This is a genomic window from Loigolactobacillus binensis (assembly GCF_005405165.1).
Lineage (GTDB): Bacteria > Bacillota > Bacilli > Lactobacillales > Lactobacillaceae > Loigolactobacillus > Loigolactobacillus binensis.
In genome coordinates, this window is record NZ_BJDN01000012.1 from 1 (window position 1) to 57,671 (window position 57,671).

General features: G+C 43.9%; 55 protein-coding genes, 1 pseudogene and 1 other annotated feature. Of the genes and pseudogenes, 9 read left to right on the top strand and 47 right to left on the bottom strand.

Going from position 1 to position 57,671, the window contains the following annotated elements; genetic code table 11:
- Nucleotides 1-216: 216 nt before the first annotated feature.
- From FFM78_RS06890 to FFM78_RS06945, 12 genes are all read right to left on the bottom strand, one after another.
- Entirely contained in the window at nucleotides 217-1,248 is a 1,032-nt protein-coding gene (locus FFM78_RS06890; protein WP_137637715.1) for a SepM family pheromone-processing serine protease, read from the bottom strand.
- A 3-nt stretch (nucleotides 1,249-1,251) separates the two neighbouring features.
- Entirely contained in the window at nucleotides 1,252-1,749 is a 498-nt protein-coding gene (gene coaD / locus FFM78_RS06895; protein ID WP_137637716.1) for a pantetheine-phosphate adenylyltransferase, read from the bottom strand.
- Nucleotides 1,739-2,308, bottom strand: a complete 570-nt coding sequence (gene rsmD, locus FFM78_RS06900; RefSeq protein ID WP_137637717.1) for a 16S rRNA (guanine(966)-N(2))-methyltransferase RsmD — start codon at nucleotides 2,306-2,308, stop codon at nucleotides 1,739-1,741. The genes coaD and rsmD overlap by 11 nt, the downstream gene beginning before the upstream one ends.
- A 2-nt stretch (nucleotides 2,309-2,310) precedes the next feature.
- Nucleotides 2,311-2,649, bottom strand: a complete 339-nt coding sequence (locus tag FFM78_RS06905; RefSeq protein ID WP_137637718.1) for a YlbG family protein — start codon at nucleotides 2,647-2,649, stop codon at nucleotides 2,311-2,313.
- Between the two features lie 4 nt (nucleotides 2,650-2,653).
- On the bottom strand, nucleotides 2,654-3,076 hold the full coding sequence (locus tag FFM78_RS06910; protein WP_137637719.1) for a YlbF/YmcA family competence regulator: 423 nt from the start codon (nucleotides 3,074-3,076) through the stop codon (nucleotides 2,654-2,656).
- A 36-nt stretch (nucleotides 3,077-3,112) separates the two neighbouring features.
- Nucleotides 3,113-6,568: a pyruvate carboxylase gene (locus FFM78_RS06915; protein WP_137637720.1), complete on the bottom strand. Its 3,456-nt coding sequence runs from the start codon at nucleotides 6,566-6,568 to the stop codon at nucleotides 3,113-3,115.
- Nucleotides 6,569-6,594: 26 nt separating this feature from the next.
- The gene (locus FFM78_RS06920) at nucleotides 6,595-7,782 is read right to left on the bottom strand and encodes an FtsW/RodA/SpoVE family cell cycle protein (RefSeq protein WP_137637721.1); all 1,188 of its coding nucleotides are present in this window, start codon (nucleotides 7,780-7,782) and stop codon (nucleotides 6,595-6,597) included.
- Nucleotides 7,783-7,806: 24 nt separating this feature from the next.
- On the bottom strand, nucleotides 7,807-8,085 hold the full coding sequence (locus FFM78_RS06925; protein ID WP_137637722.1) for a DUF1507 family protein: 279 nt from the start codon (nucleotides 8,083-8,085) through the stop codon (nucleotides 7,807-7,809).
- A gap of 233 nt (nucleotides 8,086-8,318) precedes the next feature.
- Nucleotides 8,319-10,166, bottom strand: coding sequence for a translational GTPase TypA (typA, locus tag FFM78_RS06930; RefSeq protein WP_137637723.1), 1,848 nt, complete (start codon nucleotides 10,164-10,166; stop codon nucleotides 8,319-8,321).
- 483 nt (nucleotides 10,167-10,649) lie between these two features.
- Nucleotides 10,650-11,429 (bottom strand): inositol monophosphatase family protein, encoded by a 780-nt coding sequence (locus tag FFM78_RS06935; protein ID WP_137637724.1) that lies wholly within the window; start codon nucleotides 11,427-11,429, stop codon nucleotides 10,650-10,652.
- Between the two features lie 10 nt (nucleotides 11,430-11,439).
- The gene (locus FFM78_RS06940; RefSeq protein ID WP_137637725.1) at nucleotides 11,440-11,718 is read right to left on the bottom strand and encodes a UPF0223 family protein; all 279 of its coding nucleotides are present in this window, start codon (nucleotides 11,716-11,718) and stop codon (nucleotides 11,440-11,442) included.
- Nucleotides 11,715-12,641 (bottom strand): Rossmann-fold NAD(P)-binding domain-containing protein, encoded by a 927-nt coding sequence (locus FFM78_RS06945; RefSeq protein ID WP_137637726.1) that lies wholly within the window; start codon nucleotides 12,639-12,641, stop codon nucleotides 11,715-11,717. The genes FFM78_RS06940 and FFM78_RS06945 overlap by 4 nt, the downstream gene beginning before the upstream one ends.
- Before the next feature lie 209 nt (nucleotides 12,642-12,850).
- On the opposite strand from FFM78_RS06945, the gene def reads away from it, so the two are divergent.
- On the top strand, nucleotides 12,851-13,408 hold the full coding sequence (gene def / locus FFM78_RS06950; RefSeq protein ID WP_137637727.1) for a peptide deformylase: 558 nt from the start codon (nucleotides 12,851-12,853) through the stop codon (nucleotides 13,406-13,408).
- A gap of 39 nt (nucleotides 13,409-13,447) precedes the next feature.
- Here def and FFM78_RS06955 read toward each other — a convergent pair whose 3' ends face one another.
- A complete protein-coding gene (locus FFM78_RS06955) occupies nucleotides 13,448-13,954 on the bottom strand; it encodes a hypothetical protein (RefSeq protein ID WP_137637728.1) in 507 nt (168 codons plus the stop codon).
- 358 nt (nucleotides 13,955-14,312) lie between these two features.
- Here FFM78_RS06955 and FFM78_RS06960 point away from each other — a divergent pair, with 358 nt between their 5' ends.
- The 3 genes from FFM78_RS06960 to FFM78_RS06970 all read left to right on the top strand — a co-directional run bounded on the left by FFM78_RS06960 (nucleotide 14,313) and on the right by FFM78_RS06970 (nucleotide 17,266).
- Complete coding sequence (locus tag FFM78_RS06960; protein WP_137637729.1) at nucleotides 14,313-14,552, top strand: DNA-directed RNA polymerase subunit epsilon; 240 nt, start codon at nucleotides 14,313-14,315, stop codon at nucleotides 14,550-14,552.
- Nucleotides 14,527-16,209, top strand: coding sequence for a ribonuclease J1 (gene rnjA, locus FFM78_RS06965; protein ID WP_137637730.1), 1,683 nt, complete (start codon nucleotides 14,527-14,529; stop codon nucleotides 16,207-16,209). The genes FFM78_RS06960 and rnjA overlap by 26 nt, the downstream gene beginning before the upstream one ends.
- A gap of 91 nt (nucleotides 16,210-16,300) precedes the next feature.
- Nucleotides 16,301-17,266 carry a diacylglycerol/lipid kinase family protein gene (locus FFM78_RS06970; RefSeq protein ID WP_137637731.1) on the top strand — a complete coding sequence of 322 codons (966 nt, stop codon included), beginning with the start codon at nucleotides 16,301-16,303 and terminating at the stop codon, nucleotides 17,264-17,266.
- Nucleotides 17,267-17,288: 22 nt separating this feature from the next.
- On the opposite strand, the gene recD2 is transcribed toward FFM78_RS06970, so the two are convergent.
- The 9 genes from recD2 to FFM78_RS07015 all read right to left on the bottom strand — a co-directional run bounded on the left by recD2 (nucleotide 17,289) and on the right by FFM78_RS07015 (nucleotide 25,951).
- Nucleotides 17,289-19,787: an SF1B family DNA helicase RecD2 gene (recD2, locus tag FFM78_RS06975; protein ID WP_137637732.1), complete on the bottom strand. Its 2,499-nt coding sequence runs from the start codon at nucleotides 19,785-19,787 to the stop codon at nucleotides 17,289-17,291.
- 10 nt (nucleotides 19,788-19,797) lie between these two features.
- On the bottom strand, nucleotides 19,798-20,454 hold the full coding sequence (locus FFM78_RS06980; RefSeq protein ID WP_137637733.1) for a tetratricopeptide repeat protein: 657 nt from the start codon (nucleotides 20,452-20,454) through the stop codon (nucleotides 19,798-19,800).
- Nucleotides 20,455-20,462: 8 nt separating this feature from the next.
- Nucleotides 20,463-21,122, bottom strand: coding sequence for a histidine phosphatase family protein (locus tag FFM78_RS06985; RefSeq protein ID WP_137637788.1), 660 nt, complete (start codon nucleotides 21,120-21,122; stop codon nucleotides 20,463-20,465).
- Nucleotides 21,123-21,232: 110 nt separating this feature from the next.
- The gene (gene mnmA / locus FFM78_RS06990; protein ID WP_137637734.1) at nucleotides 21,233-22,357 is read right to left on the bottom strand and encodes a tRNA 2-thiouridine(34) synthase MnmA; all 1,125 of its coding nucleotides are present in this window, start codon (nucleotides 22,355-22,357) and stop codon (nucleotides 21,233-21,235) included.
- Nucleotides 22,358-22,796: 439 nt separating this feature from the next.
- On the bottom strand, nucleotides 22,797-23,138 hold the full coding sequence (locus tag FFM78_RS06995) for a DUF1831 domain-containing protein (RefSeq protein WP_137637735.1): 342 nt from the start codon (nucleotides 23,136-23,138) through the stop codon (nucleotides 22,797-22,799).
- Between the two features lie 20 nt (nucleotides 23,139-23,158).
- On the bottom strand, nucleotides 23,159-24,319 hold the full coding sequence (locus FFM78_RS07000; protein ID WP_137637736.1) for a cysteine desulfurase family protein: 1,161 nt from the start codon (nucleotides 24,317-24,319) through the stop codon (nucleotides 23,159-23,161).
- Nucleotides 24,320-24,396: 77 nt separating this feature from the next.
- Complete coding sequence (locus FFM78_RS07005) at nucleotides 24,397-25,092, bottom strand: 5'-methylthioadenosine/adenosylhomocysteine nucleosidase (RefSeq protein WP_137637737.1); 696 nt, start codon at nucleotides 25,090-25,092, stop codon at nucleotides 24,397-24,399.
- 46 nt (nucleotides 25,093-25,138) lie between these two features.
- Complete coding sequence (locus FFM78_RS07010) at nucleotides 25,139-25,399, bottom strand: hypothetical protein (RefSeq protein WP_137637738.1); 261 nt, start codon at nucleotides 25,397-25,399, stop codon at nucleotides 25,139-25,141.
- The gene (locus tag FFM78_RS07015) at nucleotides 25,400-25,951 is read right to left on the bottom strand and encodes an NUDIX hydrolase (RefSeq protein ID WP_137637739.1); all 552 of its coding nucleotides are present in this window, start codon (nucleotides 25,949-25,951) and stop codon (nucleotides 25,400-25,402) included.
- A gap of 196 nt (nucleotides 25,952-26,147) precedes the next feature.
- Between FFM78_RS07015 and FFM78_RS07020 the strand changes: the two genes are divergently transcribed.
- Together FFM78_RS07020 and FFM78_RS07025 are read left to right on the top strand one after the other, a co-directional pair.
- Complete coding sequence (locus FFM78_RS07020) at nucleotides 26,148-26,846, top strand: 5-bromo-4-chloroindolyl phosphate hydrolysis family protein (RefSeq protein WP_137637740.1); 699 nt, start codon at nucleotides 26,148-26,150, stop codon at nucleotides 26,844-26,846.
- Entirely contained in the window at nucleotides 26,839-28,035 is a 1,197-nt protein-coding gene (locus FFM78_RS07025) for a toxic anion resistance protein (protein ID WP_137637741.1), read from the top strand. Before FFM78_RS07020 ends, FFM78_RS07025 begins: the two co-directional genes overlap by 8 nt.
- Nucleotides 28,036-28,236: 201 nt before the next feature.
- Here FFM78_RS07025 and FFM78_RS07030 read toward each other — a convergent pair whose 3' ends face one another.
- The 19 genes and pseudogenes from FFM78_RS07030 to FFM78_RS07120 all read right to left on the bottom strand — a co-directional run bounded on the left by FFM78_RS07030 (nucleotide 28,237) and on the right by FFM78_RS07120 (nucleotide 49,317).
- On the bottom strand, nucleotides 28,237-29,691 hold the full coding sequence (locus FFM78_RS07030; RefSeq protein WP_137637742.1) for an MFS transporter: 1,455 nt from the start codon (nucleotides 29,689-29,691) through the stop codon (nucleotides 28,237-28,239).
- Between the two features lie 111 nt (nucleotides 29,692-29,802).
- On the bottom strand, nucleotides 29,803-30,783 hold the full coding sequence (dapF, locus tag FFM78_RS07035; RefSeq protein WP_137637743.1) for a diaminopimelate epimerase: 981 nt from the start codon (nucleotides 30,781-30,783) through the stop codon (nucleotides 29,803-29,805).
- Nucleotides 30,784-30,950: 167 nt separating this feature from the next.
- Nucleotides 30,951-33,743 carry an isoleucine--tRNA ligase gene (gene ileS, locus FFM78_RS07040; RefSeq protein WP_137637744.1) on the bottom strand — a complete coding sequence of 931 codons (2,793 nt, stop codon included), beginning with the start codon at nucleotides 33,741-33,743 and terminating at the stop codon, nucleotides 30,951-30,953.
- A 291-nt stretch (nucleotides 33,744-34,034) separates the two neighbouring features.
- Nucleotides 34,035-34,799, bottom strand: a complete 765-nt coding sequence (locus FFM78_RS07045; protein WP_137637745.1) for a DivIVA domain-containing protein — start codon at nucleotides 34,797-34,799, stop codon at nucleotides 34,035-34,037.
- A gap of 18 nt (nucleotides 34,800-34,817) precedes the next feature.
- Nucleotides 34,818-35,600: a YlmH family RNA-binding protein gene (locus FFM78_RS07050; RefSeq protein ID WP_137637746.1), complete on the bottom strand. Its 783-nt coding sequence runs from the start codon at nucleotides 35,598-35,600 to the stop codon at nucleotides 34,818-34,820.
- Nucleotides 35,601-35,646: 46 nt separating this feature from the next.
- Nucleotides 35,647-35,934: a YggT family protein gene (locus FFM78_RS07055; protein WP_263390748.1), complete on the bottom strand. Its 288-nt coding sequence runs from the start codon at nucleotides 35,932-35,934 to the stop codon at nucleotides 35,647-35,649.
- A 119-nt stretch (nucleotides 35,935-36,053) separates the two neighbouring features.
- On the bottom strand, nucleotides 36,054-36,530 hold the full coding sequence (locus FFM78_RS07060; protein ID WP_137637747.1) for a cell division protein SepF: 477 nt from the start codon (nucleotides 36,528-36,530) through the stop codon (nucleotides 36,054-36,056).
- Between the two features lie 77 nt (nucleotides 36,531-36,607).
- The gene (locus FFM78_RS07065; RefSeq protein ID WP_137637748.1) at nucleotides 36,608-37,276 is read right to left on the bottom strand and encodes a YggS family pyridoxal phosphate-dependent enzyme; all 669 of its coding nucleotides are present in this window, start codon (nucleotides 37,274-37,276) and stop codon (nucleotides 36,608-36,610) included.
- Nucleotides 37,277-37,808: 532 nt separating this feature from the next.
- A pseudogene (gene ftsZ, locus FFM78_RS07070) lies at nucleotides 37,809-38,766 on the bottom strand (cell division protein FtsZ); the annotation flags it as partial.
- A gap of 33 nt (nucleotides 38,767-38,799) precedes the next feature.
- Nucleotides 38,800-40,116 (bottom strand): cell division protein FtsA, encoded by a 1,317-nt coding sequence (gene ftsA / locus FFM78_RS07075; protein WP_137637750.1) that lies wholly within the window; start codon nucleotides 40,114-40,116, stop codon nucleotides 38,800-38,802.
- 146 nt (nucleotides 40,117-40,262) lie between these two features.
- On the bottom strand, nucleotides 40,263-41,126 hold the full coding sequence (locus tag FFM78_RS07080) for a cell division protein FtsQ/DivIB (RefSeq protein WP_137637751.1): 864 nt from the start codon (nucleotides 41,124-41,126) through the stop codon (nucleotides 40,263-40,265).
- Between the two features lie 23 nt (nucleotides 41,127-41,149).
- Nucleotides 41,150-42,241: an undecaprenyldiphospho-muramoylpentapeptide beta-N-acetylglucosaminyltransferase gene (murG, locus tag FFM78_RS07085; protein ID WP_137637752.1), complete on the bottom strand. Its 1,092-nt coding sequence runs from the start codon at nucleotides 42,239-42,241 to the stop codon at nucleotides 41,150-41,152.
- Between the two features lie 5 nt (nucleotides 42,242-42,246).
- Nucleotides 42,247-43,626 carry a UDP-N-acetylmuramoyl-L-alanine--D-glutamate ligase gene (murD, locus tag FFM78_RS07090; protein WP_137637753.1) on the bottom strand — a complete coding sequence of 460 codons (1,380 nt, stop codon included), beginning with the start codon at nucleotides 43,624-43,626 and terminating at the stop codon, nucleotides 42,247-42,249.
- A 41-nt stretch (nucleotides 43,627-43,667) separates the two neighbouring features.
- Nucleotides 43,668-44,633: a phospho-N-acetylmuramoyl-pentapeptide-transferase gene (gene mraY / locus FFM78_RS07095; protein ID WP_137637754.1), complete on the bottom strand. Its 966-nt coding sequence runs from the start codon at nucleotides 44,631-44,633 to the stop codon at nucleotides 43,668-43,670.
- 27 nt (nucleotides 44,634-44,660) lie between these two features.
- Entirely contained in the window at nucleotides 44,661-46,835 is a 2,175-nt protein-coding gene (locus FFM78_RS07100; RefSeq protein WP_137637755.1) for a penicillin-binding protein, read from the bottom strand.
- Entirely contained in the window at nucleotides 46,832-47,260 is a 429-nt protein-coding gene (locus FFM78_RS07105) for a protein required for the initiation of cell division (protein ID WP_137637756.1), read from the bottom strand. The genes FFM78_RS07100 and FFM78_RS07105 overlap by 4 nt, the downstream gene beginning before the upstream one ends.
- A gap of 14 nt (nucleotides 47,261-47,274) precedes the next feature.
- A complete protein-coding gene (gene rsmH, locus FFM78_RS07110) occupies nucleotides 47,275-48,225 on the bottom strand; it encodes a 16S rRNA (cytosine(1402)-N(4))-methyltransferase RsmH (RefSeq protein ID WP_137637757.1) in 951 nt (316 codons plus the stop codon).
- 32 nt (nucleotides 48,226-48,257) lie between these two features.
- Complete coding sequence (mraZ, locus tag FFM78_RS07115) at nucleotides 48,258-48,689, bottom strand: division/cell wall cluster transcriptional repressor MraZ (RefSeq protein WP_137637758.1); 432 nt, start codon at nucleotides 48,687-48,689, stop codon at nucleotides 48,258-48,260.
- 274 nt (nucleotides 48,690-48,963) lie between these two features.
- On the bottom strand, nucleotides 48,964-49,317 hold the full coding sequence (locus FFM78_RS07120) for a DUF3397 family protein (RefSeq protein WP_137637759.1): 354 nt from the start codon (nucleotides 49,315-49,317) through the stop codon (nucleotides 48,964-48,966).
- Nucleotides 49,318-49,609: 292 nt separating this feature from the next.
- Here FFM78_RS07120 and FFM78_RS07125 point away from each other — a divergent pair, with 292 nt between their 5' ends.
- Both FFM78_RS07125 and FFM78_RS07130 read left to right on the top strand, forming a co-directional pair.
- Nucleotides 49,610-50,557 (top strand): magnesium transporter CorA family protein, encoded by a 948-nt coding sequence (locus FFM78_RS07125; RefSeq protein ID WP_137637760.1) that lies wholly within the window; start codon nucleotides 49,610-49,612, stop codon nucleotides 50,555-50,557.
- Nucleotides 50,558-50,631: 74 nt separating this feature from the next.
- On the top strand, nucleotides 50,632-50,742 hold the full coding sequence (locus FFM78_RS07130; protein WP_137637761.1) for a DUF4044 domain-containing protein: 111 nt from the start codon (nucleotides 50,632-50,634) through the stop codon (nucleotides 50,740-50,742).
- A 54-nt stretch (nucleotides 50,743-50,796) separates the two neighbouring features.
- Here the strand turns inward: FFM78_RS07130 and thiT are convergent, their stop codons facing one another.
- A complete protein-coding gene (gene thiT / locus FFM78_RS07135) occupies nucleotides 50,797-51,378 on the bottom strand; it encodes an energy-coupled thiamine transporter ThiT (protein ID WP_137637762.1) in 582 nt (193 codons plus the stop codon).
- Nucleotides 51,379-51,779: 401 nt separating this feature from the next.
- Here thiT and FFM78_RS07140 point away from each other — a divergent pair, with 401 nt between their 5' ends.
- Nucleotides 51,780-53,144 (top strand): aspartate kinase, encoded by a 1,365-nt coding sequence (locus tag FFM78_RS07140; RefSeq protein ID WP_137637763.1) that lies wholly within the window; start codon nucleotides 51,780-51,782, stop codon nucleotides 53,142-53,144.
- A 215-nt stretch (nucleotides 53,145-53,359) separates the two neighbouring features.
- On the opposite strand, the gene FFM78_RS07145 is transcribed toward FFM78_RS07140, so the two are convergent.
- The 5 genes from FFM78_RS07145 to FFM78_RS07165 all read right to left on the bottom strand — a co-directional run bounded on the left by FFM78_RS07145 (nucleotide 53,360) and on the right by FFM78_RS07165 (nucleotide 57,490).
- A complete protein-coding gene (locus tag FFM78_RS07145) occupies nucleotides 53,360-54,190 on the bottom strand; it encodes an amino acid ABC transporter substrate-binding protein (RefSeq protein ID WP_137637764.1) in 831 nt (276 codons plus the stop codon).
- A gap of 49 nt (nucleotides 54,191-54,239) precedes the next feature.
- Nucleotides 54,240-54,881 carry an amino acid ABC transporter ATP-binding protein gene (locus FFM78_RS07150; protein WP_137637765.1) on the bottom strand — a complete coding sequence of 214 codons (642 nt, stop codon included), beginning with the start codon at nucleotides 54,879-54,881 and terminating at the stop codon, nucleotides 54,240-54,242.
- An 11-nt stretch (nucleotides 54,882-54,892) separates the two neighbouring features.
- The gene (locus FFM78_RS07155) at nucleotides 54,893-55,555 is read right to left on the bottom strand and encodes an amino acid ABC transporter permease (RefSeq protein ID WP_137637766.1); all 663 of its coding nucleotides are present in this window, start codon (nucleotides 55,553-55,555) and stop codon (nucleotides 54,893-54,895) included.
- Nucleotides 55,556-55,733: 178 nt separating this feature from the next.
- Nucleotides 55,734-55,961, bottom strand: a binding site (T-box leader).
- 47 nt (nucleotides 55,962-56,008) lie between these two features.
- The gene (gene minD / locus FFM78_RS07160) at nucleotides 56,009-56,806 is read right to left on the bottom strand and encodes a septum site-determining protein MinD (protein WP_137637767.1); all 798 of its coding nucleotides are present in this window, start codon (nucleotides 56,804-56,806) and stop codon (nucleotides 56,009-56,011) included.
- Nucleotides 56,807-56,809: 3 nt separating this feature from the next.
- Nucleotides 56,810-57,490 carry a septum site-determining protein MinC gene (locus FFM78_RS07165; protein WP_137637768.1) on the bottom strand — a complete coding sequence of 227 codons (681 nt, stop codon included), beginning with the start codon at nucleotides 57,488-57,490 and terminating at the stop codon, nucleotides 56,810-56,812.
- Nucleotides 57,491-57,671 lie beyond the last annotated feature (181 nt).

The following is a 57,671-nucleotide window of genomic DNA, read 5'->3' on the forward strand; positions in this document are numbered from 1 at the left end:
ACAACAAATGCGGACCAAACCAAGTAAAAAAACAGCATTAGAAGTTAAATAACTTCTAATGCTGTAAAATTGACTATCAACAGGATTTGACAGAGAGCCAATAACTTCTAATGCTGTAAAATTGACTATCAACAGGATTTGACAGAGAGCCAATAACTTCTAATGCTGTAAAATTGACTATCAACAGGATTTGACAGAGAGCCCCTTTTTAACCAATCACTTCTTTAAATATGTGATCACATCATTAAATGATTTGATCGGAACAATTCTCATTTTACTGTGGATTCGTTTGGCCGCAGCCTTGGCCACTGTATAATTATTTTGATAATCTGGATCAGCCTTTTTATCCGCCTTAGTTACCGGATCATCAGGAGCAAAGAAAATAGTTGCTCCGGCACGGTTAGCCGCAACCACTTTTTTATCGATTCCACCAATGGCGCCTACTTTACCGGTTGTATCCATGGTTCCAGTGCCCGCAATTTTACGGCCCCGCCGCAGGTGCCCACCAGTTAACTGATCATAAATAGCCAAGGTAAACATGGTCCCAGCTGATGGGCCACCAATATCACCAACCGCAACCTTGACTGGAATCTTAGTTTTAACTTTGGTGTGATCAACTAAGGTGATGCCCAAACCAGGCTGTTTCGTACCCGGTAATTTAACCAGCGGTTGCGTCGTTGTCTTCACCTTTTTATGGTGCACATAGGTTACTGTGACCTTTTGCCCGACCCGCTGCTTTTTTACGTAGTCCATGAACTGCGGTGCACTTTTAAATCGGTGTCCATCGATTTTTGTTACTGTGTCACCAATTGCTAGATGGCCTTTAAACTTAGAAGTTGCTAACAATGACATCACGTAAATACCTAAATACTGTTGGTGATAGCTTTTACCCGCACGCCGGTAAGCAACGGTAATAGCCGCATTGATCGATGATTGCATATAATACGTCTGCATCTGTTCATACGTTTGATCACTGGCATCACCCATTAAAGCCTCCTTACTGACTACCTCAGCAAATGGTTGGGTTTTACTCCACAAATAAGTAAACGGACGTGCTTGTTGCAAAGCCACTGTTGTCAACATATACCGTCCTTTGCGCTGGTCACGATGACCCGCTACAGTGACAAATTTGTTTAACGCTTCGGCAGTCCCAGGCGTTTCTAAATAAAATGGTAACGGCCAAAAAACGCCCAGTAGCAATACTAAAACACCGACGATTAAACCAATTTTGCGCCAATACTTGCGCATGATTTAGCCTTCTTCCTGACTAAATCTTTCTTGTAAGGCGGCAGCAACATTCGCAGGTACCAATGTGGAAATATCACCACCAAACTTTGCTACTTCCTTGATCAAACTTGAAGATAAAAAGGCATAGCGTTTCGCAGCCAGCAAAAACACCGTTTGGATCTCATCAGCTTGGACTAAATTCATTTCCGCAATATCCCGTTCATATTCAAAATCTTTCACATTCCGAATACCGCGTAAAATGAATTTTGCGCCTAAATTATGCGCAAAATCAACGGCCAACTCATCACTTTGAACCATTGCCCGAACGTTAGGTAAACTATTCGTGGCCGTCGCGATCAGCGCCAATTTTTCTGCTGGTTGAAATAAAGGTTGCTTAGACGTATTGGTCATCACAGCGATGATCACTTCGTCAAAAAGCTTGCTCGCTCGCCTAACTGTCTCTAAATGCCCATTAGTAAAAGGATCAAAACTGCCGGGAAAAATTGCAATTCTAGCTGTCAATAACTGTTCCTCCATACTGATAAATCGTAATTGCGGTGATCCTGTAAATTTGGCGCCGTAAGTGGGTAAAACCTGGTAATTGTTCCGGCAACACCGTTTCGCTATTCGTTTCACAAACAATAATAGCAGCTGGTGCTAGCAGTTGCAATTCAGCAAATTTAGTCAATTCGGCCGTTATTTGCTGTGCCTTGTAAGGTGGATCCAACAAAACAAGATCAAACTGCTCCCCATTGACAGCAAACTGTTGAATTGCACGCTCTGCATTGGTTTTAATGATTCGAAAGCGCTCGACTGCCTTAGTTATAGCCACGTTTTCTTTGATCACTTTGATAGCTGCATACTGCCGGTCAACTAAGATCATTGAATTTAAACCACGCGAGATCGCTTCAATACCTAAGCCACCACTACCAGCAAATAAATCTAATCCCCGGCCACCGTCAAAGTAAGGCCCAATCATATTAAAAATTGCTTCCTTAACCTTATCGGTTGTTGGCCGTGTTGCCTGGCCAGGAACGGCCTTTAAGCGCCGCCCACCAAATTCCCCAGAAATAATCCGCATAATTATGAATCCTTCTCTAATATTTCTTTACTTGTCAATAAAATCTTCGGCCCCACTGATTCATGAGGTTCGTGGTCTTCAGTACGTTCTAATTGACCAACCCGTTCACCAAAATTCATATCCAATTCTGGCCGGTGTGAAACTTCAACTTGGCGAACAAAGTGTAATTTTTTAATTTGCTCACTTGTTGGTGCGACCATTGCTTGATCGACGTACAAATAAACGTATTTTAGACGTCGTGACGTGTAATAGATCGTACCATAACGCCGCAGTTGCCGTAACTGCTTCAAACTGTATACCCAGACGACTAACCCTTGTCTAGGTGTCATGGTAAATGCCATCTACTCACCCCTTTACACTGCAATGTTGCGTTTGTTTAGTTTGATAAAACGGATTGCCTGTGACCACTTTGATATCCGGCGAAATACAATCGGCTAATTGTAAACCAATTTCATCTAGTGCAGTCTGCAAGTCCATTTCTGCCCGCTTAAAGGCTGCTACTGTTGGCCACAAAGTTGCCGCACGTTTTAACTGCCGTACCTGCCGACGCCGGGATTGATAATCCGGTGCATGATGACCATAATCAGCAACAGCAGCAAATGCGGTATTGGCCGCATGAAACGCCGCCAGCTTTGCTTGTGCTTGCTTATCTGCCGCTAAATCTGCTTGCGCTTGTTGATAAGCCTTAAACAACGGGCTAGCCGCAAGCGCCGTTACTAAAGCATCGACCTGTGCCAATAACGCGACCGAATTTTCAGTTATGACCATATCATCACCGACTTTCCCATAAAACGACTCTATTTGTTAATTCTTTTCTGTTGTTTTTTCCGGTTTGATTTCCAACATTAAATCATTTGATTCCACACGGTCGCCTTCCTGAACGAATAAATGACTGATTCGGCCGGTAAACGGTGCCTGGATCGTAGTTTCCATTTTCATAGCTTCAGTAACCAGCATTGGCTCACCCTTTTGAACTAATTGGTCAGTGCTAACCAAAACGCTTAGAACTGTTCCCGTCATGGCAGCACCAATTTGTTCACGGTTGGTTGGTTCAGCCTTTTGGGCCACGCTGACCGACTGTTTAGCATTCTTGTCGTTGATCACAACTTCGCTACGCTGGCCATTGACCGTGTAGTAAAGTGTCCGGTTACCTTCAATATCGGGTTCCCCAATTTCGTTTAAGGTCAAAAGCCAAGTTTTACCTGGACGAACATTGATCTCGATCTTTTCACCGATCCGCATCCCCTGGAAGAAAGTTGGGGTATCTAATGTGGAAACATCCCCATACATTTCTTTACGTACATGATAATCCAAAAAAACATCTGGATACATTAAATAGCTTAAAACTTCTTCATGGGTTGGTTCGGCTTGGATTTTTTCGGTTAATTCGGCTTTAACCGCGGCAAAATCAACTGGTTTAGCTAAACTCCCAGGCCGAACCGTTAGTGGGGTCTTACCCTTAAGAATAATTTTTTGTAACTTTTCTGGGAAGCCGCCAACCGGTTGCCCTAAATCACCCATAAAGAATTTGATAACGGAATCAGGGAAATCAATCGTATCACCTTGGGCATAAACATCCGCTTCAGTTAATTTATGCTGCACCATGAACAAGGCCATATCGCCAACAACCTTCGATGATGGTGTAACTTTAACAATATCACCAAACATTTTATTGACGATAACATAGGTCTTTTTAACCTCTTCCCACTGATCGCCGAGGCCAACGGCACTAGCTTGTTGCCGTAGGTTGGAATACTGACCACCAGGCATTTGTGCCGTATAATTTTCCGTGACGGGCGCATTTAAGCCATTAGAAAAGTCATCGTAAAACGGCCGGATTCCTTCGAAATAATGATTGAGTTGCTCAGTCGCTTCAACATCCAGATCTGGTTGCCGCGGATTATCAGTCAACGCATAATATAAGCTTTGCATACTTGGTTGACTAGTGGTCCCCGACAAGGCACTTTGCGCAACATCCACAATATCCACACCTGCAGCGGCCGCTCGCTGGTAGGTAATGACCCCATTACCAGCAGTGTCGTGTGTATGCAAATGAATTGGCAAGTCTACAGTATCCTTGAGGGTTGTGACTAATTCATAAGCAGCTTCTGGCTTCAATAAACCGGCCATATCTTTGATCCCAATAATGTGTGCGCCAGCAGCAGCCAATTCTTTAGCCAAATTTTGATAGTATTTAAGGTCATACTTTTGCTTACTTGGGTCTAAAATATCCCCGGTATAACAAATAGCGGCTTCAGCGATTTTACCAGCATCACGAACAGCTTGAATACTCTTTTCTAACTGTGGTACCCAATTCAGACTATCAAAGATCCGAAAAACATCGATCCCATCTTGCGCCGCCTGCTTAATGAATTCAATCAAAACATTATCTGGATAATTTTTATACCCAACCGCATTACTGCCCCGGAAAAGCATTTGAAACAGCGTATGCGGCATTTTTTTCCGCAGTTGCTTAAGTCGTTCCCATGGATCTTCAACTAAGAAGCGGTAAGCCACATCAAAGGTAGCACCGCCCCACATTTCATAAGAAAAGAGATTAGGCATAGCCGCTTGCATATCACTGGCGATTCCTAACATATCATGGGTCCGCATTCGCGTTGCAAATAGGCTTTGATGTGCATCCCGCAAAGTTGTATCCGTTAAAAGCAATTTATTTTGTTGTTTCAACCATGCATTGACCGCTTCTGGGCCTTTGGCATCTAAAACAGTTTTAGCCGTGACTAACCCTTTTGGAAAAGGTTCAAAGTCAGCTTTAAATTGACCTTCAGGATAATACTTCTTCTTATGGCGATCTAAATCACCATAACCATTGACGGTGATATCGCCAATGAACTGCAGCTTTTGTGTACTATTATCGATCAAACGCGGAATAGCAAATAAAGCCGGCGTATTGTCGATAAACGTGGTTTCCGCATGACCGGAAACAAACTCAGGATGCTGAATCACTTTTTCCATAAAGGCAATGTTAGTTTTAATGCCCCGAATTTGAAATTCACGCAAAACCCGTAACATTTTTTGTGTGGCCTGTTTAAAGGTGAAGGCATGTGTACAAACCTTAACTAATAAAGAATCAAAATAGGGTGTGATCACCGCTCCAGCATAAGCGTTACCACCATCTAACCGAACACCATTACCAGCTGGTGATTGGTAAGTTTCGATTGCCCCTGTATCAGGCATAAAGTTATTTAACGGATCTTCAGTGGTGACCCGACACTGGATCGCCGCGCCATGGAATTGGAGATCCTTTTGTTGCGGTAAACCAATATCTGTGAAAAGATCTTGACCTTGAGCGATCTTCAACTGCGTTTGGACAATATCCACCCCGGTGATCATTTCGGTGATGGTATGTTCAACTTGGACCCGTGGATTAACTTCAATAAAATAGAATTGATCCTTAGCCGGTTCAAATAAAAATTCGATTGTAGCCGCATTTTGATAGTGAACGTGCTCCATAAAACGAACGGCCGCACTGGTGACCCGTTCTCGTTGCTCGGCTGTTAACATGACACAAGGCGCAACTTCAATAACCTTTTGATTACGCCGCTGCACAGAACAATCGCGCTCAAATAAATGTAACACATTGCCATGTTGGTCAGCCAAAATCTGTACTTCAATGTGTTTAGCGGATTTGATGAAACGCTCAACATAGATCTCATCACTACCAAAGGACTGTAATGCTTCACTTTTAGCCCGCGCATAGCTATCCGCTAACTCTGCTGCACTATGTACGATCCGCATACCACGACCGCCACCACCCATGGCCGCTTTGATCATGAGCGGATAACCATACTTCGTACCAAATTCTTCAATTTCAGCTAAATTCTCAACAGGATCTTCCTTGCCAGGGATTGCCTGCACCCCAGCGTCACGTGCTGCCCGCTTAGCCGCAACTTTATCACCGAACATCTCCAGCAGTTCTGCAGTAGGACCGACAAAAGTGATGCCTTCTTCTTGACAGCGCCGTGCTAATTGCGCATTTTCTGATAAGAAACCGTAACCAGGATGAATCGCATCCGCACCGCTCATTTTAGCGATCCGAATAATGTCTTCAATATCCAGGTAAGCAGCAATCGGTTGTTTACCCGCACCAACTAGGTATGCCTCGTCAGCCTTAAACCGATGTAAGGAGTATTCATCCTCCTTGGCGTAAATACCAACAGTCTGTAACCCTAGTTCCTCACACGCACGAATGATACGTACCGCAATCTCTCCCCGGTTCGCGATCAGTACTTTCTTCATACCAATGTCACCCTTTCATTATTAAACTAACCTTTATTCATTTGTTTGTGCTTCGCCTGCGCCCCTTTTTCCGTGGCACTGACGTTTAACGCGACACCGATGGAGATCACCAGCACAAGCATGGATGACCCGCCATAACTAACAAACGGAAATGTTACCCCGGTGATCGGTAACAATCCTATGATACCGCCAATATTAATCGAAGTCTGCACCATGATCATGACTCCAATACCAATACATAGCAGGGCGTTAAATGAATTTTTTGCCCGTATCCCTACTAGTATGATCCGCGCCGCCAAAAAATAAACCAGCGCTAAAATAATGATCACCGCCACCAAACCAAGCTCTTCTGCAGTGATCGACATGATGAAATCCGTGTATGGTTCTGGCAAATAGCCCCGCTTCTGGATGCTATTACCGAGGCCAACGCCAAACCAACCGCCATTATTGATGGCGTAGTAAGAATTGACTAATTGTTTACCATCCGTCCCCGCTAAAGCAAAAGGATGGATAAATGCCATCAGCCGTCGATATTGATAACTGCTACTGGCATTGATCGGTAATTTTTCTAAATAAGCAAAACCAACTGTGATCAAAACCGCAACGATTGCTGTAAAGCCAAGACCGTAACGGACACGAACCCCACTAGTGAAAATTAAAACAACCGTGATCCCAGCTAAAATGGCCGTGCCACCAATATCCGGCTGCAGCATTGCCAGTAGCATAATCCCCCCGACAATGATCCCCGGATAAATCAGATTACGCCCTAAAGCCTTTAGGTCAGCATAAGCCATCTGCTGTTCACGATTACTGAAAACGTAAGCTAAATACCAAATCAAAATAAATTTTGCAAATTCAACTGGTTGAATATTGAAAAAACCCACGTTGATCCAAGCCGCTGCCCCATTAATTGAATGGCCAAAAAAGGCTAAATATAATAAGCCTGCGACTAACAAACCGATCGCCAGCAATATTTTTCGCATGCTATGTAAAACACTTAACTTAAGGCTGTACAGGAAAGTCACAATAAACAATCCTAAAACCACAAATACCGCCTGTTTTAATAAGTACCCAACAGGACTGGCATTACGCATGATCACATAGTCAGAGCTGGCACTATAAACCATCACAATACCTAAACCGGAAAGTAATAAATACGGAATTAAAATATAATAGTCCAAATATTGTAATTTTTGTCGTAATTTCTGTCGCAATGGAGGGACAGCCTCCTTCTAATTCTATTTTTGTTTATCAAAACTATCCGCATAAATGGCGTTTAGCCGCTGTTCCAAATCACGCACTAAATCGTGACCTTGCGTTTCTGTGACTAAGCCAAGACGGACAGCCAGCATGACCTCTTTCGAGTAACCAAACATTTGTGTGTCAACGACTTCTTCAAATGCAGGGCACTGACTTAAGCACAATGAAACCCGCTGTTTATTAACCACCGCTTCGATTTTATCAGCATCTGCCTGCAACAATTTATGTGCAGTTGCAATCTCTGGATTATCAGTCATTACCGCGGCCTCCTTTACCAATTTTTTCGGCCAACTAGGACAAATAATCCGAGTTACCCTTATAAAAGAATATTATACCATAGCAATTTTTGAAAACGCACTCGAGGTTAAGAAAAGTCAGCAAAAATAATGCAAAAAAATGAAGTTTATCGTTCCGCTTATGCCTGTAACCAAGTGACAAAAAAAGAGCAAGCCCACAGAAAAATCTGTTGGTCTTGCTCTTTAAAAATTAATTAAGCTTTTTTAGCAGCAATTTTACGCCGCTTCGAAACACGTTCGCGTTCGCCGGTACTTAAAATCTTTTTACGTAGCCGAATACTCTTTGGCGTTACTTCACAATATTCATCCTCATTCAAGAACTCAATTGATTCTTCTAACGACATTTTGCGCGGTACTGCAATAGCTGCGGAATGATCCTTACCTGAAGCCCGGGTATTAGTCTGTTTTTTACCTTTAGTAACGTTAACGGAAATATCAGTTTCCCGATTACTTTGGCCAACCACTTCACCCTCGTAAACATCGACAGCCGCGCCTAAGAATAATTCGCCACGACTTTCGATACCTTCAAGACTATAGGTGGTTGTTTTACCAGCATTAATTGAAACTAAAGCCCCATTACGCCGGCCTGGTTCCCAATTCTTGATCACTGGCAAATACTTAGCAAATGTATGGTTCATGATTCCGTAACCAGCAGTTTGTGATAGGAATTCTGAAGAATAACCGATCAAGCCACGTGAAGGTGCCAAGAAAGTTAGGCGTGTTTGCCCGTTACCTTCACTTTCCATATTCTGCATTTCACCTTTACGTTGCGACAAAGAATCAATGATCGTCCCCGTATATTGTTCTGGTGTGTCGATCACTACAGATTCAAATGGTTCGCTTAATACACCGTCAACTTTTCGATAGATAACTTGTGGCCGTGAAAGTTGTAATTCATAGCCTTCACGCCGTAATTGTTCAACCAAGATCGATAAATGCAACTCACCGCGGCCAGAAACCAACCAAGCACTACCAGAATCAGTGTCGTCGACCCGCAACGAAACATCGGTATGCAATTGCGTCTTCAACCGTTCTTCCAATTTACGGGCAGTAACAAATTCGCCTTCTTGACCGGCAAATGGTGAGTCATTGGCCACAAAAGTCATCTGCAAAGTTGGTTCGTCGATCCGTAAAATCGGCAAAGCATCTTGATGATCCACAGGTGTAACCGTTTCACCGACGAAAATATCTTCCATCCCTGAAACCGCGATCAAATCGCCAGCCTTAGCTTCATTGATCTCAACTCGCTTCAAACCAAAGAAACCAAATAACTTAGTAACCCGGAAGTTTTTAGCCGAGCCGTCAAGTTTCAAAACAGAAACCTGATCACCGACCTTGATCTTACCCCGGAAAATCCGGCCGATCCCGATCCGCCCAACGTATTCGTTGTAGTCCAATAGGGCAACTTGGAATTGTAAAGGTTCGTCAGAATTATCAATTGGTGCGGGAATTGTTTTGAGAATCGTATCAAACAAAGGATTCATCGTATGTTTTTGTGCAGCTGGATCTGATTCCAAGCTGGAAGTCCCGTTGATGGCACTTGCATAAACCACTGGGAATTCCAATTGATCATCGTCAGCACCTAATTCAATAAATAGATCAAGCACTTCATCAACGACCTCTTCAGGCCGTGCACCAGGACGATCAATTTTGTTAATGACAACGATTGGTGTTAAATGCTGTTCTAAGGCTTTTTTCAAAACAAACCGGGTTTGCGGCATTGTACCTTCAAAAGCATCAACGACTAACAAAACACCATCAACCATTTTCATGATTCGTTCAACTTCGCCACCAAAATCCGCATGGCCTGGTGTATCCAAAATATTGATCTTTTTACCCGCATAATCAACTGCGGTGTTTTTTGATAAGATCGTGATCCCACGTTCTTTTTCAATCGGGTTAGTATCCATGGCCCGATCCTCTAAATGGATATGTTCATCTAAAGTATCCGATTGTTTTAACATTTCATTAACTAGGGTTGTCTTACCATGATCGACGTGCGCAATAATTGCAATATTGCGAATATCTTCTCTACGATTCACTTTACTCTATCCTTTCTACTACTACACAAAATGGTTATTTATTAGCTCAGAACTGCTAATAAATCTTGATGTTGCGGGCGATGGCCATTCAACTCAGGCAAAAACCGCCAAGTTGAAACATGGCTCTACTTCACAAAAAATCGTTATTTATTGACTAGGTCAATAAACTGCATTGTTTTGGCGCCGTACTTTTTGCCTTAACAAAATAACAACGGCCAACAAGCTCTTATTTGGTTAAAACGCACCAGCAATAGATACTTGCTAATAGTGTTGTTGAAAACAAGTGGCTGCCAGCAGTTTATCATCACATAAACTGCTAACTAGCGGCTCGTGATCAAAAATTTCGGACGAAATTCACACTCAACAGCATATTATACCAGAAAATATCGTTGGTGCGCAGCTTTTTCAGAAAACATCCGTCCTAACGCCATAAAAAAACTGTGACCTTTGCCACAGTCCTGCGTTATTATTCATAAACTACCTTTATGACTGCCGGATTTTTTGAACTTCTGGCAGCGCGCGGCGCGTTATTACTAATACAACTTGTGATTCTAGCATATTTAAGGGGTGGCCGTCAATTGTTGTGACTGATAAACCTGCTGTTTCCGCTAAAATTTTTCCGGCCGCAACGTCCCAAGGGGCTAAATGGGAAATATACCCCACTTGGCGGCCACGGATCACCCGTTGAAATTCTAACCCTGCACTACCAATGATCCGCGCGCCAGAACTAGCAAAAGCAATATCCCGCACGTGTTCCCGATTCAAGGCAAACATTGGACCATTCACACCTAACAAACCAGCCGCCAAAGGCTGATTAGCCGGCCCCGTGATTTTTTGTTGATTAACGTGCAAGCCCACACTAGGCCCGCCCCAAAGTAACTCGTCTTGCATAACGTCTAAAATATACCCTAATACATTTTGCCCATCTTCATATAAGGCAATCATCATGGCAAAATCATCACGCTGACGGACAAAATTCATTGTGCCATCAATGGGGTCAACGAACCAGACACGGCCCTGCAGGCTTTGAACGCGGTCACCAAAACCTTCTTCACTGACAATTTGGTCTTCTGGAAAAGCATGGTGAATTTGTTCGACAAGAAAGTGCTCCGTTCCCTTATCAAAATTAGTAACTAGGTCGTTGCGTCCCGATTTAGTGCGCACTTGCAATTGTTCATCCAAATTTTGGCGTAACTCATTGACTGCAGTGGCTAACCAATTTTGTACCTGCGTGTTAATTACTTTGATTTCTGCTAGATCCATCCCTGCCATCTCATTTCATTTTAAATTGCCGTTTAGTTGCTTGCTTAGCCGTCTGCACCGCCCGATAACTTGAATAACCAGAAACTTGGCTAAATTCGCGATCTAATCGTTTTTCCGCAGCCTTTCCTGGTACGATTTTTTTGAAGGCTTGATAGGCACTTAAAAAATCAGTCACCTGACAACCTTGTTCATAGGCCTGCTCAACCACACGATAAAAAGCGATCACCGTTACTAATTCAGCCTTGGTCCAATCTGGATCTAATGGATATTGATAGTTTTGGTTGTTCAAACCCCGATACCTCCTTGTTCGATCTGGGTGATTAGGTCACGAGAAACCGCAATATTGGCAGCTAACTGTGCCTGTTCTTCCTTAGTCAGCGATAATTCAGTGACTTGCCGCGTTCCTGAACCGCTGAGATAAATAGGCGCACTGTAGGCCACCAATTGCTCATCTGCATAACTGTGTAAGGTGGTAAACGTGGATAACAAGCCAGCCTCAAATAACAACGCTTGTAAAACTGTCTGCAAACAAATTGCTTGTAAGGCAAATTGTTCAACGCCACTTTCTTGTTGTACTCGCGCTTCCAAGGTCATCATCTTATCCGCATCAAAGTCAGTGGTATCATTGGCCACCAACGTTAAAACCGGCGCAGCACCAACATAGGTACGACTCCACGCAATAATCGGTTGATGCTGTGTCCCAACAACATACGCACGAACATCGTGTTGGCCGACCCGCAACTGTTTTTGCAAAAGTCGTTCCAGCAATAAACTAGCCGGAAAAGTACCAAACCCGACGACATCGCTTTGCGGTAAACCAGAAAAGCGCCAAGCAAAATAAGTGAATAGTTCATCATATTTTTGGAGTAAACAGATTTTACCGGTAAAGCCATTAGCCATCGCATTGGCAATCAATTTACGAAAATCTGGCAAGACTGCCGTTGCGTAATCGAGAGCACTGACCGCGGCCGGCAAGCTTTTCAAATCAGTGATCAAAAGGAGATCAGCCTTTTTAAAAATTGCGGTCGTTGCTTGTTGAACCGTAATATTATGCTGTAGATCGGCAGCATTGACTAACTCTTGTAGCCGGCCTGCGTTTAGTTCATCATTAACTAATAAATGAATATTTAATGGTAGATCAACCAATAAACAAGCCAAGGTAGCAGCATAAACCCGTTGTTCGCTACCACAAATTATGATATTCTTTTTCATCGGCACCAGGATCCTGATTGTTACTGGATCCCTATTTCAACCCCTTCCCAATGAATCACAATGATTCAACTCTATTTTAAGCTAGAATGCCTAAAATTCAAAAATTTATTTTTAGCGTGTACCGATTGTCTGGCGACTTAGCTTTCAATTTGCTAAATAATTATGCTAAACTATTCTCATAAATGGTAATCAAGCGGAGGTAATAGAAGTTGATCACAATGAAAAATATTATTCGCGAAGGTAAGGACACACTACGCTCAGAAGCCAAAAAAGCGGTCTTTCCTTTGTCTGCCGAACAGCGGCAGTTAGCTCATGACATGATGGAATTCTTGGAGAATAGCCAAGATCCTAAAATTGCGGAAAAATATCATTTACGTGCTGGTGTCGGTTTGGCCGCCCCACAAGTCGATGTTTCGTTACAAATGGCCTCAGTATTAGTTCCCAGCGCGGATGGTAGCGCTCCGTTATTCAAAGACACGATCGTCAATCCGGTTATCATCAGCCATTCGGTTCAAGGCGCAGCTCTTTCCGAAGGCGAAGGCTGCTTATCCGTTGATCGCGATGTGCCTGGTTACGTGGTACGCCACGATCGGATCACCTTGCGCTACTACGATGTTGAAGGTCAACAACACAAAATTCGTTTAAAGAATTATCCAGCAATCGTTTGCCAACATGAAATCGATCATTTACACGGTATTTTATTTTATGATCATATCGACCATGACCATCCATTCACCATGGAAGATGAAGACCTAGTGATCGAATAATTAAAAAGTGAGTCGCTGTTAAGTTCAGCGACTCACTTTTTAATTGGTGCCTTTTTCGACACTTAACTTTCGCATATCCGCTACATAATCCAACGTTGCCTGATTCCGTAAATACGCAATATCAAAATGTAATTGACCGGTTAATAACCAGATATCCGAAACGGCAAATACGGGAATATTAGCTTTAAACGCAGTCAATTGTTGTTGCTGTGCGGCCTTAGCCAAGGCCTGTTCCAACTGATGCGTCAATAAGCGCAATTGCACAGTAGATAAATCGCCAGCCGCAATTTGATATTCAAAAACCAATACCCCGTGTCCCCAAACATCAGCAGCCACTTGAGATACCAACGGTGCCGTTAATGCCGGCAACAAATGCTGCTGATTCAATTGATGAACAGCTGCTGCTGCAGCTGCATCAGTCGCCTTCTGACTCGTTAATTGCAATAACCGCAGAGCACGATTACGCCGTAACCGTTGAGCTAACAATAATACTGCCCCAATAACCACCAAACCTAGGATCACTAAAATTATAAGTAGTATATTCATTATTCTTACCTTCCTAAAAAGTTGGCCGCGCATAATTTTTCTTTAATTTTACTTTACCATATTTTAATTTGCTACGAGAAGTGACACACTTGCCAAAAAATGTGGCGCTAACCACATTTTAAATGTTTTAATTATACTTAAATTAAAGGAACTGCGTATACTCACTTTAGCACAGTTTAGTCGTGAGTATACTTATTAACTATTTTATGCTAAAATTTAGCCATACGTTGTTTTTACAACCACTTGTTCGGAAGAAAACAATTTAATTGCGCACAAAAAGCCCCACATTCGCTGACGTGGGCTTTTTAGTAGCGTCACTAGTTTTTATTTTTATTCTCAAAGGAGCGATCTATTACTAATGATTTTCAAAGTACTTTATCAGGAAAATAAGGCGCTGGCACCTCGGCGTGAAAGCACTAAAACACTGTACATGGATGCAACCGATGCAGTTGCTGCTCGGGCTATTATCGAAACGCAAACCCCCTATAACGTTGAATTCATTCAAGAATTAATCGGTAACCATCTCGAATATGAGCAGAAAAGTCCAGCTTTTAAATTAACGGAGTTTAACCATGAAGAAACTGAACGTCAAGAATAACGAAACTGCTATCTTCGCCATGGGGGGCCTAGGCGAGATCGGTAAAAATATGTACGGCGTTCAGTTCCAAGACGAAATTATTTTGATTGATTGTGGGATCAAATTCCCTGAAGACGAATTATTAGGCATTGATTACGTGATTCCTGACTATGCGTATGCGGCTGCTAATTTGTCAAAAATCAAGGCTTTGGTGATCACGCATGGCCACGAAGATCATATCGGTGGCATTCCCTTTTTGCTACAACAGATCAACGTGCCAATTTATGCTGGGCCATTAGCTTTAGCTTTAATTCGCGGAAAATTGGAAGAACGCGGTTTACTGAAGGATGCCGATCTACACGAAATTAATGAAGACACCGTTTTGAAATTTCGCAAAACCAGCGTATCATTTTTCCGAACAACCCACTCTATTCCCGATACGCTAGGGGTTGCAGTCAAAACGCCGCAGGGGACCATCGTTGAAACCGGTGATTACAAATTTGATTTAACGCCAGTTGGCGATCAACCGGCACCTAACCTACAAAAAATGGCTCGCCTCGGTGAAGAAGGCGTGTTGTGCTTAATGTCTGATAGTACCAACGCCGAGATTCCTAGTTTTACCAAGTCGGAGCGCTTTGTTGAACAGTCTTTAAAACATATTATTGATAAGATCGAAGGACGGATCATTTTTGCCACTTTTGCTTCCAACATTTCGCGGATCAAAGAAGCCAGCGATGCTGCGTTGAAGGCTGGTCGCAAAATTGCGGTGTTCGGGCGCAGTATGCAAAATGCGATTGTTAATGGTACAGAACTAGGCTATTTAGATATTCCGGCTGAAAGTTTAGTCGAGGGTAATGAAATCAACCATATTCCGGCTAATAAAATCATGATTCTTTGTACTGGATCTCAAGGTGAGCCGATGGCGGCGCTAAGTCGCATTGCCAACGGCACGCACCGACAGATTTCGATTCAACCAGGCGACACTGTCGTTTTCTCCAGCAACCCTATTCCAGGTAATACGACTAGCGTTAACCACGTGATCAATGAGCTTGCCGAAGCCGGTGCTGAGGTCATTCACGGTAAGGTCAATAACGTGCATACTTCTGGTCATGGCGGTCAGGAAGAACAAAAGCTAATGCTCCGCTTGATGAAACCTAAATTCTTTATGCCGATCCATGGTGAATACCGGATGCTCCAGATCCATACTGAATTAGCGGAACAAACGCATGTCCCTAAAGAGAATACGTTTATCATGGAAAATGGTGATGTATTGGCCTTGACTAATGACTCTGCGCGAATTGCTGGTCACTTTACGGCTGGTGATGTTTATGTTGATGGCAGTGGTATTGGTGATATTGGTAATGTTGTTTTACATGATCGCCAAGTGCTTTCTGAAGAAGGTATTGTGATCGTTGTGGCAACAATCAACTTAAAAACTAAACAAGTACTTGCTGGTCCTGACATTCTTTCTCGTGGATTTGTTTATATGCGTGAATCTGGTGAACTGATCAGTAAAGGTCAGAAACGGATCTATCGCATCATGCGGAATATTTTTAAGGCCAATGATCAAGTCACGGAAGCAATGCTGCGTGACGCAATTATTGGTGATCTACAGGAATTCTTATTTGACCAAACCGAACGACACCCGATGATTTTACCGATGTTGGTGACCGTTTAAAGTTTGTCATTGCTCGATTCTGATAATGGCTCAAAAGACAAAGCTTGTCTTTTGAGCCATTATATTTTTATTCTAGAAGGAAGTGCCTGCTGTGTCTTTGCATCGTCCCTTTTACATCATTGTTAACAATTACGCTGGTGGTGGTCGTACACGTGCAACCTGGAGTCAGATCGCGGTGACCCTTAACCAACAAAACATTGATTATACGCTGCATTTTACTCAAGCCCGCGGCCACGCTACGCAATTAGCACACGCATTGGCTTTAGAATTTAAGGCAGTTCCTGCTCAAGAAGCGCCGATTTTGCTAGTACTTGGTGGCGACGGTACCTTGCACGAAGCTTTAAACGGCTTACAACAAGTTAGCGCCAATCCAATTGCTTTGGCCTATATCCCCTGTGGCTCCGGTAATGATTTTGCTCGTGGTGTCGGTATCGCCACTAATTCACAAACTGCTTTAACCCAAATTCTAAACGCACAGCAGCCACTATTTTTAGATGTTGGCCGCTGTGAAGATCGTCAACACCAGACGGTCAGTTATTTTAGTAATAACATCGGCATCGGTTTTGATGCTAATGTTGTCCACATCACTAACCGTTCGATCACAAAAAAATATTTAAATAAATATCATGCTGGCTCCTTGGCCTACCTAACATCGTTGGTCAAAGCATTTGTCACGCAAAAGGCTTTCCCAGTCACTGTCACCACAAACGGGCAAAGCTACCAATTTAAGCGCGGTTTTGTTGTGACCACAACTAACCATCCCTATTTTGGCGGTGGCGTTCCCCTTTTGGCCAGTGCGTCGGTTTACGATCATCATCTTGATCTCGTGATCATGGAACGGGTCAATGTTTTTTATTTCATTTTATTATTCGCGCTAATGTTTCGCCAATGGCATACCAAAATGCCACCGGTCCACCATTTTCACACCCGCAAGTTGCACATTCAAACGACCACTGCTGAATACGGTCAGGCTGATGGCGAGGACCTGGGAAAACGACAGTTTGATTTAGAATTTAGTGTGACGCGCCAAGCCTTTTGGTTCGTAGCAAATAAATAGCAGACCTCGATTTTGAGGTCTGCTATTTATTTACCTTAACAAAATCTTGTGGCTTACTACCGGCCATTCCGATCAGCGGATCAATGTGTCCCTGAGCAATTAAGGCGTTAGTCAAAATATGTTCAACCGGGGTGGCCGGTACAGGTGCTTTGCGGTCAGGCTCGGCCACTGATACCGTCGTTGCCATCGGCGTATAGGTGGCCGCTTTATCCGCGATCTTAGTAGGTTCGGCTGTGTCCGGTGCAAATGTTGTTTGCAACCGCAGTTTCAAGGTGGTTTTACGATTGATCGATTCATTGGCCACACTGGTCATAAAAGCCTGCTTTTCGCCTAATAAAATCAATAATTTTTCGGCACGGGTAACTGCAGTGTACAACAAATTACGTTGTAACATTCGCTGATATTGATGGACCATCGGTAAAATCACCATTTTAAATTCACTACCTTGAGCTTTATGGATCGAAGTACAAAAAGCCAAAGTGATCTTAGCCCAATCTGTTCGTCCATAAGTGACTTCGGTGGCATCAAACTGAATCGTCAGCTTATCTGCTTTGTCCTCATTGCCCTTCTCCTTAGCTAATTGAATACTAACGATCTCGCCAATATCCCCGTTAAATACATTTTGTTCAGGACTGTTGACTAAGTGGAGCACTTTGTCACCGATCCGAAAGGTTTGGCCCCGAAATTCAATTTTTTTGGTCTTAGCTGATTTCGGTGGATTCAAAATCTGCTGAACTTCTAGGTTTAGCCGATCAATTCCTGCAGCACCACGGTACATTGGTGCCAACACCTGAATATCCGCCGCACTAAACCCTTTTTGCTTCGCCTTAGTCACCACTTGCGCGATCACGGACTCGACCTGATAAGCGTTACAAGCAATAAACGAACGGTCAATTTTGTTTTCGCCAAAATCGGCCGGCAACTGTCCTTCTTTAATGGCATGTGCCAACGGAATGATCGAAGATTCACCATCCTGACGGTAGATCTCCGTTAATTCGTGACTAGGCAACACTTGACTGCTCAACAGGTCATAAAAAACCTGACCTGGACCAACCGAAGGAAGCTGGTCCTTATCCCCCACCAAAATAACCTGCATCGAACTTGGCACAGCATGGATCAACATCTTAAATAGATAGGTATCCACCATCGACATTTCATCAATAATCAATAAACCACCTTCTAGCTCCTTGGTGGCCACATCGGGATTACTTTCTCGTCCCGTCAAGCCTAACAAACGATGGATTGTGCTTGCAGGAATATCGGTTAGTTCACTCATTCGCTTGGCCGCACGTCCAGTAGGCGCCGCTAATAAAACCGGAAAAACTTGATCTTGCTCCTTATAATCTTTAGGATCTAAGGACAAACCGTTAAGTTCGCCAAATAAACTGACGATTGCATTGATGATCGTCGTTTTACCAGTTCCGGGACCACCAGTCAGCAAGAAAACCCGGTGCGTTAAGGCGGCCTTAATGGTCGCTACCTGGGAAGCACCATAACTGATGCCAAATAACTTTTCTAACCGCCGGATCTCTTTATCCAAATCATGATCGGGGTAAGTGATCTTTTCTTCTTCATTTTCTAACCGGTAGAGATGCTCAGCGATTTGCCACTCTGCACGATAAAGCGACCGTAAATAGATTCGCTCCTCGTCACCAACTAATTTACCTTGATCAGCCAGTTCAATAAACTGCTGTGCTACCTTATCCGGGTCGATCGCTTCATTCCGACTTTCTTGCAGTAAGCGTAGGCTACCTGCTAATAAAGGTTGCGCCGTTGTATAAGTGTCCCCTTCGGCCTGCGTTAGCTCCGTGATCACTTGTAAAATCGCCGCTTGGATCCGTTCGGGTGCATCAGCCGCCGAACCTTGCTGTAAGGCAATATTATCCGCCTTTTTAAAGCCAACCCCCTGGATATCATAAACTAGCTGGTACGGGTTTTCGGTGATCACTTTCAGCGTATCACCTTGATAACGCTCATAGATCGTATAGGCTAGCTGACTACCAAAGCCATAACCGTTCAGGCCAATAATGATCTGATCTAAGCCATTATTAGCCGTTAGCGTATCCACCAAGGCCTGAATTTTGGTTACCGGCAAGCCCAGTGGTTCCAGCACACTGGAATCGGCCAGTATCTTATCGATCGCGCCAGTACCTAATTCGGCCACGATTTTTTCTGCCGTGCGTTTGCCGATTCCTTTAAAATTATCACCGGATAAATAAGTGATCAAACCCTCGGTAGTCGTTGGCTTATTCAATTGATAATTATTTGCTTGAAACTGCATTCCATACTTAGGATGCGTCACTAATTTACCGAAAAATTGATAACTTTCTTCTTCCTTTAATTCACCAAAGCTGCCCGTGACGACGATCTCATCTTCATGCCATTCAAAGCTAGTTTCACTAACTTTAACTAGTACCACCTGATAAAAATTAGTGGGATTATGAAAAAAGATCGCACTGACTTTACCAATCAAATACGGTTGCTTTTCTTCAGTAAAAAGTGGTAATTCCTGTTCTGCCATAATGATATCCTCATTTTTGTTGTGCGTTTAAGTAACGTTCAATATCCGTTAACCGATGCTTCTCATGGGCAAAATAAGTCGGATCTAACTGCTTAGCCTGCGCAAAATAAGTCTGACTACTCTGGCCTTGTGCCAACCGCGCTAGGCCAATCTTAAAATTGGCGACTGCCTTGGTTTTAGCAGTCGCCAGCGCCTTGGTATAATAGGTTTCAGCGTGTTTAAACTCACCTAAAGCTAAAAAAAGATCCCCGACCAATAAGTTAACATCCGTACGCTTAGGCTCATGCTGCTGTGCCGTTAAAGCAAAGGCTAACGCCCGATTATAATCCTGTTGGGCATAATAAGTCGAAGCGAGCATGTACAATTTATCGTTTTCCAGCCGTGGTAGGGTCAACTGCTGAAACTGCGCCAACGCCTTAGTGTAATCACCAGCAGCATAATAAGTTGTGCCTAAACTATAAAGTAGATCTTGATTCTGCGGCAGCTTAACCAAAGCACTTTGTAACAACTTGGCGGCCTGCTCAGTGTCTTGTAACGCATTTAAATAGGCCGCTAATTCTAAATAATTATCCACGGCTAAAGGATCATGCTCGATTGCAGCAACTAAAGCCTTGACTGCACCCTGTTTATCACCTTTAGCCCATAAAGTTTGACTTGTTTTTTTCAAAAAATCACCTAAATCGTATCAGTTTCATCTAGTGGCTTACTTAAGAAATGGGTATCATTCCATTTTAATAATTGATAGGTTGTCCCCGCATCGCAGGTTTCGATCGTCGTTACATTGGTGTTTGAAAGGCCGCCCCGTTTACGAATATCGGCCAACGGTGTGCCTAACAACGATTGGATCAAAGCTGTCAACGCCGCCCCGTGACTGACAATAATATATTGGCCCACACCATTATCCTGCGCAACGATTTCTTTGATCACGGGTTGCATGCGCGCAATCAATTGCGGAAATGATTCACCAGCGATCGTAGTCGGATCATATTGGGCGGGAGCATGACGAAAGGCATATAATTCTGCAGGATAGCGGCGCGCCACTTCAGTAAACTTCATGCCTTCCATTTTGCCTAAATTAAACTCCCGCAAGCGTTCATCGATCACCACTGGTATATTGCCAGGCAAGCGATCATCTAGCGCCAGAGCCGTTGTTTTGGCCCGATTTAACGGGCTACTATAGATCCGCTTAAAATGAATGGGGCGTAAAAAATGAGCCAGATCGTCAATTTCAGTGTAACTTTCCGCCAACAGCGGTGAGTCACCATTTGCGCCTTGATAACGGCCTTCTAAATTCCACTGCGTTTTACCGTGCCGTACAAAAAATAATTTAGTCACCACACCTGATCCTCTTTCCAATACCTTTCCTACTATTATGCGGAAAATAAGCCGGAAATTCAAGCGCTCAGGGCAAACAAAAAAGCTGGCCGCAGCCAACTTTTCAAAAATTAAACGTATTGTAAGACGCGCCCATCATTATAGGCTGCATCAATCGTACCGCTACCTAAACACTCGTCACCATCATATAAAACAACGGCCTGACCAGGTGTGATCGCGCGCACTGGCTCATCAAACTCGATGGTGGCACTTTGCCGATCAGCACTCATATGCACCGTTACACCAGTATCCTGCTGCCGATAACGGAACTTAGCGCTAACGTGGAAAGTAGCACCGCGATCCAAGTCAGTTGTAAAATTAAACTTAGAGGCAGTCAGATGGGTCGCATATAGATGCTCATTGTGGAAACCTTGGCCGACGTATAATGTATTAGTAGTCAGATCCTTACCAATTACAAACCACGGATCGTTAGAAGCCCCATTACCACCGATGCCTAAACCTTGGCGCTGACCGATCGTATAGTACATCAAGCCATCATGATGCCCTTTAACCTCACCGTCAACGGTCATCATTTTACCTGGCTGAGCTGGTAAATACTGACTTAAGAACTGTTTAAAATTCTTCTCGCCAATAAAACAGATGCCCATGGAGTCCTTCTTTTTAGCCGTCGCTAAATCATACTTAGCCGCGATTTTACGGACTTCCGGCTTAGTCATATCACCTAAGGGGAACATCACTTTATTCAATTGGTTTTGGGATAACTGGCTTAAGAAATAAGTCTGATCTTTATTGCCATCAACCCCGCGCAACATGTGCGCCGTGCCATCAGCATCCCGCTTGATCCGCGCATAGTGGCCGGTTGCAATGTAATCAGCACCTAAATCTAGGGCGTAATCCAAAAATGCTTTGAACTTGATTTCCTTATTGCACATCACATCCGGATTCGGCGTCCGTCCGTGCTTGTACTCAGCAAGGAAATACTCGAAAACGCGGTCCCAATATTCCTTCTCAAAATTAATTGAGTAATAAGGGATGCCAATCTGATTGGCAATTTTGACCACGTCTTTGAAATCTTCTGTGGCGGTACAGACACCCATCTCATCCGTATCGTCCCAATTCTTCATAAATACGCCGACTACATCGTAACCTTGCTGTTTCAAAAGCAATGCGGCAACGGTGGAGTCGACGCCACCTGACAAACCAACGACAACGCGTGTATTGGCGTTCTCATTCATTTGATCACCATCATTTCAAATAGATTCTGAAAATCCACGATTTGAAGGTCGCGTAATTCAGTAATTACCATTATAGCAAGCCCTTGGTATAATGCAAGCTTACTAATTATAAGAAGGATCGGTTAGCATACTTAAAATGACCGCTTGATAATAACAGGCTATTGGGACCGCCAAAACGGATAAGCCCAGAAAAAGCCACCTGGAGTTACATTTTATTTAGAAACGCCAACAAAAAAACTGTGACCCGTTTTACTACCGTCACAGTTTTGTCAAACCCTTAGTTAACGATCCAAGCAACTTCATCATGTTGATAAACCCACTGAAGATCGTGATAGCTTGTAATCAACAGCCAAACCAATTTCTTCATGTGCACGCCACCTTCATTATTAGTTAGTCTTAGTTTAAGTCTAAATCTAATAAATTCAAGTGAATTTGCTCATTATTTTTTAATTAAAATTTCACGTTCAATTAAGTTTTGCATTAAAAAATTAAATTGTGTGATCTCCGCTGTTTTAGCCGGCTGCTTAAAAATATCCACTGCCTGTAAGCCGTTGGCCGTCGTGATCACCATTTTTAGATTCTGCAGGTCCTTAGCGACAGTCATTTTTAATTTAAAAGCCTGATTATACGGCGAATTAGGGTCTAGCGGCCGTTCTAATTGAAAATTACCGCCGCGGGTCTCAGTGAAACCCACATCCTTTAAAGTGTATTTTTTAACATTAGAACTTAATGCGTAAACGGTTGAACTCCCCTTCACGGTGGCGGTTGCTGTAAATGCCATTGTGATCACTCCTTGTTTGCTTAAATTTTTGCCGTTTGCTTAACGCGTTTGACGATTGCCGTCAATGCGGCCACAAAATTGTCGATGTCAGCAGCAGTATTATCTTTACCGAAACTGATCCGAATCGATTCTTCAACTCGCGGGCTATCTTTACCATACATCGCCATCAACACGTGCGACGGTTCTAGACTGCCAGCGGTACAAGCAGAACCACCTGAAATCGCAAACCCTGCAAGATCCAAGTTCATTTGTAGCACGTAGGTGGAAATACCCTTGATCCAGATATTTAAAACGTGTTGCAAATTATTAGCGTCTAATTGGCCATTAACTGCAAAGTCGATGCCATTCGCGGTTAAGCCAGCCAATAATTGTTGCTTAAAACCGGCATATTTCTTCTGGCGCGCTGCTTTTTCTGCGGGAGTTGCTAATTCGACCGCTTTAGCAAAACCAGCGATCGCCGGAATATTTTCCGTGCCGGCACGCCGTTTATCTTCCTGATCGCCACCTTTGATGAGACTAGGAAAATTGATGCCCTGTCGGCGATATAAAAAGCCTAAAAACTTAGGACCGTTTAATTTATGGGCCGAAACCGACAATAAATCGATATGATCGCGCTGAACATCAATATCCAATAATCCATATGCCTGTACAGCATCCGTATGGAACCAAGCCTGATGCTGCGCCAAAAGTGTCCCGATCTCATGAATCGGCATATGGCTCCCCACTTCATTATTGCCGGTCATAATCGAAACTAAAATCGTATCCTCACGCAAAGCCGCCTTAAAATCGGCCATAGAAATCAAACCGCGCTGATCCACTGGTAAATAAGTGACTTCAAAACCCTGCGTTTCTAAGAACTGTAACGGCTTTAAAATTGCCTCGTGCTCGATCGCCGTGGTAATAATATGGTGGCCTAAATTTTGGCGTTGTAACGCAGTCTGCATAATCGCAGTATTATCACTTTCAGTTCCGCCACTAGTAAAAACGAGCTCATCTTCGTGCGCGTTGATGCTTTCTGCCAACGTTTTACGACTGGCATCCAAGACCTGGCGCGCTTGACGACCGAAATAGTGAATATTAGACGCATTGCCAAAGTTCTGCTGCATTTGTTCGGTCATCACTGCGATCACCGCCGGATCCATCGGTGTGGTGGCCGCATTATCTAAATAAGTGTGTGTCATCTTATTGATCCCTTCTTGTAAAAAGTCGCAATAATAGTTTAGCACAGTCTACAAGACAAGCAACTGATTAGCTGCGCTTACACTGCTAAATCAGCTAACAGCGCCAAAATCATGTCTGCAGAGTGTTGCCCAGCAGCAACCACAAAATCATCAAAAACCACACCGGCTTCTTCATCACCAACATCACTCATTGCCCGAATCACAACAAAGGGCACCTTGAATTGGGTCGCAACTTGGCCAATGGCAGCGCCTTCCATTTCACTAGCTAAAGCGTCAGGAAAATGCTTTAAGATCACAGCACTAGCAGCATGACTAGCAATGAATTGATCACCGGAAACGATCAGGCCGGTTCGTGAGGCCAAGTTGACGGCGGTGGATGCTTTTTGAACTCGCGCTACCCAAGTCGCATCCGCCTTAAACCGCGCTGGTTGCTGCGGTAATTGGCCTAGCGCATAACCAAATGCAGTGGCATCAACATCGTGGTACGCCACTGCGCTGGAAACGACCACGTCACCAATTTTTAACCCTGAACCGATGCCACCAGCCGAGCCCGTATTCAAAACCACGTCCGGCGTGTAACGGGCTAATAACAGGCCGGTTGTCATCCCGGCTTGAACTTTACTAATTCCGGAACGCACTAAAATAACCGTCTGCCCACTGATCGTACCTTGATAAAAATCAACGCCGGCAATTTCTTCTTGGGTCAGATCACTCATTTTTGATTGCAACAAGCGAATTTCTTCCTCCATTGCACCAATAATTCCAATTTTCATTAAACAAACTCCTCATCTTCTAAATAGTTAGGCCTTAAAATAGCCCTTAAACAAAAAACAACACCAAATAAACTAATACGATCAAAACCACCACGATCCCGATCGCCCAATTCAAACGCTTTTTTAATTTGGGGCTGGCTGCCGGTTCTACTGGTTGGTGTTCACGTTGATGCCGTTCTGGCCGCCGTTCATCAGGTTGCTGCGCAGTACGCCGCGAACTACTTGTTGTTGGCGGTTCCTGCTGCGCCTGTTGTTCTTGTTGTTTACGATAAGCCGCCCGACTCAAAGGTTTTTCTTCTTTAGGCATTTACTCACGATCCTTTATTATTGTCTGCCAAAACTGCACAGCAAGCAACGTCTTGGCATCACAAATCTTACCTGCCTGAACTTGTGCTTGGGCTTGGGCTAACGTCAATAAGTGTAATTTTAAAAATTCATCCTCATCTAAAGCTAAACGCTTGGTCACCGGCCGAATATTCTGAGCTAAATACAAAGTTAACCGCTCATCAGCAAAACCTGGTGAGGAAAAGAAAGAAGCCTGCTGCCGCAATTCAGTTGCAGTATAACCAGCTTCTTCATTTAGTTCACGCCAGGCCGCAGCTTCGGCATTCACATCCCGGGCATCAATTTTACCAGCAGGAATTTCCAAGGTGAGCTGCTGCAGCGGCTCACGCCATTGTTCAATAAAGACCATGCGCTGATCAGCCGTCAAAGCCATAACGGCTGCTGCCCCAGGATGATGAACGATCTCCCGCTGGGCAGTTTCTCCGTTTGGCAACAGCACCGTTTCTAAATCAAGATCAATGATCGCACCATGATAAATAGCTTGATTTTTTAATCTTTTTTCGGCAAATTTCATAGCTATCCCTTCATCTTTCCGCAAAGCTTTTACGTCGTTATGGTTATGATACCGGTAATAATTTAGAAATTCAAATACATTCGCAATAATCAGTAGTTTGATTTAGCATAAAATCAAACCTAAGACTTAGCTGCGCATATTTTGTCTGTGGTAGAATAAAGGAACAACGAATCATCATTGAATGGAGTTGACAATAATGCAAAAAAGAATTTCTAAGCGCGGTCATTGGCTGGTCAGTATCCTTATTTTTATTGCCAGCTTCTATGCGTTACATTTAATTTTTGCTGGTTGTATGGATGGACACTTTAGTGATTTCAGCGCTGGATTAGGTGCACTGCTTATAACCGGGATCAGCCGCTGGTGGCAAATACGGCACTCCCAACGGCCACAACAATTAAAAAACATTGATCATGAGTTGCTGGATCATTACCAGGCCGCGGGAATGTCCGCTGATGATATTCAGTTTTTTCGGGAAACGATGCACACGGCTAAGGACCAAATCGATCAGCTGAATCAAAATATGCAAAAGGCACCTAAACTACGTGCAATTGAACTGCATGCAGAACCCGTTAAAGTCAGTCGGGCAACTTTTAAAACGATTGTCGCTCACCCGCAGAAATTGCATTTAGCCAGTGATTTTCTTTATCGCCACTTACCGACAATGGTGGATTTAACCGCTAAATATATCGCGATCAACCAGCACGAAGTTAAAGATAAAGATACTTACACCGTGCTGGAGCAAAGTGCTGCGGCCATCAACGAACTTGCCCAACAATTCCGCACTGATTACGAAACGTTGGTGGCCGATGATTTTGCTGCTATTGATGTTGATATTGCTTTAGCTAAGGCCGCCAAAAAATCCCAGGCGTCAAAGGAGTCAGATTCTGATGAATAACAATGAAAAAAAAGATGTGACCGCAACTGATAATGCAGTTCTCGATGATCTATTAAAGGATCCTTTTAGTACCAAAAGTGCACCTAGTGTGGTCAATAATACTGCCGCTACAACCGGCCAGCAACCTGAGCAGATGATCGACCGGCTGGACCCAGAACAACGCGCAGATGCCGAAAAATTGGCGCAACAAATTGATGTTAATGACACCCAATCGGTGATGACCTATGGTGCTCAGGCGCAAACTAAGCTTAGCGAATTTTCTCAAGGCATGTTAAGCAAAGTGCAAAGTCAAGATACAGGGGCAATCGGTGATGCCCTTTCTGGTTTAATGTTTCGCCTAAATGAAGCTAGTCCAGAAGATTTACAGGCTGGTGACAGTAATTTCTTTAAGCGGATGTTTGGTAAAGTTCGTAAATCAATTTTTGAAATTCAGGCTAAATACCAAAAAATCGGCGCACAGATCGATACGATCGCGGTTAAATTAGATAAAGAAAAAAACAATCTACTTAACGATAATCGCCTACTAGAGCAACTTTATCAAAAAAATAAAGACTATTTCGATGCTTTAAATATTTTTATCGCTGCAGGTGAATTAAAACGCACGGAACTACAAACCAAGCTGATCCCAGCGGCCAATCAAAAAGCGCAGACCAGCGGCAGTCAAATGGATCTACAAACAGTCAATGACCTCAATCAATTTGCAGAACGGTTAGACAAGCGCGTTTACGACTTGAAGTTGGCCCGGGAGATCACGATCCAACAAGCCCCACAAATTCGTTTGATTCAAAATACCAATCAAGTTTTGGCGGAAAAGATCCAAGCATCAATCAACACTGCCATTCCGCTTTGGAAAAATCAAGTGGCCATCGCCCTCACCTTGTTACGGCAAAAAGAAGCGGTGACGGCACAACGTCAAGTTTCAGAAACGACCAATGATCTACTAAAGAAAAACAGCGAAATGTTGAAGATCTCGTCCATCGAAACCGCCAAAGAAAATGAGCGCGGTGTAGTCGATATTGAGACGTTACAGAAAACGCAAAATGATTTAGTGGAAACCTTGCAGGAAACTTTAAAGATCCAACAAGATGGCCGGGAAAAGCGGCAAAATGCTGAGCTAGAACTGAGTAACATGGAAAATAATCTTCGGGATCAGCTGCTAGCACTGACGCAAAATCAAAATACCAAGTAATAGGCAGCCACCCACTTTGAGTGTACCGATAATTGGTAATTACATGTAAGACACAACGGTCTATGCAGAGCATCAAAAAAGCCAGCAAAGTAGTCGCCCTACTTACTGGCTTTTTTGATTGCCTGAATCGCCTTTAAAATAAAACTGGCATAAAATTGACGGCTAACTTCTAGTTCAAATTACAAGTAGCACCGGGACGACTTACGATCTAACGCTAGTCCGTTTACGAAATAAGCGCACACCGGTTAAAACCGTGGCCACCAGGCAAACACTTAACGCCACCAAAAAGGCAACGTGCATCCCGTAAATAAATACCTGCGGGTGTTTTGGTAAATAAGTAGTCACGTGCTGACCATAGTCGTGGCTCATCGCGCTGTAAAGTACCGTAGTTGCAATAGAAATACCAAAGACCATCCCTAGATTACGGGCCAAAGCGTTGATCCCGCCAGCAATCCCTAGATCTTTAGCGGTAACCGAACTCATCACCATTGTATTATTAGGTGCTTGGAAAATACCGTTGCCTAAACCAACTAAACCGACAAAGGCCATAAACAACCAAATCGGCGTATTTAAATCGGTGAGAAAATAGCCTAATTGACTTAACGAAATCAAAACCAACCCAATAAAGGTCAATAATTCTGGCCCAATGCGATCGGACAGACTACCAGCCAAAGGTGAAGCAACGACCTGTAAAATCGGGAACATCATTAGAATATAACCGGCTAGCAATGGTGAAATCGACCGTGCATTTTCTAAATAAAATGGTGAGATCACGTTGAAGAAAAAGTTAGTGACAAAAATCAAAAAGCCAGCGATCAGGCTTAAACTAAAGGCCGAATTACGGAATAACTTAAATGAGATCAGCGGTTCTTGTTGCCGCGGTTCGTACCAAATAAAAGCCGCCAGCATCACTAAAGCGACCAAAAATAAACCGATGATCAACGGCTGGGTAAACCCAATTTGCTGCCCTAAGAACACGCCAACAAATAAACTAACGATCAGCAGCATAAAGATGATGAAGCCGGTAAAATCAATTGTCTTACGACTGATCGATAAATCTTTAGGCAAAATTTTATGACCTAGAATCATAGTTAAAATACCGATCGGCACATTCAACCAAAAAATATATCCCCAAGGTAAAACTGCTAAAATCAAACCACCGATCCCTGGACCGGCGATCGATCCCAACGAGACAAATGAGCCAATAAAACCTAATGCTTTACCCCGCTCGTTAATTGGAAAAATTTCGGTAATGATCCCGTTGTTATTACTCATGGTCATACTCGCGCCAAAAGCCTGCAATCCCCGGGCTAATAGCAACATAGTCAAGCTTTGATTGAATCCACATAATAGAGAGCCTAAAACAAAGAAAAAAGTACCGATCCGAAAGATTTTAATCTTACCTAAAACGTCGCCTAATTTACCAAACAACAATAAAAGCGCACAAACCACGATCAAATAGATCGAAACGACCCATTCCGCCTGATTCATGGGGATCTTCAAATCACGACTCATAACTGGTAAAGCAATATTAACGATACTACCATCTAACGTTGACATAAAAGTGAACAGGCCGACTGCGACCAAAATCCACCAGCGATTTTTCTGGACTTGTGGATCGGTTTGAAAGCTAGCCTTTTGCGTTGTTGTTTCCATTGATTACGCCTCATTCATAAATTTCACAAAGATGGAGCTGCAACCTAACTGATTCAGATCGCAGCTCCTTATTTTATTGAATAATATAGTCAAAATAGCTTGTCACTATATTTAATTTAAACGGTTAACAAAATTTTGGTATGCAGGTTGTTCTGCACTTTTAACGAATTGGGTTTGACTGAAGTCACCCGCTAATAAAGCCGCTAAACTAAGCGTGGCAGTGCCAACAAAGGTTGCGTTGCCGATCAGCTCCATCCAATAAGTTGCTGCAGGCGTTTCGTGAACTAAAGTTTTGACCATTCCGCCAGGGTTACGTACGGTGATGGTTTGTTCAAAGTGACCGCCTTGTTCCAAAACGTAAATTAAACTGGCCGCCGACATACCGGTCCCGCAAGCATTGGTGAAACCAACGCCTCGTTCAAAGGTACGTACAAAAATATGATCTGGGCCTAATATTTCGACAAAACTAACGTTGACCCCGTCCGGAAAATACGGATTCGCGCCATCATTTAAATAACCAGCGATCCGCCCTAATTCTGGGCCTAACAATGTGGCGTGATCAACAAAACTGATCAAATGTGGATTAGGCACCGCCACCGCTGTAAAAGCAAGTTGCTTTGATAATGCTGGAATTTTGACGTGGTGTAACGCCGGTAAATCGGCAATATGCATCCCTAGATCTTCAGCCTTAAAACTGACTGGTGAAATTTCCGCCTGAAAAGTTTTAACTTGTGGCGCGAGATCCTGTGCCTGCTTCACGTTTAGATCCGCATACATTGTTTCAATTTTAAAGTCAGTTTGTTGTTTCTGCTCTGAAAGGTAACGGGCAACTGTGCGAATGCCGTTGCCACACATTGATGCCTCACTGCCATCAGCGTTGATCACCCGCATCTTGCCACTTGCTTGGGGGTGATCGGAATCATCAACGTATAAAACACCGTCGGCGCCACCAGCCAAGCCGGTTTTACGATCTGTGACTTGTTGAGTCACCTGTTTTAACTCAGCTTCACTTAAACGATGTGCTAATTTAGTTTGATCAAGAATGAAAAACGCATTCTCGGAACCATGTACTTTGGTCAATGTAACGTCCATTGGCGCGCCACCTCTATTTACAAATAATTTTAAAACACAAGCATCTATTTACTGAAATTAAAATCTAGTGTAGCACAGATGAGAAAAAAAAACTACGCCTATACTTACTAATAGTTAGAAAAAAGCGTTTAAAATCCAACTGGATTTTAAACGCTTTAAGTTGATTGTTAATCATCAAATCCTGCAACTACCGCTTCAGGAAAATGTTCTTCTACGATCTTAGCACAACGACCACAGAATTTTGGTAACTTAGGATCTACACCAACATCAGTTTTCGTCATCCGGCAACGTGGGCAAACTTCACCGACCGCATGTTCAACAACGACTTTAACGTCACCGAAGTCAGTTGCATCCGCTGGCGCACTAGCTGCATCTGCCACTTCAAGATCAGAGACGATCAAGATCTGCATCACGTTAGCATCCAACGCATTTAACAACGTTTTAACGGTTGCGTTAGGGTACAAAGTCACCTTAGCTTCCAATGACTTACCGATCACTTTAGCATCCCGCGCTTCTTCTAATGCCTTCAAAACATCAGAACGCAGGTCCATGAAGTTGGTCCATAATTCTTGTAACTCGGTTTCATCATCAAAGTGATCGACCGCTGGCATTTCGGCCAATTGCACGTAATCTTCTGGTTCGTGCAAGAAGCCCCAAACCTCTTCAGTAGTATGCGGTAAAATTGGCGTCAATAATTTAGTCAAATCAACTAAAACATTGTACATCACTGTCTGCATTGCCCGCCGTTTAGGATCAGCAGCCGCTTCAATGTACACGATGTCTTTAGCAAAGTCTAAATAAAAGGCTGAAAGATCAACGGTAATGAAGTTGCTGACCTGTTTATAAACCGTCGCAAAATCATATTTTTCATAGGCTGCTAAGGACGCTGCCTTGACTTGATTCAAGCGGATCATTAAATATTTATCCACTGACTGTAGGTCGTTATAATCAAGGGCATCCGTTGCCGGATCAAAATCCGTGGTATTAGCCAACAAGAAGCGTAACGTGTTACGAATCTTACGATAGCTATCAGAAACCTGCTTGAAGCCTTCCATCGAAACCCGAACATCGGCCGAGGAATCAACCGTTGCGACCCACAAACGCAGGATCTCAGCCCCCATTTGTTTGATGATCTTACTTGGTGCGATCGTGTTACCTAATGATTTACTCATCTTATGACCATCTTTGTCCATCGTGAAGCCTTGAGACAAGATCTGCTTGTATGGTGCCGCACCAGAAACCGCGACACTAGTGATCAAACTAGAATTGAACCAGCCACGATACTGATCAGAACCTTCTAAGTAAAGATCAGCCGGATAAGTTAAGTAATCACGTTCAGCTAAAACACCTTGATGTGACGAACCAGAATCAAACCAAACATCCATAATGTCAGTTTCTTTAGTGAACTGACCATTTGGTGAATGTTCATTAGTAAACCCTTCTGGTAGTAAATCCTTAGCTTCACGATCAAACCAAACACTGGAACCATATTTAGCAAATAAGTCAGCCACATGATCAATTGTTTCTGGTGTGATGATCGCTTCACCATCTTCACCATAGAAAATTGGTAACGGCACACCCCACACCCGCTGCCGTGAGATGACCCAGTCGCCACGATCACGGATCATGTTATAAAGCCGGGTTTTGCCCCAATCAGGTGTAAAGGAAACTTTTTCGATCGCCGCTAAGATTTGATCACGGAAGGCATCAACTGAGGCAAACCATTGCGGTGTTGACCGGAAAATAACGGGCTTTTTCGTCCGCCAATCCATTGGGTAACTATGCAAATAAGGTTCTTGCTTCAACATCAACCCAGCATCTTCCACCTTTTTGATCGAAAGTTTATTGGCGTCTTCATAGAATAAACCTTCAAATCCAGGTGCTTCATCAGTTAAACGACCTTGGTCATCAACTGGTGATAAAATATCCAAACCGTATTTCTTACCGACCTTAAAGTCATCGTCACCTAAACCAGGTGCGGTATGGACTAAACCAGTACCTGAATCAAGCGTGACGTAATCGCCTAACATCAAGAGTAATTCACGATCTTGATAGAACGGATGTTGTGCGGTCATATATTCCATATCTTGACCCTTAAGCGTTTTAAGAACTTTGACGTCTTGCCAACCAGCTTTTTCAGCAAGTGTGTTGACCAATTCAGAAGCAACCACGAATTTGCGGTCTTCACCAGCCGGTTGCACAACGGAATAATCATATTCAGCTTCAACAACGATCCCTTCACTGGCTGGAATGGTCCATGGTGTGGTCGTCCAAACCACAAAGTAAGTATCTGTATCCAAAATACCCTTGCCATCTTTAACTTGTTCACCGTAATAAGCAGAGGGTGATTCAATATCCTTATATTCCAGTTCTGCTTCAGCTAAAGCTGATTCGGAGGACGGTGACCAGTGGATCGGCTTGTTGCCGCGATAAATATAACCTTTCTTCGCCATTTCACCAAAGACACGCACTTCCCGCGCCTCAAATTCTGGTGCTAAGGTTAAATAAGGACGGTCCCAGTCAGCCGACACGCCTAAACGTTTAAAGTCAGTTCTTTGCTTGTCAACTTGTTCCAGCGCGTATTTATGACATAAAGCACGAAATTCGGAAATTGACATTTTTTTACGATCATAACCTTGTTTCGTTAATTGTTGTTCAATTGGTAGCCCATGGGTATCCCAACCAGGAACATAAGGTGCCCGGAAACCTGACATCGATTTGAAACGGACAATAATATCCTTACTGATCTTATTTAACGCATGACCAATATGGATATTCCCATTGGCGTATGGAGGGCCATCATGTAAGACAAAAGTTGGCTTACCCTCATTTAATTTTTGCCGTTGTTCATACAAACCATTTTCCGCCCACGCTTTTTGCCATTCAGCTTCGCGGACTGGCAAATTACCGCGCATCGGGAACTTAGTTTTACCTAAGTTCAAAGTATCTTTAACACGCATCAACATCTCTCCCTTTTATCAATGATTGACTTAAATTCTTAAACCAGTTACGCAAATAAAAAAGACTTCATCCCTAATTGGGACGAAGTCGTCGTGGTACCACCCAGCTTTAGAGTACACAAATGCACTCCCTTGAATTGCAGTTATAACGACTACAAAGCCGGCAACACTTACTACTAGTTCACTGTTGCATCAAACCAAAGATGATCCACTAACCGTTAGTGCACTGTCAACCTTCCACCAAACGTTGACTCGCTGTTGTGGTAACAATTAGTTTACTGTTCTTTGTGATTATTTATCAGAATTTTGAGAATCTGGTTCAATTGCTGGTTGGTCACCAACCCCGGCTGCTTCACTGGTGTTATCTGGGAAAATAATCATCGTTTCCCCTGGTGCATCACTTTCAGTTTGCGTAACGGCCGCATCAGTTGCACCATTGGCACTAGCTTGGCTAGCTGCTGGCGTTGCCGCTGATTGGTTTGAGTTTACGCTACTTGCTTCAGAATTGTCAAGCCGCTGTTGTAAGATTTTTTGAATCGCTTCATCTTGTGAACCATCATCATGGGCCAATAATTCATCCCAATCTTTGCTGCGGACAATTTCCAATTGTGATTCCAACATCACTTGTAATCGTTGCCGGAAAACCCGTGTTTGTTTCTTCAGGTCCTCGGTTTCGATTGTGATCTGTTTAGCCTTTTGCGAGGCGTCGGCTAAAATCCGGTTAGATTTCTCAGTCGCTTCATTTAACAGATTCTGCGTATTCTTTTGTGCTTCCTGGCTAATGATCTCGGCTTCTTTTTGTGCATTAGTTTTGACCTTGTCAGCTGCTTCTTGCGCGACGATGATTGACTGGTTCAATGCATCCTTCAGTTGATTAAAGTAAGTGACTTTTTCTTCACTTGCTTTCAAAGCAGTTTGTAGATCATCTTTTTGCTTTAAAACCGCTTCATAATCCTTAATAATTTGATCAAGAAAATCGTTGACCTGATCTTGATCGTAACCACGCATTTTTACGTTAAATTCCTTGTTGTGAATATCCAACGGGGTTAATGCCATATGAATCCCTCCAAAAAACTATTTTCTTAAAACACCAAGTAATAAGCGGTACTTGTCTTTCTTGGTCTTACCTTCGATCTCACGTAGCTGGATTCGGCCATAACCACGTATCGAAATGATGTCGCGTAAACCTAATTCAAAATCGGGCCGCTCGAAAACTTGCCAATTTAATTTTATTTTACCATTTTCCACCAATTCTTTCGAACGCTGGCGCGAAATATTGTAAACACTGGAAATCAAGCTATCAACGCGTAACGAACTGGTGGTGGTGTGCTCCAAGGCCCAAGCGTCCTTAGGCACCAAAAGATCAGTATAATCCTTGGCCTCTAAGCGCACACCCACCCGGCCAATTTTAGTGATCTGTGCCTGAATATAGTCGGCCATACTCGCCGTAACGAAAAATTGCCAACGCTCACCATCAGTCATAATATCACCAAACATGTCGCGCTTGATACCTGCATTTACCAGGGTTCCCAAAATTTTCCCGTGGGATAGCTTGGAAAACTTAGTGGGATAATGAATTTCAAACAATTGAATCGCAAAGTCATCTTGCGTCGGTTCAAAATAAGCCGGATACAATAATGCCCGCTTCCGTTCAGCGGCTAAATAGCCACCTTCAAAGCGATAATGTTGCTCCCCTTTTTCACCGACTAACGCTTCAACAATGTACTGTTGCCGCGGATCTAAAAAATCGGTTAAATATGGGCGGTACTGATCGCTAACATCTTGAAGCCAACCAGCAACTTGGTCAATAAACGGCGCTTCCGCTTTGCGAAAATGCTGATAAATATTCTCGTCCATATTAGCTATCCTCCTTTTATTTAAACCCACAGTCCCAATGCTTGCCTTAAAGGATCAAATTGAAAATAAGTTGGGCAAGAAAAGCTAACCCATATTGCGCCATCCCTAGAACTAAGATCGCCACCATTGGTGCAAAACTTAAACCAGCGATCGGTGGGATCAGCCGGTAAAAAATATTTAAATACGGTTCACTGAGTCGTCCCAAAAGCTGACCAAGCTTAGTTTGATAGGCATTGGGGAACCATGACATTAAAACGTAGATCACCAGTACAAACATATACAAGTCGATCAAACGATTTAAAATATAAAAGATAGTGCTGACTACTGTAAGCAACGCATGACCTCCCTGCCATTAATTTTTCTACCTAAAGTGTTAGTTGCAACGGGGCCAACTTTCTGATCAACCTAATAGCGAAACGGTCGATTGACTAAAAGTTGCCTTTCAAACGGTGCCTAGCCTAAACCGTCTTTACGAAGAATATCGGAAAGATTGCCATCAATTTCAAAATTAGCCGGAGTGCATAGGAAAATGTCATCACCGATACGTTCAATGTCACCATTAATGGCAAAAACAGTCCCCGTCAAGAAATCAACGATCCGTTTGGCCTGTGCCTGATCGATTCGATTGAAACTCAAAACGACTGCGCGACTGTTCAGTAAGTGGGTGGCGGCTTCTTTCACATCGGAATAAATTCGTGGTTCAAAGATCACGATTTTACTGGCCTTGCTAGGTGTTGCATTCAGTGCAACCACCTTCTGACTGTTGGCAGGTGTTCCCCGAAATTGCGGTGCTTTAGCTGAATTAACGGGCCGGTTAGTCGGTTGCGGTTGTTCACTTGGCTTCTTTTCTTGTGTCGTCGGTTCGGTATAAAATTCATCATCATCACTCATACCAAAAAATTTACTTAAATTCAATTTACCAAATGCCATTTTCTGACCTCCTTACTTTGAAGCTTATTATGCGACAGATTATTGTTAAATATCACAATAACTTTATTTAGGCGTTTTTAGCGAAATAACGCAGTTCCGACCCGGACAAAAGTTGCTCCCTCTAAAACTGCGATTCGATAATCCCGCGTCATCCCCATGCTTAATTCATGACATGGTGCATAAGGCAACCTAAGTTGGGCGATCGCATCACGCTTCAAGCGTAATTGCTTAAATAAGCCGTGTAAGGCCGTTTCATCGGCGTCGATCGGTGCCATGGTCATCAAGCCGACCACATGAATTTTAGTAAAATCGGCCAGTGATTTAATAAACGGCTCGACTTCTGCTAAGCTCAGACCTGATTTAGAAGCTTCGCCAGAAACATTGACCTCAACAAAACAATCAATTGGCCGCAAAGCGCGCTTTTCAATTTCTGTAGCTAAACTTAACCGATCCAACGAATGTAGATACGCAATTTTATTGATAACTTGCTTAACTTTACGTTTTTGTAAATTACCAATAAAATGCCATTGTAACTCTGGTGCCGTTAGTGCGGCCTGTTTTTCCGCCAGCCCCTCCGGTCGATTTTCAGCTAAGTTAACCAAACCAGTGGCCGCGACAGCCTGCGCTTCAGCAACCGTATGATATTTAGTCACTGCCACCAAAGTCACGGTATCCGTTCGACCAGCGGCTGCACATGCGGCCGTGATCGTTTGCTGAACATGTTGAACATTTTCTGCAATCGTCATTGTGCCGCCTCCTATAGATAAGCTTAAGTTAGATGTGCCGCAAAAATAGTGGTTCCACAGCAAAAACTAATGAACCGTCATTGCAGACGTTACCAGAAACCAACGTCAGTGGCCATTTTTGCAGCAGTCATCGCGCTTTTTAAATCCAATTAGCTTAAATTTATTGACTATGCTAGTAAAATAATCATTTTACACTACTCCGGTAATTAATTACGCCGCCGCCGGAAAAATGGTGGCTTATCTAAGCCGTCATCGCTGTCGTCACCACTGTCAGTATCGGTGCGTTGGAAAATATCAAAATCAGGTTTCTCAGTCTTAGCAAAGTTATTATCTTTTTCTGATGTTTGCCGCTGGCTTGGTTCCTGCCGAATATCCCAATTACCGAAAGGATCATCATTACGCTTATTAGCAGCGGTCTGCCGGGGGTTGCTGGCCGCAGAACTTGGTGCCGCTTCAGTTTGACGGGCGGTTTCAAAGTTACGGCCAGTTTTAGGCTGATTGTTCACGCCCCGCCGAATATTTTGCGTTTTCTTATCGTCATCGATGCCGGTAGCAATAACGGTAACGATCACCTCGTCACCAAGGCTTTCATTGATCGACGTTCCGAAAATAATATTAACATCACTAGTTGCCGCCTGGGAAACGATGTCCGAAGCATCTTGTGCTTCAAACAAGGAGAGATCAGGTCCACCAGTAATATTTAATAACACTTGTTCAGCGCCATCAATGGAAGTCTCCAATAATGGTGACGAAATGGCTTTCTTAGTTGCCTCAGCGGTGCGGTTTTCACCTGTTGCCGAACCAATACCCATTAAAGCAGAACCTTGATTTTGCATCACCGTTTTAACGTCGGCAAAATCCAAGTTAACGTAACCCGGTGAAGTGATCAGATCAGAGATTCCTTGAACCCCTTGCCGTAACACATTATCGGCTTCTTGGAAGGCTTCTAACATTGGGGTCTTCTTATCGACGACTTCTAATAAACGATTATTGGAAATAATGACTAAAGTGTCCACGTGAGTTTTCATTTCGGCAATACCTTCCGCCGCATTTTTAGCACGCCGCGGGCCTTCAAAACTAAATGGCCGGGTCACAACCCCAACGGTCAGTGCGCCAAGATCTTTTGCTGTCTTAGCAATAATTGGGGCAGCACCGGTCCCGGTACCACCACCCATTCCAGCGGTGACAAAGATCATATCTGCACCTTTAAGCGCTTCGGCAATTGCCTCTTCGCTTTCTTCAGCCGCTTTCTGGCCAATTTCGGGTGTGGCCCCCGCACCTAGGCCGCGGGTCAACTTAGCCCCTAATTGAATTTTAGTTTCTGCATCTGAACTGTCCAACGCCTGAACGTCCGTGTTAGCCACGATAAATTCGACACCTTTAACGTCTTCAGCAATCATTCGGTTAACGGCGTTACCGCCAGCACCGCCGACACCAATCACTTTAATGACCGCGCCAGTATTTTGTGTTGAGTCTAATGAAAATTCCATAACTTGTATCCTCCTAATAATCTGATAGTGCCATTATTCAAAGAAATTGCTGATAAACTTCTTGATACTGGCGAAACGTTCTTTCTTTGGTTCCGACGCTTCATTTTGCGTGGTTGGCTGATCGTTTGCTGGTCGGAACTGCTCACTATCAGTTTTAATAACTTTTTTCGTGGCTTTTGCGGTGTAGTTACCTTTTAGAGTACTTTGGACAATAAGCTCAACTTCACTTAAATTAGCGGTATAGCTGATCAAACTGAGTGCTTGTGTAAATGATGGGTGCCGCAGACCCATGGCATCCGGAATAAATAATTTAACGTTATGGTCAAAAATATCACTAGCCAATTCAACAATCCCTGGCAAGGCCGTCACCCCACCAGTCATGACGATCCCGCCAGGTAAGTCAAAGGCACCTACCTTGCGCAAGGATTGGTTCATTTTTTCAAAGATTTGGGTCAATCTTGCCTCGATAATCTCAGCGAGATATTTTTCATTGACCTTCACCGGTACATCCTTACCCACCACTTCAATTGGAAAATTCTCTTCCGAAGAAGCTTGCAATGAGTCAGCATAACCGTAATCACGCTTGACCTTTTCAGCACTGTCAAAAGATGTATTCAATACGACGGAAATATCCTTGGTGATATAATCGCCGCCTTCTTGGTCCACGTAAGTATATTTTAATTTATGATCGTGAATGACTGCCGCTGTACTCTGACCGCCACCTAAATCAATTAAAACTGTGCCGAAATCTTGCTCACCATCGGTTAAAGCTAATTTACCTAGGCTTAACGGGTTCACAACTAATTCATCTAAAACTAGACCGGCCCGTTCAATACATTTTTGCATATTGTGAATCACCGTCTTGGGAGCGGTCAACACAATACCGTGCATTTCCAAACGCACCCCGATCATGCCGCGCGGATCTTTGATGCCATCAAAACCATCAACAATAAATTCATCTGGAATGATCGTCAAGATTTCACGTTCTGGCGGTAAATTGCGAACTAATGCCGCAGCCGCAACGTTTTTAACATCACTATCATTGATCTCTTTAGATTCATCAGCCACTGCGATCATGCCCTGACAGGGCGCGATCTCAAGCAAATTAGCGGGAATACCTGCAGTCACTTTATGAATTTCAATGTTCGCCTTTTGCTCAGCCTGTCGGACAGCCTTTTGAATTGCCGCAACCGCCTTATCAATATCGACCACGACACCACGGCTTAAACCTTCAGAACGCTCACTCCCCACTCCAATAACATTCATTTGCCCTTTAACGTATTCCGCGACAATAACCTTTATTGAGGTGGTTCCAATATCAAGCCCAACGTATATGCCTGTGTTTCCCATAAGCGGTGGAACCTCCTTGAAACAATTTTTTTCACTTAATTTTTAAATACACTATATGACTAGATTTTAACACACTCAAAGTTGGTTTTAAAAGCCTTATCATTAAGGTTAAACACGTTTTCACATAACTTGAGAAATTTTTAATTTTAAAATGGGTAGGAATAGGCGCCAACTTCAAGATTAACCGTTCCCTTTTTCTTCATTTCTTTAGCAATACTTGGATAATACTGCATCTTTTTAGCAAAAGTAGCAATCGTTGCATAAACCTGATTGCCATCGTTCATATAGAGATGAACGCGCTGCGGATTTATTTTAGTTGGCGCAAATTTGATTTCTGAAATACCATTCCGCACCGTGGCCGGTAAGCGCCGATACTGCTTGATCATCTGTTGGAGCTTATTCCCCGTTTTAAACTGACTGTAAACCGAATAATTATTCGTTGGCTGGGTCAGACTATCCTTGGCGATCGTTCCATTGGCTAAAATCGGGTAGTAGCGTTCTCCACGCATCAACAGCCCGACTGTTTTATACGTTTTGATCTGCAATTCAACATTACGCAGACCATGAACCGCCACAGTGGCCGCCTTGATCTTAGGTTCACGTGCCTGCAAACGCTTGGTGATCGTATGTTGTTGTAGCAAAACACCGACCAACGTATCAGTGGTTTTAATCCCACTGGCGTCGATCACAGTTTGTTCACTAAGCACACTTTGATGATCCGTAGTCACGCTTAACAATTTGACCTTACTTAACGGCGAAACAAAGTAACCCGCAATCAATAAGATCAACCCTAAAATCGTTAATAAAAACGCTAGGCGACGCATTAAATGTTTGTGCCGTAACGCTTTAAGTCGCGGTAACTTATGTTCAATGGTGGGCTCACGTTGTGCTTTATCAGCCGTCTGGGCTTGCTTTTGTTGCTGCTGATAAGCTTCCCAAGGGGTCAACGCGGACGCCGGGTTTTTAACTGGTGGGGTCTTAGGTGAACGCTTAAACCATTTCTTTGCCATCCGCGTAACTCCTTTACTCAAATTTAATGACTGATTGTTTGCATCACTTTGATCAAGCGATCTGCAGCATCCGGAACCCCTAATTGTCGTGCTTGTTCACCCATGGCTTGGCGACGCGCAGGATCCAGCATCAACTGATCGGTCACTTTAAGTAGGGTCGTTCCCGTCAACTGCGCTTCCGTGATCATTTCAGCCGCGTGATGACTGACCAAACTTTGTGCGTTTTTGGTTTGGTGATCATTGGTCACATAAGGACTAGGCACTAAAATTGATGGGATTCCTAAGGCGGTGATCTCCGCCAATGAAGTTGCCCCTGCCCGACCAAGAATTACCGCAACATCAGGTAAAACAGTTGGCATATCATTGATATATGGTACGACCGCAACATTGGCGGCCACCGTTTGACCTTGCAAAGCCGTCTGGATCTTTTGATAATGGACTCGTCCAGAAACAAACAAAACTTGATAACTTTTTTGATTCAATTCTGGTAAAGCCGCTAAAAATGCGGCGTTGATTCGTTCCGCACCACGACTACCACCAAAGATCAGCAAAGTCGGCACCTTGGCCTGCAAGTTAAAATCAGTTAAGCGCTGATTGGATTGCATGCCAGCAACTTGTTGGGCCCGCGGATTACCGGTCAAAACCACCTTTTGTTCGGGAAATTGACTAGCAACTTCCGGAAAGGCGATCGAGATCCGATCAACAAAACGGCCTAAAAACCGATTAGTGATCCCGGCAACACTATTTTGTTCGTTGATCACCGTCGGAATATGTAACCGCGTAGCCGCAAAAAGCACGGCACTAGAAACATAGCCGCCGGTGCCCACAACAACATCCGGTTTAAAATCACGTAAAATACGTTTTGCTCGCCGTGTACTTTGGATAAAAAGCCGAATCGTTTTGAGATTGTCTAACGATAACGACCGCTTAAAGCCTTGCAATTCGATCGCTTTAAAGGGAATCTGCTTCTGACGAATGATTCGACTTTCCAACCCTTTTTCTGTACCAATATACAAAACCTCATCCAATAGTTGTCGTTCTTTTAAACGTTCAAGTACTGCCAAGGCTGGATAAATGTGGCCACCAGTGCCACCGCCTGAAAAGATTACACGCATAACAATTAGTTCGCTCCATTTCCTTTGGTCAAAGCTGTTACCCCGTCAATAAAAATTTGGCCGCGAACTTCAAAGTTCGGGTATTGATCCCAACTGGCATTCGCCGGTGAAAGTAAGATCACGTCACCAGGCTGACTTTGTGCATAGGCCAATGGCAAAGCCGCCGCCACATTTTCAACTAACTTGATGTCCTTGATACCTGCAGCCTTACCAGCCGCTGCCAATAACTGGGCCGTTTCACCGAAAAGTAGCATACTTTTGACGTGGGCCTTTAAGGCTGGTTCCAAACGTTCAAAGGTGAAGCCGCGATCTAACCCACCAGCTAATAAGATCACTGGTGCTTTAAAGCCCTTCAAAGCCATTTCGGTTGCCTCAATATCAGTTGCCTTGGAATCGTTGTAGAAGCGCCGGCCCTGCCATTCAGTCACAAATTGTAACCGGTGCTTGACCCCAGTAAACGTCCGCAAGACCTCGCAGATCGCAGCGTTACTTTTACCAGCCAATTTAGCCACGGCAATGGCCGCTAATGCATTTTCCACATTATGCTCACCGGGAACATTTAATTCGCTAGTCGGCATCAAAACTTCATCCCGATAACAGAATTGGCCATCCTTAACGTAAGCACCGGCGGTACTCAACCCTTGCCGTGAAAATGGAACCACTTGCGCCGGCGACTGCTGACTTAATTCCCGCCATTCGGCCTGATCCCAATTGACCACAAAATAATCAGCTTGCGTTTGATTCATAGTGATCCGCATTTTAGCCTTAATATAATTGGCCCGGCTACCGTGATAGTCAATGTGGGCCGTATATATATTAGTTAATACCGCAATGTGTGGCCGTAGCTTAGTGATCCCCAATAACATAAAGCTGGAAAGCTCCGTGACCATCACATCTTGAGGGGTGACTTTTTGGGCCACTTCCGTTGCCGGTACGCCAATGTTACCAGCAACATAAGCCTTACCCGCAGACCGTTGTTGATTCAGCATGTGCGCGATCATCGTTGTTGTCGTCGTTTTACCATTGGTTCCCGTGACGCCGATCAGCGGGGCTTCGGAGATCTCATAGGCTAATTCAGGTTCAGTAATGATCGGAATCCCTTTAGCTTGTGCCTTTTGAACTAAGGGATTGGTATACGGAATACCTGGGTTTTTAACCATCAATTTAAAATCCTCATCTAATAAAGCTAAAGGATGACTACCGGTGATCACCCGGATACCTGCCGCTAATAATGACTGTGCATCCGGATTCTGGTCAAAATCCTTTTTATCATTGACGGTGACCAAAGCACCTAACTTTGCCAATAACTTAGCTGCATGAAAACCACTTTTGGCTAAACCTAACACCAATACCTTTTTATTTTGATAATCCGTTACTAATTTCAAGAATATTCGCCCTTTTCTTCTTGTTTACTTAATTTTTATGGTTACAGAAAAGCTACTAAATAGATGAGCGCGCATAACAGCCCGAAGCCCCAAAAGGTTAGGACAACACGCCATTCTGACCAACCGACCATTTCAAAATGGTGATGGATCGGACTCATTCGAAACACCCGCTTACCCGTCAGCTTAAAGACTGAGACCTGGATCATCACACTCGCCGTTTCAATTACAAAAACCAACCCGATCAGTAGTAATGACAACTCCCGGTGTAACAAAATTGAAACCGCCGCTAACGCTCCACCTAGAGCTAACGAGCCAACATCGCCCATGAAGATCTTGGCCGGTTTGTGGTTGAACCAGAAAAAGGCAAGTAAACCGCCGATCACAGTCAAACAAAAAATCAGAATGTCGGTTCGTCCTTCAGTATAAGCAATGATCGCGTAAGTGGCAAAAGCAATTGTTGCCGTTCCGGCAACCAAACCATCTAGGCCATCCGTTAAATTAACCGCATTGGAAAAACCAACTAACCAGATCAAAATAAAAATAATGTATAAAATACTTAAATGTATCCGGCCAACAAATGGGAGATCAAGGGCTAACGGTAATCCTTCGTGCAGATAAACGGCGGTAAAAATCAAGCCCCCAACAATTTGACCTAACAATTTCTGCCAAGCCCGCAACCCTAAATTGCGCTTTTCAAATAATTTGATCGAATCGTCCATAAAGCCTAAAGCCCCGTACAAAACTAGGATAAATAAAATGATCCACGTTTGTGCTGACATTTGCTGTTGCCAATAACCGACCCAAATTGTTGAAATGACACTGGCGATCAGAAAAACTAATCCCCCCATCGTTGGTGTTCCTGATTTTTTTTCGTGCCATTTTGGACCTTCCTCGCGGATCATTTGGCCTTCTTTTTTCATCCGGAAATAACCGATGAATAGTGGCAACACGATGAACGTGATGGCAAAGCTACTGACCACCGGAATCAACATCTGCGTAAATTGCATAACTCTCTAACTCCCCATTCTTTTCCATTATGGCTTACTTAAAGTGACGGTAATTTTAGTGGCTGAATTCAACAAACCTTTAGCTGCCAGACTTTGTTTAGTCACATAACCAGTCCCTTTGATCGTGATCTTCTTACCAGTCAATTCGGCTAACTTCAAAACATCGCTTTTCGACCAACCCGTTAGATCAGGCATGGTCATCGCACCATTTGTCAGCAACAGCGCCCGCTGATCATCTAAGACCACTTCAGCGGCCAACGGCATTTGTTGAACTACTGTGTTGCCTGTACCGACCTGAACGACCTGTAAATTCTTCTTCTTCAAAGCTGCAGTGGCGGCCGTAACGGACTTACCGCTGACGCTAGGCATTTTGGTTTGTGTGGCCGTAGCGACCGTACCAGCGTCATAATCTAGTGCCCGCTTCATCATCGGATCAAACACGCCAGCTAAGATCTGTGTCGCCGACTCCGTCATCTTCTGCGGCTGTTTCATGGTAATGTACAGCACGTATTTCGGATCATTAGCTGGCGCCATGCCCACAACGGAGAAAATATAATTATTTGAACCCGTTAAATAGCCACCGCCATTAGCACTACTGATCTGCGCCGTTCCTGTTTTGGTTGCAATTTTATAGCCGGGGATCTGATAAGACTGCCCAGTGCCGTAACTTTTATAGGTTACGTCTTGCATGGCCTTCAGTACTTGGTCCGCGGTTGACTTAGTAATCGGTGTACCCACTTGGTGTGGCTTGTATTTAGTCGTTTTACCGGTAGTCGGATCGACTACTTTGGAAACAATCTGCGGCTGCATTTCCTTGCCATCATTGGCAATGGCCGAGAAACCTTGCATCATTTGCATCACAGTCACATTGATGCCTTGGCCAAAGGAGGTCACCGCTTGATCAGAAGTATGCTCAAATTGAATACTTCCCTTAAGTTCTCCTGCCAACAGCGAATTAGTTGTATTCAGAAAATGGAACTTCTTAATGTAATTCAGCCAAGTCGTTTTACCCATTGTTTGTTCGATATGCACAAAACCAACGTTGCTGGAATACGGAAAAGCTTTGCTCAAGGGGAGCGTTCCCCAACCACTATTATTCCAATCATGAACCGTGGTGCCGCCAATTGAGATCGAGCCTGATTGGTAAGTGGTATTCGGTGAATACTTATTGGAATTGATTGCCGCAGCCAAAGTGAAAGCCTTCATTACCGACCCAGGTTCATAGGCATCCCCAACTAAGGTATCGCGCCAGAAAGAGCCTAAGCCAGAACCGGTGCTAGGATTAAAGGTTGGCCGCTGTGCCGCCGCAACGATTTGCCCAGTTTTAGGATTCATTAAAACGGCGTTCATTTCCACCGGATCGTATTTAGTTTGCGTTGTCGTTAACAAACTTTCTAAGTAAGTTTGTAACCGTGTATCTAACGTTAAATAAACATTTTTACCATTTTTAGCGGCCTTTTTCTTGGTCTTAGTGTTAGGCAATTGATAACCATACGAATCCTTTTTGACTTCTTTGATCCCATTGGTCCCAGTCAGTGTACTGTTTAATGTTTTTTCTAGTCCCATGGTACCCGTTAAATTTTGTGCGGCTACATTGTTAGTCGTCGACGTTTTCGTTTGGGCTAACCCAATTTGGTGCGACGCAAAAATTCCGTTAGGATACAGTCGGGAAGGGGTTTCGGTGAAATAGATGCCACTTAGGTTTGCTTTCTCGATTGCTTGTTTGATCGCTAATGATAAGCCCTGACCTGCACTCCCAAATTCAACTTGGAAAGTTTTGGTATTTGCCGGATTCAAACGTTTTAAAATAGCGGCCTGCGTTAGCGGCAAATATTTGCTTAATACTTGGGCCACCTTAGCCTTATCAGTAACGTACAACTTCTTCTTGTTGACCCCGATGTAATTCTTATTCAACACCGCATAAATTGAATACGTGGTTGAATCCTCCGCGATCGGTGACCCATTAGCGTCATAGATCGTTCCCCGTTTAGCCCTTAAAACAGTACTGCTTTCATAGAGCGCGTTGGCCTTTTCGGTTAAATTTTCGTCATTGATCCGGCCACTAACGACGATATAAGAAAAACGAAAGACGAACAGAAGAAAAACACCCACTAATAAGAAAAGAAAGAACCCGCCAAATTTTTGGCGGTTCCGTCGTGGATTCCTCTTGCCCATCAATCGTTTATTGCGTGGTGCCTTCATTTACCAACATTCCTTACATTTGCTTCGTTAAAAGTCAGGCCATCTTTTGCCGCTACAGTATTCAAATGACTAGACTGCATGATTTCATTGATCGTTTGTTTGGCATCACTATTCTTTGCTTGAACGGCTGTAATTGTTTGTTCAACATCTTGAAGACTGCGCTGTGCACTAGCAACCGAGATCTGTGTACTCACAATAATCGTTGCTAAACCGACCGCTACGATTCCTGTGACCATAAGTAAAATTTTTTCAAAAGCTGATACTGCTACCCGCCCAGCCGGAATCGCCTGCGGTTGGGTTACCGGATCAATTGTTGTTGTCGGTGCTGCCACCGGCGTTTTAATATGTATTTCTGGTTTAGGTGTGCTAGGCGTCACTGGCTCAGCCAATAACGAATAATCTCTTGCTGCACTTTCATCTGCCATATTTCACCACATCCTTAAAGCTTTTGTTTTTCCGCGACACGTAACCGGGCACTACGTGAGCGCCGATTAGCGGCAATTTCCGCTGCCGTCGGTTCGATTGGTTTTTTAGTAATAATTTTTAATTCAGGCACTTCACCTGTACCCAGAATCGGCAGCCCACGGGGTAATTCCGCTACCCGCGCGTGTTCTCGATAAATCGTTTTAACAATGTGATCTTCCAATGATTGGAAACTGATCACACTGATCCGCCCGCCAAGTGCCAGCATGGCGATCGCGGCTTCCAGTGACGTTTCGGCCGCACCTAATTCATCATTAACGGCGATCCGTAATGCTTGAAAGGAGCGCTTCGCAGGATGGCCGCCTTTACGGCGCGCCGCAGCGGGGATCGCAGATTTAATAATATCTGCTAGCTGTAACGTAGTTGCAATCGGTGCCTTCGCCCGCTCGCGCTCAATGGCACGAGCGACACGCTTGGCAAACTTATCTTCACCATAACGATATAGGATCCGCTCAAGATCCGCATAAGGCCATTGGTTAACAATGATCTGTGCCGTTAACGGTGCCGTTTGATCCATGCGCATATCCAATGGCGCATCCAGCTTATAACTGAAGCCCCGCGCCGCCTCATCAAATTGTGGCGACGAAACACCAAGATCATACAAGATACCATCGATCTGGGTCACACCCCGTTTAGCCAATTCTGCCGTTAATGCGCGAAAATTAGCTTTGATAAAAGTAACCTGGCCAGCGGCATATTCTGCCTGCAACCGTTGCTTACCATTATCAATTGCTTTTTGATCCTGATCAAAAGCATATAAATGACCACCTGCCGTTAAGCGACTCAAAAGCAAGGCACTATGGCCGCCACCTCCAAGGGTCGCATCGACATAGATACCATCCGGTTTAACTTGTAAGCTATCAACGGTTTCATTCAATAATACAGTTTGATGTTTAAACGCCGTCATGCTCACCCATCCATCCTCAAAATTCAGTTAATTTACAAATCAAGATCTAACATGTTTTCCGCAATCGAATCGAAATTAGCAGCGATCTCAGCGCTTGATGCTGCCCAACGCTCCGCATCCCAGATTTCGATTCGCGAAGAAACGCCAATCAAAACGCAGGCCTTGGTCAAACCAGCGTGGGTGATCAAAGGTTGTGGTAAATTGATCCGCCCCTGCTTATCCAGCGTACACTCAGTCGCTGCCGAGTAGAAGAAGCGGACAAAAGCCCGCGCATCCTTTTTAGTCAAAGGCAACTGCCGTAATTTCTTTTCCAATGCTTGCCATTCGCTTTCGGGATAGCCAAAAAGGCAACCGTCCATGCCCCGGGTAACCACAAATTGAGCACCTAACGCTTCGCGAAACTTAGCTGGAATAATTAAGCGTCCTTTTTGATCGATCGAATGTCGAAACTCGCCCATGAACATTGACAACACCCCCGCAAATGCACATTTTTAGTCTACCACATCCCCCCACTTTCTACCATACTTTCCCTTGAAAACTAGTAAAATAACTGCTTAAACTTTTCTAAAGTTGATACTGTTAAAAAAAACCGTAAAATCTGCCAAAAATTCCAAGTCATAAGTTGCCTTATTTTGCCTGGATTTCCGCTGATTTTACGGTTTTTAAAGTCCCTACGATTACAAACTAACTACTGCTGCCTATTTAGGCATATTTACAAACCATTAATTAAAAACACCCTCAAAATAGCGCCAAACTATACCCACATAAAATTAAATAGGTCACTAAAGCAGGTAAAAAAATTAGCCGCCACCATAATTTAAAGAAGGTCCGATAAAGAAGCTCACCCCGCCGCCAAGCTAGGCCAAGCGCCACTAACACTGCCACCCCAGCCAGTATTAAAATAATTAGGCTCAACGCCTGATACTGAAAATGTACCGCGAGCAACTGCTCACAAGCCAGCACCAACCCAAGGGTCAGCCAATCAACTGCCGGCAGGCGCCATTTAGAATGAATATGGCCTAATAACCCACCGATCACAGTGCTGATCAAAGGGGTGGTAAGCCCTAAAATAAGTTCTAGATTTGACTGCATCCCACTTTGCCCCACCTTTGCATGTTCTCAAACTAACCTGATCCTATTTTAGCCTACGGGAAAAGTGTTAAAATAACAAGGACAGTTTTAATAGCAGTTTAGCCGGAAATAGTTTAAGCAACGGGCGGTGGCGGCAACCAACTTACAGTTAGCGGCAACAGGTGGCAAAGACAGCTTGCTGTGCCGGTCATCGCGCAACTTGGGCCGCCTGCGTAATCCGGTATTTTACAAAGTGGCCAACAACCTTTACCCAACTTCGCGGCGTCAATTCATAATGGGGAGTGAAAAAGTGATGATCAATTATTTTCACAGTACCGCCGGACAGTTACAACCACTGGCGGCTTATCAACCTAATTGCTGGTTGCACGTCCAGCAACCGACTGCAGCCGAATTGAAGCAATTACAGACTCAATTCAATGTCCCACAGCATTATTTAACGGCGGTATTAGATGACAAAGAAAATCCGCGGGCAGAGGGTATTCAAGCTTCGATCAGCGAGTATCCCGCCTTGATCTTGACCCGTGTTCCCCACGAAACGGTTAGCCCCTTAGGCTATAATGAATACACAACTTATCCCTTTGCGATTATTTTGACCAACGACGTTTTGATCACCGTCAGCAACCATCCGGCCCTGTTTATTCGTGATTTTCTACTGCACCAGCCCCCATTAAACACCGCCAATCACGAGCGCCTTAGCCTAAAATTAATTTGGTTCATCAATAATAGTTACCTTAATTGTTTAACGCAAAATAGCCAAGCAATGACGGCGTTAGAAAAAAATCTAGCGTCCGCAACCGAAAATAGTGATCTGTTTCAACTAACGGCGATGAAAAAAAGTTTGATCCGTTTTCAAGACGCACTGCAACAGAATCGCCAACTGATCACTGATCTACAAACCAGCGAATACTATTTTGAAACGGCACCGTTTACGGCCTTGCTCCGTGACATTTTAATCGAAAGCGAACAGGCAACGACCATGACCACCCAGCAAAAACAAATCGTTGATGAATACAACACGACCGTTAGCGCGATCGTTTCCAATAATTTAAATATTATTATGAAAGTTTTAACTTCGATCACGATCATTCTTACGATCCCGACAATTATTGGCGGTCTTTATGGTATGAATGTGCGCTTACCTGGGGCCAGCAGCGTGCACGCCTTTACCGTGATCATTTTCTGGACTTTGATCATTTCTTGGCTAGCCGCTTTATGGTTACGCCACCGTAATTTTTTCTGAAACATTAATTGCAATCCTAGGCTAAACAAGTTAAACTTGGGCTAATAATTTAATTGAGGTGGCAATAAATCGCAATGAAAAAAGAAAAAACCAGTGGCTTTGCTAAGTTAACTAAAGTTATTATTTGGATCATGTTGATCGCTACGATTGGTGGCATGGTCATGACTGCATTTGCAGCGTTTTAAGTGGTAAAGAAAAAGGATTCGGCAATTGCCGAATCCTTTTTAGTTGCTTTGGTTTTAAGCCGGTTGCGCATTCTTTGGTGCAAATAATTGCGGCGCGGTGACCAATAGCAACCCCACCACAACCCCAGATAAAACTAAATTCAAAATTGCGCTGCCGCCGTTAGCGACCAAGGAATACAGTACCGGGCTCATCCCTTTAGGCGCGTATGATCCCCAGTAAATAACGCCGGCAACAAAATGCATGAAATACTTCAATAATACGCCTAATAATGTTGCGCTTAAGGCGTAGCCAAATACTCGTGCATGCTGTTGATTAGCCAAACCATGACGGACAGGCCCGGCGCCAACACCGATCAAGCCGACCACGGCAAACGCGATCGGGTATTCGATCAAACCTTGTAAAGGGTTCAAAAAGCCGCCACTCCCGAAGCCGCGTAAAAACAGATCGAGGAGCCCCCAAACTAAGCCAGACGTTACGCCGGCTTTCCAACCACGACGTAAACTAAAGACCGCCAGTGGAATGATCCCAAAAGAAATATTCAACGGTCCCACCGCGTGTGGTAAGTATTCCAAAACCATAGCCAACGCCGCAATGACAGTACCTTCGATCCAAACTAACAAATGACGATTAGACATAAAAAAGCCTCCTTGCTTGTATTAACCACAAAGAGGCTTTCGCCAGCTACAATTCCTACGCGCGCGTTAACGCAACAGGTTCCAGGGTCTGAATCAAATCACTCTCAGCCAATCAAGGCTCCCCTTTGCAGTATCGTTTAATTGTCAAGTTCAGCATAGAGCAAGCAACTTAATTTGTCAATCACATTTGTTATTAAAAACTTAGCCCACTTCTGCTTAAGCCAGCGTTAAAAAGCGTTTCCAAGAAGGCCGCTCAACCGGATTAAAAAATAATGGCAAGTACGGCCTGGTGCAAAGGCTTACACAACGGTGTTATTTTCCAACAAGAATTGCCTTTTATCTGTGAATTTGCTATGCTAATATTAATTTTATTTTAATAATTCGGAAAGAAGTGGCTAAGTTTGAAAGTGGCTAAGTTTGGCGGAAGTTCTTTAGCTTCCAGCACCCAACTCCAAAAAGTGATCGATATTATTCGCGGTGATAGTAAACGCCGGGCAATCGTGGTGTCCGCACCAGGTAAACGGTTTGCCGGCGATCAGAAAGTCACCGACTTATTGATCACCTACGCACACACTATCTTGGACAAGGCCGATCCAACAACGATCCAACAGGCCATTATTGCCCGCTACCAAGAAATTGCAACTGGGTTTGCCTTACCGGACGACGAATTCAAGGTCGTACGTGACCACATTTTGCAATTACCGCAGCAAGATTATCCGTCGGCCGATTACCTGCTGGATGCTTTTAAAGCGGCCGGTGAAGATAACAATGCCAAACTAGTAGCCGCAATTTTAAACCACCTCGGTATGCCCAGCCATTACCTTAGCCCCCAAGAGGCAGGCCTTTTAGTTTCGGATACCCCAGGTGATGCACAAGTCCTTGCGGAAAGTTACGCGCAACTGGCGGCCTTTAAGAAAAGTAAAAAACTGCTGATCATCCCCGGCTTTTTTGGTTATACTAAAGCCGGCCAGATCTGCACCTTTTCGCGTGGCGGTTCCGACATCACCGGCGCGATCATTGCCCGCGCCTTTAAAGCAGAATTATACGAGAATTTCACGGATGTGGATGCGATCTATGCTGCTAATCCCAATATTATTCAGCACCCCGCGGCGATCGAACATCTCACCTTCCGGGAAATGCGGGAACTCTCCTACGCCGGTTTTTCTGTTTTCCATGATGAGGCGCTGATTCCTGCCATTGAAGGCGGGGTCTCGGTACGGGTTAAAAATACAAATCACCCTTTAAAGCCGGGGACCTTGATCTCCGCCCGTAAAATTTATGATCCGCAACGCCCGATTTCCGGAATCGCCAGCGACACTGGGTTTCTAGGTATTTACATTCGGAAATATTTGATGAATAAGCAAGTCGGTTTTGTTTTCAAAGTTTTACAGATCCTAGCGGAATATGGGATCAGTTTTGAACATATTCCTTCCGGGATCGACGATATCACTATTGTCATTCGCGAACGGGAACTGACACCGGAACTTGAACCAAAAGTTTTGGCTGCGATCAAGGATGCGATCGCGCCCGACGATATTCGCGTTATCCACCACTATGCTTTAGTCATGATCGTCGGTGAAGGTATTCAGGATCATATTGGGATGATGGCTAAGGCGACCAACAGTATTGCCCAAGCTGGCGTGTCGATCGTCACCTTGGACCACGGCGCATCGCCAGTTTCGATCATGTTTGGCGTACGCGAAAAGGATGAATATAACGCGGTCCGCGGCCTGTACAAAGCTTTTTTTAAAGGTGAAAATGCCTAGGCTGGTTGGATAACACTTAAAATCCAAGCTGTAACACCAAAAGGAGTTGTGACATAAGTAATTTATGTCCAACTCCTTCTTTGTACTTCCGAACGATATAGCCAAAACGTGTGCCATAAGGCAACTTTTTCCGCTTAGCCTAGAGCGGCGAATGCTCAAAAGCTGAGCGCCTTATGTCACACTCTTTTTTTGCGCAGCGGTATCAACAAATCAATTTATTTTTGGGGGATCGTATCATCCTCACCAAACCACTTGTAACTAATTTTCTTCATTGTACCGTCCCGGTATAATTCTTTCAAAGCCTGATTGATTTTCCGTTGCAAAGTCTTATCCGATTTGCGCATCCCCACGGCAAAATCTTCAGAGGCAAAGCTGCCATCAGTCACCTGATAAGCATTACGATTAGCTTGATGGTCGATATAATAATTAGCATAAACCCGATCAATCAATAAGCCTTGAATCCGATTAGCGTTCAAATCAATGAAGGCGTCGTTAAAGGTACTGTACAAAACCGGCGTTTTATTTTTAATGTAATTCTTCAACAATTTAGGCTGGGCTTCAAGGCCGGAGTACCCGGATGATCCAGTTTGGACCCCTAACACTTTACCTTGCATCCCCGCAAAACTATTGATCTTATTCTTTTTCATCGTCACTAAGATCTGTTTATTCAATAAGTATGGTGAACTGAAACGCACGACCTTTTTGCGTTGCGGCGTGATCGTATAGCCGTTCCAGATCAAATCAATGGTATGATTGCGTAATTCCGTGGCGTTCATTGACCAATCAATGGTTTGAAAATCGACTTTAATATGATATTTCTTAAACACGGCCCGAGCAAGATCAATATCAAACCCCTTTAACTTACCACTTTTGGCCCGAAACCCCATCGGTACAAAACTATCATCTAGGCCAATGACAACGGTTTTGCGGCGCTGAATCGTTGACCAGGAATCAGCTTTGGGATTATCCCGGGAACAACCGGTTAAACTAACGGTACTGACCAGCAGAAAAACGGTTACCAGCGTTAGCAATATTTTCTTACGCATTGTTTAGCCTCCTTTTCGTTATCAATAATCAAAATACAAAACCGCTAGTTTATTGTTCCGGTAAAGCATCAACGTGCTTGACGGCATCAGCAATATTTTCCGCAAACTGTAGATCATGGGTCACCACGATCTGCGTCATGCCGTCAGCCTTTAAGCCGAGAATTAATTTTTCAACTTCCTGCCGTAGATCTGGATCTAAGGCACTGGTGGGCTCGTCATAACACAAGATTTTCGGCTTCATCGCTAATGCTCGCGCTAACGCTACCCGCTGCTTCTGCCCCCCTGATAGTTGGTAAGGATACAGGCCTTCTTTATCGTTTAAGGCCAAGCGTTCCAGCAAAGCCCGCGCTTGTTTTTCGGCGTCGGCTTTACTGTGTTTCAACGCCAGCATTGGCGCCAAGGTAATGTTATCCAAGACACTTAAATTAGGGAATAACTGAAAATCTTGGAAAACCACCCCGATCACACTATCTTTATTTTGATTATCATAGGGATCAAAGGCTTGCCCATCTAAAATGATCTGCCCCCCGTCGATTCGCTCTAGACCGCTAATGCAGCGCAACAAAGTTGTTTTACCGGCACCAGAAGGACCAACGATCGCCAAAACTTCTCCATCTTTGACCGTTAAATTCAATTGATCAAGAATCAACCGCCGACCATAACGTTTACTAATTGCTTTTAATTCTAACATCGCGGACCCTCCTATTTGTAATAACTGTAGTGCTGTTCAACTTTATTCTGTGCTAAGGTCAAAATCGCCGTTAACAACAGGTAGCCGATCCCAACTAACAGCAGCGGTAATAAGGTAACGTCGCGGGCAGTGGCCACATTCCCAGCCCGTAATAGATCGCCTAAACCGATCACATAGACTAAGGATGAATCCTTGACCAAATTAATGACTTCGTTACCGATCGACGGCAACACGATCTTCATGACCTGCGGCAACACGATCTTCTGCACGGTTTGCCAATACGTTAAGCGTAAAACTTTGGCACTTTCATATTGGCCGCGATCAATTGATTGTAAACCACCACGAAAGATTTCGGCCAAATAAGCGGCGTAGTTAATAATAAAGGCAAATAAGGCGGCGTCATACCGTTGGAAAACAATGTGCACGATCGGTAACCCATAAAAAACAAAAATAAGTTGTAATAAAAGTGGCGTCCCGCGCATGATCCACACATAAACCCCTAAAATATTGCGTAGCGGTTTAAACCGTGACGCTCGGCCTAACCCAACAATGATCCCCAACGGAATCGACCCAATCAACGTGAAAAAGAACAAGGATAGCGTCATTTTGATCCCATCAAATAAAGACGGCATGATCTGCCAAGCATAATGCCATTGTGCTGCTAAAATATTCATCTCAACATCCCCTTATGACTTAATCTTAAAAATAATTGCCCAATAAAAAAGTCCCCGAAAACAAATCGTTTTCGAGGACGCAGTGCGTGGTTCCACCTCAATTTGTGCTGACCTTACGAGCAGCACCTCTAGTAGTCCACTCACAAATAAAAAAAGCCCACTTGAAGTCAAATAACTTCAAGAGGACGATTGATTTCGTGATTCCACCTCTGTTTATACTGTTTTCACAAACAGCACCTCAGGTAGTTCTATGAACTACAGCAATAACGGGCTTTCCCGTGCGCGCCTAATCTGTTCAGCGCACAACACTCGCAGACGTGTTTCGTTATACCCAACTATTTCTTCGCAGCAACCAGAAACTTTCTGTCAATTGAAATATAACTACTGTTCTGTTCAACGTTTCTTATTTATGAGAATAAGATTAGCACATTTTAATCTTACTGTCAAACAGGCTTATTTTCGCCCGCCAAAAAGCCGTTGCCAAAAGCCGACCTTTTCTTCCTTGATCGACATTAACGGAACTGTTTCACCTAAAATGCGCCGCGCAATATTGCGGTAGCCTTGACTAGCTAAATTTTTAGGGTCAAGTACAACGGGATCACCGTGATTGGACGACGTGATCACACCATCGTCATCAAGAACGATCCCCAATAACGAAATTGATAAATGGCGGGTGATCTCATCAATATCCATCACGTCGCCTTCATTCATCATATGTTGTCGAATGCGATTAATGATCAAGCGTGGTTCTTGCGCCATCTCGGCCTGCTCCAACAAACCGACCACCCGATCCGCGTCGCGTACTGCCGAAATTTCGGGTGTGGTCACCACGATCGCACAGTCTGCACCAGCGATCGCATTTTGAAATCCTTGTTCGATCCCTGCCGGACAATCCAAGATCACAAAATCATAATCTTCCTTTAATTCATCGACAATGGCCTTAACTTCAGCAGGTACCAATGCGTCTTTGTCCGTATTCTGTGCCGCTGGTAATAAGTAGAGATTATCTTCAAACCGTTTGTCCTTAACCAAGGCCTGGTGTAGCTTAGCGCGACCTTGGGCCACGTCGACAATATCATAAATAATGCGGTTTTCTAGACCTAAAACCACATCCAAATTGCGTAGACCAATGTCAAGATCCATTAAACAAACTTTTTTATTTTGTAATGCTAATGCCGTTCCTAAATTAGCGCTGGTCGTTGTTTTACCAACACCACCCTTACCGGATGTCACTACGATTGCCGTTCCCATACGTTATGCCTCCCCAATCTTGTTGTATAACTTCGGACGAATCGTTTTGAGCTCATCCAGATCACCATAATCAAGTAAATGTAGATCGTTAATGTAGGTCACGGAGCGCGGGGTAAATGTCTGATCGCTATCCGCCAAAATATCCACATTATCCGCGATCCGGACTTGAATGGCTTGACTCAGATCACCGACCACGATCGCCGTTTCCTGATCAGGATAACCGGCGTGGATCACACCTTCAATTGTACCGATCACATAAACACTGCCGGTTGCCCGCAAAATACCGCCTCGATGCACCGCGCCAATAAACAAAACATCGCCATCAATTTTGACTTCTTGGCCGCTGCGGATCACTAACCGGCTAGTATGCAAACTGTCTTGCTCTTTCCATTCTTGCGCGGCAGCACGGGTCATCACCCCGGACTCGATCTGCTCTACTCTAAATTGCGGATACTGTTCGATCAAAGCCTGAATTTTTTGTTTTTCTTCATCAGTCAATAAGCGATTCTCAGTATCAATTTTAAAGCCTACGATTTTTTCATCCGGTTGGGCCTGATCGGCGCGTTCCTGATTTAATTTAGCAAATAACGCGCTTAATTCTGCGATGATTTCGGTAAACCCACCATTTTGTTTTAAGGTTAGCTGATAGCCACCCTGATGTCCCTTTAAAACCACATAATGCATGATTGCCACTCCCTAGTCGCCACAATTACCTAAATTTTAGCATAACGCTTAAAATATGTCGCACAAGGCGGTTAATTACTGCCCCGCAAAAACAGGCTCGTACAAACCAAACCCAAATAAGTGCAGAAAGCTACTTTTTTTACGCCACGCTTACCGCCCGGTTTATTGCAAAGTGCTACTT

Excerpts from the sequence above, each read along its gene's own strand:
- FFM78_RS06890 (WP_137637715.1), bottom strand. The coding sequence starts at position 1,248 with ATGCGCAAGTATTGGCGCAAAATTGGTTTAATCGTCGGTGTTTTAGTA.
- rsmD (WP_137637717.1), bottom strand. The coding sequence starts at position 2,308 with ATGCGGATTATTTCTGGGGAATTTGGTGGGCGGCGCTTAAAGGCCGTT.
- FFM78_RS06905 (WP_137637718.1), bottom strand. The coding sequence starts at position 2,649 with ATGGCATTTACCATGACACCTAGACAAGGGTTAGTCGTCTGGGTATAC.
- FFM78_RS06910 (WP_137637719.1), bottom strand. The coding sequence starts at position 3,076 with ATGGTCATAACTGAAAATTCGGTCGCGTTATTGGCACAGGTCGATGCT.
- FFM78_RS06915 (WP_137637720.1), bottom strand. The coding sequence starts at position 6,568 with ATGAAGAAAGTACTGATCGCGAACCGGGGAGAGATTGCGGTACGTATC.
- FFM78_RS06925 (WP_137637722.1), bottom strand. The coding sequence starts at position 8,085 with ATGACTGATAATCCAGAGATTGCAACTGCACATAAATTGTTGCAGGCA.
- FFM78_RS06935 (WP_137637724.1), bottom strand. The coding sequence starts at position 11,429 with ATGGATCTAGCAGAAATCAAAGTAATTAACACGCAGGTACAAAATTGG.
- FFM78_RS06945 (WP_137637726.1), bottom strand. The coding sequence starts at position 12,641 with ATGAAAAAGAATATCATAATTTGTGGTAGCGAACAACGGGTTTATGCT.
- FFM78_RS06955 (WP_137637728.1), bottom strand. The coding sequence starts at position 13,954 with ATGAATATACTACTTATAATTTTAGTGATCCTAGGTTTGGTGGTTATT.
- FFM78_RS06960 (WP_137637729.1), top strand. The coding sequence starts at position 14,313 with ATGATTTTCAAAGTACTTTATCAGGAAAATAAGGCGCTGGCACCTCGG.
- rnjA (WP_137637730.1), top strand. The coding sequence starts at position 14,527 with ATGAAGAAACTGAACGTCAAGAATAACGAAACTGCTATCTTCGCCATG.
- recD2 (WP_137637732.1), bottom strand. The coding sequence starts at position 19,787 with ATGGCAGAACAGGAATTACCACTTTTTACTGAAGAAAAGCAACCGTAT.
- mnmA (WP_137637734.1), bottom strand. The coding sequence starts at position 22,357 with ATGAATGAGAACGCCAATACACGCGTTGTCGTTGGTTTGTCAGGTGGC.
- FFM78_RS06995 (WP_137637735.1), bottom strand. The coding sequence starts at position 23,138 with ATGGCATTTACAGCAACCGCCACCGTGAAGGGGAGTTCAACCGTTTAC.
- FFM78_RS07000 (WP_137637736.1), bottom strand. The coding sequence starts at position 24,319 with ATGACACACACTTATTTAGATAATGCGGCCACCACACCGATGGATCCG.
- FFM78_RS07005 (WP_137637737.1), bottom strand. The coding sequence starts at position 25,092 with ATGAAAATTGGAATTATTGGTGCAATGGAGGAAGAAATTCGCTTGTTG.
- FFM78_RS07010 (WP_137637738.1), bottom strand. The coding sequence starts at position 25,399 with ATGCCTAAAGAAGAAAAACCTTTGAGTCGGGCGGCTTATCGTAAACAA.
- FFM78_RS07015 (WP_137637739.1), bottom strand. The coding sequence starts at position 25,951 with ATGAAATTTGCCGAAAAAAGATTAAAAAATCAAGCTATTTATCATGGT.
- FFM78_RS07020 (WP_137637740.1), top strand. The coding sequence starts at position 26,148 with ATGCAAAAAAGAATTTCTAAGCGCGGTCATTGGCTGGTCAGTATCCTT.
- FFM78_RS07025 (WP_137637741.1), top strand. The coding sequence starts at position 26,839 with ATGAATAACAATGAAAAAAAAGATGTGACCGCAACTGATAATGCAGTT.
- FFM78_RS07030 (WP_137637742.1), bottom strand. The coding sequence starts at position 29,691 with ATGGAAACAACAACGCAAAAGGCTAGCTTTCAAACCGATCCACAAGTC.
- dapF (WP_137637743.1), bottom strand. The coding sequence starts at position 30,783 with ATGGACGTTACATTGACCAAAGTACATGGTTCCGAGAATGCGTTTTTC.
- ileS (WP_137637744.1), bottom strand. The coding sequence starts at position 33,743 with ATGCGTGTTAAAGATACTTTGAACTTAGGTAAAACTAAGTTCCCGATG.
- FFM78_RS07045 (WP_137637745.1), bottom strand. The coding sequence starts at position 34,799 with ATGGCATTAACCCCGTTGGATATTCACAACAAGGAATTTAACGTAAAA.
- FFM78_RS07050 (WP_137637746.1), bottom strand. The coding sequence starts at position 35,600 with ATGGACGAGAATATTTATCAGCATTTTCGCAAAGCGGAAGCGCCGTTT.
- FFM78_RS07060 (WP_137637747.1), bottom strand. The coding sequence starts at position 36,530 with ATGGCATTTGGTAAATTGAATTTAAGTAAATTTTTTGGTATGAGTGAT.
- FFM78_RS07065 (WP_137637748.1), bottom strand. The coding sequence starts at position 37,276 with ATGACGATTGCAGAAAATGTTCAACATGTTCAGCAAACGATCACGGCC.
- ftsA (WP_137637750.1), bottom strand. The coding sequence starts at position 40,116 with ATGGGAAACACAGGCATATACGTTGGGCTTGATATTGGAACCACCTCA.
- FFM78_RS07080 (WP_137637751.1), bottom strand. The coding sequence starts at position 41,126 with ATGGCAAAGAAATGGTTTAAGCGTTCACCTAAGACCCCACCAGTTAAA.
- murG (WP_137637752.1), bottom strand. The coding sequence starts at position 42,241 with ATGCGTGTAATCTTTTCAGGCGGTGGCACTGGTGGCCACATTTATCCA.
- mraY (WP_137637754.1), bottom strand. The coding sequence starts at position 44,633 with ATGCAATTTACGCAGATGTTGATTCCGGTGGTCAGTAGCTTTGCCATC.
- FFM78_RS07100 (WP_137637755.1), bottom strand. The coding sequence starts at position 46,835 with ATGAAGGCACCACGCAATAAACGATTGATGGGCAAGAGGAATCCACGA.
- FFM78_RS07105 (WP_137637756.1), bottom strand. The coding sequence starts at position 47,260 with ATGGCAGATGAAAGTGCAGCAAGAGATTATTCGTTATTGGCTGAGCCA.
- rsmH (WP_137637757.1), bottom strand. The coding sequence starts at position 48,225 with ATGACGGCGTTTAAACATCAAACTGTATTATTGAATGAAACCGTTGAT.
- mraZ (WP_137637758.1), bottom strand. The coding sequence starts at position 48,689 with ATGTTCATGGGCGAGTTTCGACATTCGATCGATCAAAAAGGACGCTTA.
- FFM78_RS07120 (WP_137637759.1), bottom strand. The coding sequence starts at position 49,317 with ATGCAGTCAAATCTAGAACTTATTTTAGGGCTTACCACCCCTTTGATC.
- FFM78_RS07125 (WP_137637760.1), top strand. The coding sequence starts at position 49,610 with ATGATCAATTATTTTCACAGTACCGCCGGACAGTTACAACCACTGGCG.
- FFM78_RS07130 (WP_137637761.1), top strand. The coding sequence starts at position 50,632 with ATGAAAAAAGAAAAAACCAGTGGCTTTGCTAAGTTAACTAAAGTTATT.
- thiT (WP_137637762.1), bottom strand. The coding sequence starts at position 51,378 with ATGTCTAATCGTCATTTGTTAGTTTGGATCGAAGGTACTGTCATTGCG.
- FFM78_RS07145 (WP_137637764.1), bottom strand. The coding sequence starts at position 54,190 with ATGCGTAAGAAAATATTGCTAACGCTGGTAACCGTTTTTCTGCTGGTC.
- FFM78_RS07150 (WP_137637765.1), bottom strand. The coding sequence starts at position 54,881 with ATGTTAGAATTAAAAGCAATTAGTAAACGTTATGGTCGGCGGTTGATT.
- FFM78_RS07155 (WP_137637766.1), bottom strand. The coding sequence starts at position 55,555 with ATGAATATTTTAGCAGCACAATGGCATTATGCTTGGCAGATCATGCCG.
- minD (WP_137637767.1), bottom strand. The coding sequence starts at position 56,806 with ATGGGAACGGCAATCGTAGTGACATCCGGTAAGGGTGGTGTTGGTAAA.
- FFM78_RS07165 (WP_137637768.1), bottom strand. The coding sequence starts at position 57,490 with ATGCATTATGTGGTTTTAAAGGGACATCAGGGTGGCTATCAGCTAACC.